The sequence below is a fragment of the Salinirussus salinus genome, from assembly GCF_009831455.1.
GTDB classification, from domain to species: Archaea; Halobacteriota; Halobacteria; order Halobacteriales; family Haloarculaceae; genus Salinirussus; species Salinirussus salinus.
Map to the genome: position 1 here is coordinate 1 of NZ_WOWO01000001.1, position 57,671 is coordinate 57,671.

Annotated in this window: 46 protein-coding genes; 21 read left to right on the top strand and 25 right to left on the bottom strand. The window is 63.0% G+C overall.

Going from position 1 to position 57,671, the window contains the following annotated elements:
* From GN153_RS00005 to GN153_RS00015, 3 genes are all read left to right on the top strand, one after another.
* Nucleotides 1–1,500 (top strand): ATP-binding protein (locus tag GN153_RS00005; protein WP_159898532.1); only part of this gene is annotated, 1,500 nt, incomplete at its 5' end.
* A gap of 169 nt (nt 1,501–1,669) precedes the next feature.
* Complete coding sequence (locus tag GN153_RS00010; protein ID WP_201287773.1) at nt 1,670–3,373, top strand: class I adenylate-forming enzyme family protein; 1,704 nt, start codon at nt 1,670–1,672, stop codon at nt 3,371–3,373.
* A 25-nt stretch (nt 3,374–3,398) separates the two neighbouring features.
* Nucleotides 3,399–5,030: an acyl-CoA carboxylase subunit beta gene (locus GN153_RS00015; protein WP_159898534.1), complete on the top strand. Its 1,632-nt coding sequence runs from the start codon at nt 3,399–3,401 to the stop codon at nt 5,028–5,030.
* A gap of 371 nt (nt 5,031–5,401) precedes the next feature.
* On the opposite strand, the gene GN153_RS00020 is transcribed toward GN153_RS00015, so the two are convergent.
* The gene (locus tag GN153_RS00020; RefSeq protein WP_159898536.1) at nt 5,402–7,000 is read right to left on the bottom strand and encodes an acyl-CoA carboxylase subunit beta; all 1,599 of its coding nucleotides are present in this window, start codon (nt 6,998–7,000) and stop codon (nt 5,402–5,404) included.
* Nucleotides 7,001–7,220: 220 nt separating this feature from the next.
* Here GN153_RS00020 and GN153_RS00025 point away from each other — a divergent pair, with 220 nt between their 5' ends.
* The 6 genes from GN153_RS00025 (at nt 7,221) to GN153_RS00050 (ending at nt 14,213) form a co-directional block, all read left to right on the top strand.
* Nucleotides 7,221–8,927 (top strand): AMP-binding protein, encoded by a 1,707-nt coding sequence (locus tag GN153_RS00025; RefSeq protein WP_159898538.1) that lies wholly within the window; start codon nt 7,221–7,223, stop codon nt 8,925–8,927.
* Between the two features lie 559 nt (nt 8,928–9,486).
* Nucleotides 9,487–10,812, top strand: a complete 1,326-nt coding sequence (locus GN153_RS00030) for an ABC transporter substrate-binding protein (RefSeq protein WP_159898540.1) — start codon at nt 9,487–9,489, stop codon at nt 10,810–10,812.
* A gap of 34 nt (nt 10,813–10,846) precedes the next feature.
* Nucleotides 10,847–11,731 carry a branched-chain amino acid ABC transporter permease gene (locus GN153_RS00035; RefSeq protein WP_159898542.1) on the top strand — a complete coding sequence of 295 codons (885 nt, stop codon included), beginning with the start codon at nt 10,847–10,849 and terminating at the stop codon, nt 11,729–11,731.
* Between the two features lie 2 nt (nt 11,732–11,733).
* Nucleotides 11,734–12,762, top strand: coding sequence for a branched-chain amino acid ABC transporter permease (locus GN153_RS00040; protein WP_159898544.1), 1,029 nt, complete (start codon nt 11,734–11,736; stop codon nt 12,760–12,762).
* The gene (locus GN153_RS00045; RefSeq protein ID WP_159898546.1) at nt 12,755–13,489 is read left to right on the top strand and encodes an ABC transporter ATP-binding protein; all 735 of its coding nucleotides are present in this window, start codon (nt 12,755–12,757) and stop codon (nt 13,487–13,489) included. Before GN153_RS00040 ends, GN153_RS00045 begins: the two co-directional genes overlap by 8 nt.
* Before the next feature lie 4 nt (nt 13,490–13,493).
* Nucleotides 13,494–14,213: an ABC transporter ATP-binding protein gene (locus tag GN153_RS00050; RefSeq protein WP_159898548.1), complete on the top strand. Its 720-nt coding sequence runs from the start codon at nt 13,494–13,496 to the stop codon at nt 14,211–14,213.
* A 178-nt stretch (nt 14,214–14,391) separates the two neighbouring features.
* Here GN153_RS00050 and GN153_RS00055 read toward each other — a convergent pair whose 3' ends face one another.
* From GN153_RS00055 to GN153_RS00100, 10 genes are all read right to left on the bottom strand, one after another.
* Complete coding sequence (locus GN153_RS00055) at nt 14,392–14,814, bottom strand: VOC family protein (protein WP_159899726.1); 423 nt, start codon at nt 14,812–14,814, stop codon at nt 14,392–14,394.
* 379 nt (nt 14,815–15,193) lie between these two features.
* On the bottom strand, nt 15,194–16,270 hold the full coding sequence (locus GN153_RS00060; protein ID WP_159898550.1) for an FAD-dependent oxidoreductase: 1,077 nt from the start codon (nt 16,268–16,270) through the stop codon (nt 15,194–15,196).
* Between the two features lie 206 nt (nt 16,271–16,476).
* Entirely contained in the window at nt 16,477–17,034 is a 558-nt protein-coding gene (locus tag GN153_RS00065; RefSeq protein WP_236544717.1) for a nucleotidyltransferase family protein, read from the bottom strand.
* Between the two features lie 59 nt (nt 17,035–17,093).
* On the bottom strand, nt 17,094–18,239 hold the full coding sequence (locus GN153_RS00070) for an XdhC family protein (RefSeq protein ID WP_159898554.1): 1,146 nt from the start codon (nt 18,237–18,239) through the stop codon (nt 17,094–17,096).
* Between the two features lie 143 nt (nt 18,240–18,382).
* A complete protein-coding gene (locus tag GN153_RS00075; protein ID WP_159898556.1) occupies nt 18,383–18,763 on the bottom strand; it encodes a Rid family detoxifying hydrolase in 381 nt (126 codons plus the stop codon).
* A 183-nt stretch (nt 18,764–18,946) separates the two neighbouring features.
* The gene (locus GN153_RS00080) at nt 18,947–19,444 is read right to left on the bottom strand and encodes a hypothetical protein (RefSeq protein ID WP_159898558.1); all 498 of its coding nucleotides are present in this window, start codon (nt 19,442–19,444) and stop codon (nt 18,947–18,949) included.
* Between the two features lie 2 nt (nt 19,445–19,446).
* Nucleotides 19,447–19,980 carry an aromatic-ring-hydroxylating dioxygenase subunit beta gene (locus GN153_RS00085; protein WP_159898560.1) on the bottom strand — a complete coding sequence of 178 codons (534 nt, stop codon included), beginning with the start codon at nt 19,978–19,980 and terminating at the stop codon, nt 19,447–19,449.
* Nucleotides 19,973–21,373, bottom strand: coding sequence for an aromatic ring-hydroxylating oxygenase subunit alpha (locus GN153_RS00090; RefSeq protein ID WP_159898562.1), 1,401 nt, complete (start codon nt 21,371–21,373; stop codon nt 19,973–19,975). Before GN153_RS00090 ends, GN153_RS00085 begins: the two co-directional genes overlap by 8 nt.
* 251 nt (nt 21,374–21,624) lie before the next feature.
* Nucleotides 21,625–24,078, bottom strand: coding sequence for a xanthine dehydrogenase family protein molybdopterin-binding subunit (locus GN153_RS00095; protein ID WP_159898564.1), 2,454 nt, complete (start codon nt 24,076–24,078; stop codon nt 21,625–21,627).
* 178 nt (nt 24,079–24,256) lie between these two features.
* Nucleotides 24,257–25,804 (bottom strand): amidase, encoded by a 1,548-nt coding sequence (locus GN153_RS00100; RefSeq protein ID WP_159898566.1) that lies wholly within the window; start codon nt 25,802–25,804, stop codon nt 24,257–24,259.
* Between the two features lie 172 nt (nt 25,805–25,976).
* Between GN153_RS00100 and GN153_RS00105 the strand changes: the two genes are divergently transcribed.
* Nucleotides 25,977–26,990 carry an agmatinase family protein gene (locus tag GN153_RS00105; protein ID WP_159898568.1) on the top strand — a complete coding sequence of 338 codons (1,014 nt, stop codon included), beginning with the start codon at nt 25,977–25,979 and terminating at the stop codon, nt 26,988–26,990.
* Nucleotides 26,991–27,024: 34 nt separating this feature from the next.
* Here GN153_RS00105 and GN153_RS00110 read toward each other — a convergent pair whose 3' ends face one another.
* Nucleotides 27,025–28,521 carry an amidase gene (locus GN153_RS00110; RefSeq protein WP_159898570.1) on the bottom strand — a complete coding sequence of 499 codons (1,497 nt, stop codon included), beginning with the start codon at nt 28,519–28,521 and terminating at the stop codon, nt 27,025–27,027.
* 221 nt (nt 28,522–28,742) lie between these two features.
* Between GN153_RS00110 and GN153_RS00115 the strand changes: the two genes are divergently transcribed.
* Entirely contained in the window at nt 28,743–29,609 is an 867-nt protein-coding gene (locus GN153_RS00115; protein WP_159898572.1) for an FAD binding domain-containing protein, read from the top strand.
* Nucleotides 29,610–29,611: 2 nt separating this feature from the next.
* On the top strand, nt 29,612–30,127 hold the full coding sequence (locus tag GN153_RS00120; protein ID WP_159898574.1) for a (2Fe-2S)-binding protein: 516 nt from the start codon (nt 29,612–29,614) through the stop codon (nt 30,125–30,127).
* A 59-nt stretch (nt 30,128–30,186) separates the two neighbouring features.
* Here GN153_RS00120 and GN153_RS00125 read toward each other — a convergent pair whose 3' ends face one another.
* Nucleotides 30,187–31,203 (bottom strand): LLM class flavin-dependent oxidoreductase, encoded by a 1,017-nt coding sequence (locus GN153_RS00125; RefSeq protein WP_159898576.1) that lies wholly within the window; start codon nt 31,201–31,203, stop codon nt 30,187–30,189.
* A 194-nt stretch (nt 31,204–31,397) separates the two neighbouring features.
* Between GN153_RS00125 and GN153_RS00130 the strand changes: the two genes are divergently transcribed.
* Both GN153_RS00130 and GN153_RS00135 read left to right on the top strand, forming a co-directional pair.
* Nucleotides 31,398–32,558 (top strand): BMP family ABC transporter substrate-binding protein, encoded by a 1,161-nt coding sequence (locus tag GN153_RS00130; protein WP_159898578.1) that lies wholly within the window; start codon nt 31,398–31,400, stop codon nt 32,556–32,558.
* 120 nt (nt 32,559–32,678) lie between these two features.
* Nucleotides 32,679–34,106, top strand: a complete 1,428-nt coding sequence (locus tag GN153_RS00135; protein ID WP_159898580.1) for an amidohydrolase family protein — start codon at nt 32,679–32,681, stop codon at nt 34,104–34,106.
* 13 nt (nt 34,107–34,119) lie between these two features.
* Here the strand turns inward: GN153_RS00135 and GN153_RS00140 are convergent, their stop codons facing one another.
* The 5 genes from GN153_RS00140 to GN153_RS00160 form a co-directional block, all read right to left on the bottom strand.
* On the bottom strand, nt 34,120–36,309 hold the full coding sequence (locus GN153_RS00140; RefSeq protein WP_201287774.1) for a hydantoinase B/oxoprolinase family protein: 2,190 nt from the start codon (nt 36,307–36,309) through the stop codon (nt 34,120–34,122).
* Complete coding sequence (locus GN153_RS00145) at nt 36,302–38,503, bottom strand: hydantoinase/oxoprolinase family protein (RefSeq protein WP_368372782.1); 2,202 nt, start codon at nt 38,501–38,503, stop codon at nt 36,302–36,304. The genes GN153_RS00140 and GN153_RS00145 overlap by 8 nt, the downstream gene beginning before the upstream one ends.
* Nucleotides 38,504–38,570: 67 nt before the next feature.
* Nucleotides 38,571–39,044 (bottom strand): hypothetical protein, encoded by a 474-nt coding sequence (locus GN153_RS00150; protein ID WP_159898584.1) that lies wholly within the window; start codon nt 39,042–39,044, stop codon nt 38,571–38,573.
* A gap of 2 nt (nt 39,045–39,046) precedes the next feature.
* Entirely contained in the window at nt 39,047–39,586 is a 540-nt protein-coding gene (locus GN153_RS00155; protein WP_159898586.1) for an aromatic-ring-hydroxylating dioxygenase subunit beta, read from the bottom strand.
* Nucleotides 39,579–40,964, bottom strand: a complete 1,386-nt coding sequence (locus tag GN153_RS00160; RefSeq protein ID WP_159898588.1) for an aromatic ring-hydroxylating oxygenase subunit alpha — start codon at nt 40,962–40,964, stop codon at nt 39,579–39,581. Before GN153_RS00160 ends, GN153_RS00155 begins: the two co-directional genes overlap by 8 nt.
* A gap of 189 nt (nt 40,965–41,153) precedes the next feature.
* On the opposite strand from GN153_RS00160, the gene GN153_RS00165 reads away from it, so the two are divergent.
* A complete protein-coding gene (locus GN153_RS00165; RefSeq protein ID WP_159898590.1) occupies nt 41,154–42,287 on the top strand; it encodes an ABC transporter permease in 1,134 nt (377 codons plus the stop codon).
* Between the two features lies 1 nt (nt 42,288).
* On the top strand, nt 42,289–43,278 hold the full coding sequence (locus GN153_RS00170) for an ABC transporter permease (protein WP_159898592.1): 990 nt from the start codon (nt 42,289–42,291) through the stop codon (nt 43,276–43,278).
* 19 nt (nt 43,279–43,297) lie between these two features.
* Here the strand turns inward: GN153_RS00170 and GN153_RS00175 are convergent, their stop codons facing one another.
* Together GN153_RS00175 and GN153_RS00180 are read right to left on the bottom strand one after the other, a co-directional pair.
* Nucleotides 43,298–44,044 carry an SDR family NAD(P)-dependent oxidoreductase gene (locus GN153_RS00175; RefSeq protein ID WP_159898594.1) on the bottom strand — a complete coding sequence of 249 codons (747 nt, stop codon included), beginning with the start codon at nt 44,042–44,044 and terminating at the stop codon, nt 43,298–43,300.
* Between the two features lie 117 nt (nt 44,045–44,161).
* A complete protein-coding gene (locus tag GN153_RS00180; RefSeq protein WP_159898596.1) occupies nt 44,162–45,607 on the bottom strand; it encodes an aldehyde dehydrogenase family protein in 1,446 nt (481 codons plus the stop codon).
* 151 nt (nt 45,608–45,758) lie between these two features.
* Here GN153_RS00180 and GN153_RS00185 point away from each other — a divergent pair, with 151 nt between their 5' ends.
* From GN153_RS00185 to GN153_RS00200, 4 genes are all read left to right on the top strand, one after another.
* Nucleotides 45,759–46,904 (top strand): amidohydrolase family protein, encoded by a 1,146-nt coding sequence (locus GN153_RS00185; protein ID WP_159898598.1) that lies wholly within the window; start codon nt 45,759–45,761, stop codon nt 46,902–46,904.
* Nucleotides 46,905–46,906: 2 nt separating this feature from the next.
* Complete coding sequence (locus tag GN153_RS00190) at nt 46,907–47,260, top strand: Rieske (2Fe-2S) protein (RefSeq protein ID WP_159898600.1); 354 nt, start codon at nt 46,907–46,909, stop codon at nt 47,258–47,260.
* Nucleotides 47,261–47,266: 6 nt separating this feature from the next.
* On the top strand, nt 47,267–47,662 hold the full coding sequence (locus GN153_RS00195) for a hypothetical protein (RefSeq protein WP_159898602.1): 396 nt from the start codon (nt 47,267–47,269) through the stop codon (nt 47,660–47,662).
* Nucleotides 47,663–47,863: 201 nt separating this feature from the next.
* Nucleotides 47,864–49,501, top strand: a complete 1,638-nt coding sequence (locus GN153_RS00200; RefSeq protein ID WP_236544719.1) for an ABC transporter ATP-binding protein — start codon at nt 47,864–47,866, stop codon at nt 49,499–49,501.
* 37 nt (nt 49,502–49,538) lie between these two features.
* On the opposite strand, the gene gcvPB is transcribed toward GN153_RS00200, so the two are convergent.
* From gcvPB to gcvH, 3 genes are all read right to left on the bottom strand, one after another.
* Nucleotides 49,539–50,981, bottom strand: a complete 1,443-nt coding sequence (gene gcvPB, locus GN153_RS00205; RefSeq protein WP_159898604.1) for an aminomethyl-transferring glycine dehydrogenase subunit GcvPB — start codon at nt 50,979–50,981, stop codon at nt 49,539–49,541.
* Nucleotides 50,981–52,255 (bottom strand): aminomethyl-transferring glycine dehydrogenase subunit GcvPA, encoded by a 1,275-nt coding sequence (gene gcvPA / locus GN153_RS00210; RefSeq protein WP_236544741.1) that lies wholly within the window; start codon nt 52,253–52,255, stop codon nt 50,981–50,983. Before gcvPA ends, gcvPB begins: the two co-directional genes overlap by 1 nt.
* 119 nt (nt 52,256–52,374) lie before the next feature.
* A complete protein-coding gene (gcvH, locus tag GN153_RS00215) occupies nt 52,375–52,749 on the bottom strand; it encodes a glycine cleavage system protein GcvH (RefSeq protein ID WP_159898608.1) in 375 nt (124 codons plus the stop codon).
* Between the two features lie 552 nt (nt 52,750–53,301).
* On the opposite strand from gcvH, the gene GN153_RS00220 reads away from it, so the two are divergent.
* On the top strand, nt 53,302–54,051 hold the full coding sequence (locus GN153_RS00220; protein WP_159898609.1) for an IclR family transcriptional regulator: 750 nt from the start codon (nt 53,302–53,304) through the stop codon (nt 54,049–54,051).
* A gap of 224 nt (nt 54,052–54,275) precedes the next feature.
* Here GN153_RS00220 and GN153_RS00225 read toward each other — a convergent pair whose 3' ends face one another.
* Both GN153_RS00225 and rdfA read right to left on the bottom strand, forming a co-directional pair.
* A complete protein-coding gene (locus GN153_RS00225; RefSeq protein WP_159898610.1) occupies nt 54,276–56,351 on the bottom strand; it encodes an archaea-specific SMC-related protein in 2,076 nt (691 codons plus the stop codon).
* Nucleotides 56,352–56,429: 78 nt separating this feature from the next.
* Nucleotides 56,430–57,089, bottom strand: a complete 660-nt coding sequence (gene rdfA / locus GN153_RS00230; protein WP_159898611.1) for a rod-determining factor RdfA — start codon at nt 57,087–57,089, stop codon at nt 56,430–56,432.
* Nucleotides 57,090–57,671: the final 582 nt, after the last annotated feature.

Below are 57,671 nucleotides of genomic sequence, written 5' to 3' on the forward strand. Positions count from 1 at the left end.
ATCATGCAACAAGCGGACGTTCCCATCGTCCCCGGCACGACTGACCCTGTCGAGGAGCCCGAGGAAGTCGTCGAGTTCGGCGAGGACAACGGCTGGCCCGTCGCCATCAAGGCCGAAGGTGGCGGCGGCGGCCGCGGCATGAAAGTCGTCCGCGACCCCGATGAAGCAGAGGACCAGCTCGAAAGTGCCAAACGCGAGGGTGAGGCTTACTTCGACAATGATTCCGTCTACCTCGAGCGCTACCTCGAAAATCCCCGCCACATCGAGGTCCAGATCCTCGCCGACCACCACGGCAACGTCCGCCACCTCGGCGAACGCGACTGTTCACTCCAGCGCCGCCACCAGAAAGTCATCGAGGAAGGCCCTTCGCCCGCACTCACTGACGACCTCCGGGAAGAGATCGGCGAAGCCGCCCGCCGCGGCGTCCGCGAAGCCAATTACTACAACGCCGGGACTGTCGAGTTCCTCGTCGAGGACCGCGACCGCGAGGACGGCGAACTCCTCGACGTCGGCGACGACTTCTACTTCCTCGAAGTCAACACCCGCATCCAGGTCGAACACTGTGTCACCGAACAGATCACCGGCATCGACATCGTCAAATGGCAACTCCGGGTCGCCCAGGACGAGGAGGTCACCTTCGCCCAAGACGACGTCGAGATCGACGGCCACGCCATGGAGTTCCGGATCAACGCCGAGAACGCCGCCGACGACTTCGCGCCGGCGACGGGTGGGACCTTAGAAACATATGATCCCCCAGGGGGCGTCGGAGTCCGCATGGACGACGCCCTCCGGCAGGGCGACGACCTCGTGACCGACTACGACTCGATGATCGCCAAACTCATCGTCGACGGCGAGGACCGTCAGGAGGTCATCGAGCGGGGCAAACGCGCGCTCGCGGAGTACGAGATCGAGGGCATCCACACGATCATCCCGTTCCACCGGCTGATGCTCGAGGACGATGCCTTCGTCGCCGGCCACCATACCACGAAATATCTCGACGAGGAACTCGACCCCGAGCGCATCGACGAAGCGCAGGAACGGTGGGGGAAAGAAATCGAGTCGGCGGCCGAGGACGACGAAGAGGTCACCGAGCGCATCTTCACCGTCGAGGTCAACGGCAAACGCTTCGAGGTCGACCTCGAAGAGCGCGGGGCGCCCGCGCTCGACCTCGGCACCGTCGACACCAGCGGCGGGGGCGGTGGCGGCCAGCGCCCGGACCGGGCCGGCCCCGACTCCGGCGAGAGTGGCGGCGGGGGCGGCGGCGGTGGGTCCACGGCGACCGCCGCCGGCCAGCAGGTCACCGCGGAGATGCAGGGCACCGTCTTGGACGTGAACGTCGCCGAAGGCGACGGGGTCGAGGCGGGCGACGTCCTGCTGGTGCTCGAAGCGATGAAGATGGAAAACGACATCGTCGCCGAATCCGGCGGCACCGTCACCGAAGTGGCCGTCGGCCCCGACCAGAGCGTCGACATGGGCGACCCGCTCGTCATTATCGATTAGACTGGACGACCAGAAGGAGGTTCACCTCCCACACCGTCGAAGCAGCAGGAGAGGTCTTCGGATAAGAGAGCTATACACTTCGAAACGGACACTCTCTGTAGGCTGGTCGGATGGTCCTGCGACCGGGGATAACCATAGATTTATATTTTGTGGGGGGACAGTGAGTCGCATGCGATCCGCTGGCAAGAGCCACGAGCCGGTAACGATGGAGTTTGACGACCGCCCGCTCAGTGAGCAGACGATGAACAGCATTCTCGAGAATCGTGCAACACACCTCGGGGACGCGCCGTTCATTCGGTACGGTCCTGAGGAACGGGATGTCTCATTCGCTGAAATGGATGAGACAGCGAATGCGATCGGAAACTCCCTCCTCGACCTAGACATCGCGCATCAAGCGAAAATTTCGGTCATGGTCCGCCACCCGCTCCAAACGCTGTTTGCGATGTTTGGAATCCACAAAGCTGGTGGTGTGTATTGTCCGATCAACTTTGAGTACAAGGGTGATGCACTCTCATACCAGCTCAACGATACGAACCCCGAGGTGCTGATCATCGAGGACCAGTATGTAGAGCGGCTGAATAATATCGCTGATGACCTCACAACGGACCCGGAGATCGTCGTCTATGAGACCGATCACCCAAGCAGCCAGCTGGATGCCTCGTTTGAGTCACGGACGTTCCAGTCGATGACCACCGGCGACAAAACGTCCCCAGAAGTGGACCTGACCTGGGATGATGAGGCCAGCATCATCTATACCTCCGGGACGACAGGGCGCCCGAAGGGCGTGGTCTTGCCGCACCGCTGGATCTTTGCGAACTACACCTTCATCTTCAGTCAGACACTGAACGAGGAGGATGTGGTCCACACGTCGCTCCCGCTATACCACGTTGGTGGCGTCTATGCTGATATCACGTCAGCGCTGGTCGCCGGCTCGAGCGTCGGCCTTTGGGACCGGTTCAGCCCTGACTCGTTCTGGGATCGCATCGAGAAGTACGGTGCAACAAGCGTGACATTCATCTCGGTGATGTGGACCTGGCTCGTGAAACAAGAAGAGCAAGAAGACGATCACCGGAACACGATCAACAAAGTGAGCGTGATCCCGCTGCCAGACAACCATGCTGAAATCGCGAAGCGGTTCTCATTTGACTTCGTGTTAGCGGGCTTCGGCCAGACGGAGTCAGGGATCCCCGTCGGAGGCTTCATTCACACCGCACAAGGGGAACATGCGACGCCGGCGGACTTACGGAAGGGAATGCGACCCGACGAGGTGATTAGCCAGTGTGAACAGCTTGGTGTCCCGGTGGTCGATGAAGCTCCGGGTGGGCGATACATGTCGAAGCCGATGGACCGGTATATGGAAGCGACCGTCCTGGACGACCACGATGAGCGCCTCCCCCCGGGCGAAGTGGGGGAATTCGCAGTCCGGTCCAAAATGCCCGGTATCCTGATGAAAGAGTACTATAACAAACCCGGAAAGACGGTGGATGCCTGGCAAAACCTTTGGTTCCACACAGGAGACGCCGCGTATCGAGATGAGAATGACAATTTCTACTTCGTCGATCGTATTGGCGACGTCATTAGGCGGCGTGGTGAGAATATCTCCTCAATCCAAGTGCAGGATGCAGTCACGGCATACGACCTCGTCAATGAAGCGGCCGTGTTCCCGGTCCCTGCCGAAGAGGGGGGCGAGGACGCGATCGCAGTCGCAATCGAGACCGACCGGAAAGACGAATTCTCCGAACAAGGACTGCGCGACCACCTTGCTGACCGATTGCCGGAGTTTATGCACCCAGACCACGTCAAGGTCATAGACGAGATCCCGACCACGGAGACGAACAAGCGGGAAAAATACAAACTCCGGGAGCAGTTCTGACGGCCGCCCCTATTGAACCTACATCATGACCAAGGATTCGACTCACCCCAAGATCGAGGACCGGCGCGAGCTAGATACAGACGCACTGTTGGAACGGGTCCAAGCCGCCAAACGCGACATCACAGACGAGGCGCGTCCAAAGCAAGTCAAAAAACAACACGAGAACGGAAAACTCACCGCCCGGGAACGCCTCGAGTACCTGTTCGATGGTGGCACATACATGGAATTCGGGCAGCTCGCTGCTCCGCATCCCGCAACACCGGAAATCCATGACTGGGAGCGTGAGGATGCTCCAGCTGATGGGGTCGTAACGGGGATTGGTGACGTCGACGGGCGACCTGTTGGTGCTGGGGCGATGGATTTCACCGTCAAAGGCGGTTCATTGGGACATACCGGTGCCTACAAAATACGACGAATCGCAGAACTGGCCTCCAGACGCGGCTTCCCGTTTGTACTCTTACACGACAGCGGCGGACACAGGATCCAGGAAGGCCTCGACGCGCGACCATACGCCTACGGCGATCCAACAGGACCAACTGGAATCTTCACCCTCCAGTCGAAACTGTCTGGGTGGGTCCCGCAGATCTCCGCCATGATGGGACCGGGATTCGCGGCGTCGACAAACTATGCAGCAACATCTGATTTTGTCCCAATGGTCGAGGGAACGTCGACGATGGGTGTCGCCGGCCCGGCGCTCGTCGAGGCAGCATTGGGCGTGGATCTCACCAAAGAGGAGATCGGCGGCGCGCGGTTCCAGACCGTTGAAACCGGGATGGCCGACCGGATGTTGGAGGATGACAAGGCCTGTCTCGATGCGATCAAGACGTTTCTCTCGTATTTCCCGTCAAATGCCAATGAACAGCCACCCGTGCAGAGCACGTACACCGCTCCAACCGAGGAAGAACGCGAGAATCTGTTGGAAACCATCCCCACAAACACAAAGAAGGGATACGATATCTACGAGATCGTCGCGGGGATCATCGACCGGAAATCCTTCTTCGAACTCAAGCCAGAGTATGCGCGCAACATCGTGACGGGCTTCGCGCGGTTGGAAGGACAGCCCGTTGGAGTGCTCGCTAACAACCCGCGGATCATGTCCGGGACGTTCGACGTGCCTGCCTGCGACAAGGCAGCGCATTTCATCAGCATGTGTGACGCATTCGACCTGCCACTGGTGTTCCTCATGGACGCACCCGGCGTGTTACCTGGCCCAGATTCGGAGCGACAAGGGATCGCTCGCCACTCGGGAAAAGTCCTATTCGAAGTCAATCGCGCAACGGTACCGAAACTGAGCATCGCCCTCCGGCGGGGGTACGGATTCGGGTATGTCCTCATGGCCGGCGGCCGGTCAACATACAATGATTTAACGGCCGTCTGGCCAACCGCCGAGATTGCAGCGATGGGGATCGAGGGCGCCGTCGACATCGCCTACCGACGGGAAGTCGAGGCCGCTGACGATCCCGAGCAAAAACGCGAGGAGCTCATCCAGAAATTCATCAACCGAACCGGGGCAATCCGAGCCGTCGAGCACTTTGGGGTCGACGCTGCCCTCGACCCGCGAAACACTCGGGACTGGCTGCTGCAAGCGCTCCGATACTCCAAAGCAGACTACTCGGAAACGTGGCCACCGAAGAAACACGATATCAACCCGATCTGACAAGGCAGTCGGTGATCATTGACCACGGGTTGGAGACAGGGGTCACTGGATGAAAGCCGTTTCGAGAACGGTGGCTGCCCGGGGGATACCCCCGGGAAGCGGCGGGATAGTAACCGATCGTCCAAACGGCTGGCGTCAGTGGACAAGTCAACGGGCTGGATTGGTAGTGACGTAACCGGACGATCGGCATATGGACTGACTTCCAATCATTACTTAAAGGTTTTGTTATTCCATGCCTCATCTGCGTGGAGGTCGGAGCAGCCGGAATGAGCCATGTCATAGAAAGCGTCTCAAACAGTGTTTCAGACAGGCCCTACAGCGGGCAGATTGGGGCGACGGAGAGGGAACAACTTGGGCGGAGTGAATCGGCTCTAGATCGGATTGATCCCGTGCTTCTTCGGTGGCCAGGACTCTTCGTGGGGTGTTTCTGACCGTGTTAGCGCATTCATGATCCACTCTCGCGTTTCGGGTGGGTCGATTGCGGCATCGATTCCGAAGCCCTCGACGGCCCGGATCGCCCCGGTCTGATTGATGAACTTCTGGATGAGTTCCTCGCGTTTTTCGTCGGGGGCATCCGCTGCTTCAATTTCACGCCGGTAGGCGATGTCGACGGCCCCCTCAATCCCCATCGCCGCGATTTCCGCCGTCGGCCACGTGACGGTGAGTTCGTTATCCGTTGTGCGTCCGCCCCCCATCATCACGACACCGAATCCATATCCTCGCCGGAGGACGACGCTTACCTTCGGCACTGTCGAGCGATTGATCTCGAACATGACCTTCCCGGAATGGCGTGCGATTCCCTGTTCTTCGGAGTCAGGGCCCGGCAACGTGCCGGGGACGTCCATGAGGAAGATCAGTGGCAGGCCGAACGCGTCACACATACTGATGAAGTGTGACGATTTATCGCATGCAGGCACGTCGATCGTCCCTGCTTTGATCCGTGGGTTGTTTGCGATGACGCCAACGGGTTGCCCTTCCATGCGGGCGAAACCGGTCACGATGTTGCGAGCGTACCGTGGCTTGAGTTCGAAAAACGAGCCCTGATCGATGATCCCGGCGATCACGTCGAAGATATCGTACCCCTCCTTGGGGTTTGTCGGGATAATCCGGCCCAGCTGGTCCACCGCTTCCTGTGAGGGGGCCTCGTATCGCGATTCAGTTGGCGGGTTTTTATTCGCGTTCTGGGGCAGGTACGACAGGAACATCTTGATTCCATCCAGGCATGCTTTGTCATCCTCGTAGACGACGTCTGCCATGCCTGTCGTGGCTGTCTGGAAGTCGGGCCCGCCCAGCTCTTGTTTGGTGATGTCCACACCTAAGGCTGCACGGACGAGCGACGGCCCCGCGACACCCATCGTCGACTTGTCCGCGACCATGGGAATGAAGTCGCAAGACGCAGCGTAATTCGTGGGTGCTGCGAACCCAGGCCCCATCATTGCGGCAATTTGGGGAGCCCAACCCGAGAGTTTCGTTTGGTACTGGAAGTCACCGGTCTTTGGGAATGGGCGTGCGTCAAGTCCCTCCTGGATACGATGGCCGCCACCATCATGTAGGAAAATCAGCGGGTAGCCCCGACGAAGGGCCAGTTCTCCGACCCGGTGAACTTTTTCGCCACCTGTGTGCCCGATCGAGCCGCCCTTGACGGTGAAATCTGTCGCGGCAACGGCGACGGGACGTCCGTCAATTTCGCCCAACCCAGTCACGACGCCGTCCGCGGGGGCATCCTCACGACCCCAATCAGCTGTTTCCTCTGTTTCAGGAGCAGGGGCTGCTAACCGACCAAATTCATCAAACGTTCCCTCATCACAAAGATAAGAGACCCGCTCACGGGCGCTCAGCTTTCCCGCCTCGTGTTGCTTGTTGATCGCTTCTTGTCTGTGTTCATCTAAGAGCTCTTCCTTTGCTTCCTGGAGTCGACGCCGAAGTTCTTCTGTGTCAAGCTGTCTTCGATCCTCAAGATTCTCCGTCATTGGTTGCAACCCCGGGACTGGACGTGTGCAAACGTCTGGGGATGAGCCGAGCAGCGGCCATCTGCGTCTTGTTGAATCGAGACACTATTCGAGAGTCTCACACTCGTGGTTGTCGGCGACATCGTAGGGGAGTCGTCAAGGGGGGCAATAAAAATTGTTCCACCCCCTCAGACGAGCGGCACCGGTAGTTTTATCACCAGCTGGTTTGGTATCGCAACGCATGGCGGAACCTGATACAGAGATCCCTGCGATCACTGCTAAGTTCGACGACGAGCCACTTCATCAGCAAACGATGAATTCGGTCCTTGAAAATAGGGCCGAACAAATCGGGTCAGAGCCGTTCATTCAGTATGGACCTGAGGAGCGGACTGTCACGTTTGCGGAAATGAATGACGTGGCGAACGCGATCGGAAATGGGCTCGTTGATGCCGGTATCCGCCACGAAGAGAAAGTGTCGGTGATGATGCGCCACCCGCTCGAAACGTTGTTTGCGATGTTTGGGATTCACAAAGCTGGCGGCGTGTATTCGCCGATCAATTTCGAGTACAAGGGAGATGCACTCTCCTACCAGCTCAACGATACGGATCCCGAAGTGCTGTTTATTGAAGACCGATATATTGAACGCCTCAATCACATTGTCGACGATTTGGAGTCATTGCCGACGGTGGTCATCCATGACACCACATCGGAAGAAGCGTCGTTGAACAGTGATTTTGAGCAGCTGTCCTTCTCTGACCTGAAGAACGCAGCAACCGATAATCCTGGTGTTGAGACATCGTGGAGCGACGAAGCATCTATTGTGTATACCTCAGGAACAACGGGACGGCCGAAGGGTGTAGTGCTTCCCCACCGCTGGATATTCGCGAATTACACCTTATTCTTCGGGCAAACACTGAATGAAGACGACGTGGTCCATACCTCACTACCGCTCTATCACGTGGGTGGTGTCTACGCCGACATTACCTCTGCCCTCGTTTCCGGATCGGAGGTCGCACTGTGGGACCGGTTCAGCCCGCACGATTTCTGGGATCGGATCGACAAATATGGAGCGACGAAAACGATCCTATTGTCGGTGATGATGCCGTGGCTCATGAAGCAGCCGGAGAAACCGGATGATCATGAGAATCCGCTGAAGATGGTCCATATGCAGCCGCTGCCAGATAACTATGATGAGCTAGCCGAACGGTTTGGCTTCGATATTGTGACTGCTGGCTTTGGCCAAACAGAGTCCGGTAACCCTCTGGCGGGACTCATCCACGCGAGCAAGGACGCAACACCAACCGACTTGCTGGAAGGCACCCACCCGGATGAAATAATCCAGACTGCAGAGGATCTCGGTGTCCCTGTAGTGGACGACCTTTCCGAGGATCGATATATGGGGCAGGAAGTGTTCTTCATGGAAGCGGAGGTCCTCGATGAAAATGACGAGGCACTCCCACCCGGGGAAGTCGGTGAACTCGCGTTCCGGCCCAAACAAGCGGGCATCCTGCTGAAAGAGTACTACAACAAGCCGGAGAAGACTGTCAACGCATGGCGAAACCTTTGGTTCCACACAGGGGACGCTGCCTACAAAGACGAAGACGGCAATTTCTACTTTGTCGACCGGATCGGTGACGTGATCAGACGGCGGGGTGAAAACATCTCATCGATGCAGATCCAGGACACACTGAATGCTCATGACAAAGTCGGGCAGGCTGCAGTCTTCCCAGTCCCGGCTCCTGAAGGGGGAGAAGACCAGATCGGCGCGGCCATCGAACCAGCGGACCCCGATGACTTCTCGAAAGCAGATCTGACGCCGCATCTCGATGAGAATCTTCCGGACTTCATGCATCCTGATGAGCTGTTGGTCGTCGACGAACTGCCAACGACTGAAACCAATAAGATCGAGAAGTACAAACTCCGCCAGCAGATAACCGGCGACGACTAAGTGTAGTCTCCTGGTATGTCCAAGCACATGGAGTCAGACCGAGTGTGTCGCGTGAGTGGTAACCCAACCTCCGAAGAGAGTGCGGTGATCGTCTCGGTCGTGCGGTCAGTAACTGGACAGATCGCACAAGCCCAAGCACTGGACGGCGACGATCAGACCGCCGGTGACGAATTCGCGGATCCCTCTGAATCACACCCCGATACGCAAAGCAAGGACAGAAAGTCGACGCGGGAGAGGTTGGAGCACCAGCGGGTGTGTCCAATCTGCAACCAACGGTACGACTCCAAGTATACACTGAACAACCAACGTCGTATCTTCACCGCAGAAAAGTCCGTCATTTGCTTTGATAGGGACAACGACGCCGTCTACCAACATTCACAGTAGCCGGGAAAGAGACGCGCGGATGTGATTCAAGCCGACAGCACCCGCCTGGAGGCGGGTCAAGAGGTATTTTGTTGGCCGATGGTCCAAGTCCATCTTCCGTGGCTGTGAGTCCAACCACACTACGTTAGCGGTTTTCACAAATTTTACGAAACAATTATATGCCCTCCCGGGACAGATGGTACACAGCGGCGCGCCAAAGCATACCAAGGTCATAACTATGGTTAAAGATGAACTCACCCGGCGGCGGGCACTGCAGACGCTCGGCGCCACTGGCACGCTCGGACTGACAGGGATCTCTGGATGCGTTGGACTTGGAGGCAGTGGGGGCTCCGGTGGGGATGGTGGAACGATCACCATCGGAGAGCTGAATCCCCTCTCAGGCCAGGCATCAGTGTATGGGCAACCGGAACATCAAGGGCTCATGGTCGGAGTCGAGGACCGTGGTGAATTCGAGGTTGACGGGTCCACATACAGCTTTGAGGTGACTTCGACTGACGACCAGTGTACGAACCAGGAAGGCGTCAACATTATCAGGAGATATACACAGCAGGAAGGAATTCGCTTCATCGCTGGGTCACTGTGTAGTAACGTTAACCAAGCAGTGGCCTCAATTGTTGACCAGGAAAACGTTTTACAGTTCATCCACGGTTCATGGGCGCAGGCACTATCATATGGCCGTGATAACGTCTTCCGCAACTCCTATACTGGGGCCCAAACTGATCCCGCGTTCGTTGAATTAGCCCAGTCCGAAGGCTGGGATAAGGTTGCCATGATTGGGGACGAAAAACACCCCTCGATTCTCGACAGCCATGAGCGGCTCGCAGAAGCGCTCCCGGAGGCTGGTATTGAGGTCGAGGTCATCTGGTATGAACGAGGGCAGGAAGACTATTCCACACAAGTTCAGCGTGCCAGCTCGTTTGAACCAGATGCACTGGAGGTCGCTGGGTATACCGGAGACGTCTACTCCGCAATCAGCCAGGCAATCGACCTCGGCATGGATGTCCCGATCGTCGAACTATCGAACTCATCCGAAGGGGCAATCCGGGGTGCTGTCGATGATATTAGCAAGTACGAAGGGGTGATGCCTCTGGGCGCTGCCCTGTCACCGGCTATCGCTGAGTCCGGGCATGAACCGGGGGAAAACTTCGTCGACAAGGTTCAAGACGAATTCGGCAGCGATGTCCCGTGGCACGTTGGCGGCGCTCATTATGACATGGTGTTTGCGCTCTCGACGGCCATGCAGAACGCTGGAACTGTTGAAGATATTGACGCCATTCGGGAAGAGCTACTGAATCTGACCATCGACGAGGCACTGAGTGACGCGCCAATCGGTGGGCCGGCGCAACTGTATACGCCAGTCCCCGAAGAACGTCTCTACGACGACCACGGCCAATCATGGTTCCCGAGTCTGCTCCGACAATGGCAGGATGGGGACCTCAACGTGATCGACACTGTTGAACTCTCGTCTGTGCCTGCTTACCCAGAGTCACTGACTGAATAGAACTGGGATCTAGGCATACATACAGCATTTCAACATGGTTGCAGAAACACTGTCGTACTTGTTTCAGTTGGTATTCAACGGGATGGTCAACGGTAGCCTCTACGTCCTCATCGCGCTTGGCCTCACCCTCATGTTCGGCGTGTTTGGGATCCCGAACTTCGCCCACGGCCAGGTGTACATGATCGGGGCTTACGTTACGTGGTTAGCGGCGGGCATTGGAGCCTCTTTCTGGCTTGCTGTCTTGGCAGCGGTGTTAACGACTGCTGCTCTCGGCGTAGCGATGGATCGGGCAACCTATGCTCCAGTCAAAGCCCGAACTGGCGGTGGAATCTCTCTCTTATTGGTCGCATTCGCGTTATATGAACTGTTAGGTGGGACTGCAGAATTGCTCTGGGGTCCAACCGGTCGGAGCATCCAGTTCCCGATTACCGGACGAGCAGAGGTCTTCGGGCTGGTTCTGACCTATGACCGGATCTTCATCATCGTGTCCACACTCCTCTTCATCCTCGGGATCCATCTGCTGGTCCAGCGGACGAAGTTCGGAAAAGCACTTCGGGCACTGAGTCAGGATGAAGAGAAGGCCACGACGTTGGGGATCAACAGCACTCGGATCTCCGTGATGACATTCGCGATCGGAAGTGGTCTTGCCGGGGTCGCTGGTGCCTTCATCGGTGCAATTTACGGATTAAACCCGTATATGGGACTGGAGCCGGTTCTGAAGGCATTTGTCATCGTCGTCGTCGGCGGGATGGGTAGCGTCGTCGGTGCGATTTTCGGCGGCTACCTCCTTGGGATCGGCGAGGCAATTACGACTGGGTACCTGCAAAGTGAATTCTCGACAGTGCTGACGTTCGCGCTGCTGTACGTGTTGCTGCTTGTTCGCCCGCACGGTATCTTTGGTGAACCGGAGGAGCGATAATTATGAGTGCAGCAACCACCAGCCGCCTGACATCCGCGTTCTCGTTCACCAGGGCCGTTGTCTGGGCGACGCTGATTTTCCTCGCTGCGATTCCACTCCTGTTCATGAACGGATTGGCAACCGGGTACACCCTTCACATCTTCATTCTCGTCTTGGTGTACAGCCTGCTTGCGACGTCGCTGAACCTCTTGGTCGGCTATACCGGTCCGGAATCATTCGCACACGGAGCGCTGTTTGGCATTGGCGGATACGCCACCGGGATCCTCGCACTCGAGTTCGGGGTACCAGTCTTTGCCGGGATTTTGCTAGGCGCTCTGGCGGCAGTCGCAGCTGCCTTCTTCATTTCACTCCCCAGCCTTCGATTGAAGGGGATCTATTTCGCAATCCTCACCATTGCTTTCCAGGTCATCTATCAGGATTCGCTATTGATATTCTCCGACATCACTGGCGGGATTAATGGATTGGCTGGAGTGCCATCTATCCCCGGTGTGTTTGGGCTTGACTCAGCCGTCGTTGACTACTACGTCGTGATGATTGCGTGCGTCGGCTCAATCTACCTGCTCTACCGGATTATTAATTCGGGACTCGGCGACACATTCAAGATGATCAAACAAGACGAGGAAGTCGCAAAGCACCTCGGATACAACACGACTCGGTACAAAATCCTCTCATTCGTGATATCGGCGTTCTTTGCTGGGTTAGCCGGCGGGCTCTTTGCACAGCACAATGCCTTCGTCGGATTGACCCTGTCAAACCTCTTCATTTCATTCCAAATCTTCGTCTTCGTCATTGTTGGTGGAGCTGGATACTTCTGGGGCCCGATCGTTGCGGCTGTCTTTATCACATATCTTGAAGAATTGTTATCCCTCGCATCCGTCTATTCGCGCGTGCTCACGGCGCTTATGTTGCTCATTGTGATTGTATCAATACCGAATGGTATTGCAAGTATATCGTGGCGTGAACATATCCATTCGGCCGGCCATCGCGTCGGTCTTCTATCGAAAGCTAATAGGGATGATCCAAATGCTTAGGCTAGAAAATGTGCGTAAATCGTTTGGCGCGATCGAGGCGCTGGACGACGTGAGTCTGTCGGTTGACAACGGTTCAATCAACGGTCTTATTGGTCCGAATGGTGCTGGTAAGACAGTCCTCTTCAATGTCATCACTGGTCGCTACAAACCTGATTCTGGCCACATATATTTCAAAGATACAGATGTAACTAGCAAACCGACATATGAGCGTGCACGTATGGGCATCGCCCGTGGATTCCAAGAGCTTCGACTCTTCCCGGAACAATCAGTTATCGAGAATCTGATGATTGCTGCCCAACCAAAACCTATCCGCCATAATATCAAGACGGTGTTCTCGAATCGACAAAGCGATGACATCCGGGAGCAAGCAGAAGCTATTCTGACGGAGCTTGAGATCCACGATAAAAAAGACATCACCGCCGGCGAAATGTCGTTCGGGCAGCAGAAGCTGGTTCAATTTGGGATGTTACTCATGGTTGAACCAGAATTGATTATGCTTGATGAGATCATGGCCGGCGTGAACCCAAACCTCACAGAGAGAATGAAAGAGTACGTAAGAGAGTACAATGACCGGGGGACGACGTTTCTGATCGTCGAACACGACGTCCCATCGATAATGGAGTTGTGTGATCAAGTGACGGTGCTCAATTCAGGCCGGCGTCTTACTACGGGTACACCGGCTGAAATCCGTGAAAACGAGGAGGTTATCGAGGCCTACCTCGGGTGATACAATGCTAGAACTAGAAAATATCCACACAGGTTACGGGCCAATCAAAGTCCTCAACGGCGTCGATCTTGAGGTCGGTGACTCCGAAATAACTGGGATTATTGGCCCGAACGGTGCCGGGAAGTCCACCTGCTTCAAAGCAATCTTCGGACTGATCGATACGTGGGAGGGCGATATCCGCTTCCACGGTGAGTCGATCACGGAGATGCGCTCGGACCTGATCCTCAAAAAGGGGATCTGCTATGTCATGCAAGGCCGTCATATCTTCCCGAAACTCACTGTCAGGGAAAATCTCGAAATGGGTGGGTATTCACTGGAGAGCTCCGAGGAGATCGAGGAGAATATCGAGTCGGTTTATGAGACCTTTCCAGCGCTCCGTGAGAAAAGCTCAGCCCAAGCTCGGTTGCTGAGTGGTGGTCAACAGAAGATGTTAGAGTTGGGGATGGCGTTGATGGTCGATCCTGATCTGTTGCTACTGGACGAACCATCCCTGGGGCTAGCACCCGCAATCCGGTCAGACATGTTCGATATCATTACCGACTTGACGGAGAAAGAGGACCTCTCTATCCTGGCGATTGAGCAAAATATCCGAGAGCTGCTCGAGATTGCCGACCGCGCATATGTTCTGGAGCAGGGATCTGTGAGAATGTCCGGCGGTGGCCAGGAATTGTTGCACAACGAGGAAGTGATCGACCTCTACCTCGGAGCCGTCGCCCAGGGCTAAGCCATACCTTTTTCGGCACCTGATTGAGGGGTCGATGGCCGGGTGCAACAACTTTCGTTGCAATCGATAGACCCCGTATGGCGCTACTCAATTCAGCCGAAAAAGACGCCGTAGCGACGATAGAACATCCTTTGAGCCACGAGCCTGGATACTGGTTCCCGTGGATCTTGTGGCGGTATTACTTATCGACTCGGTGGCCACCAATGAACAGATCATCTGCGGGTCTATCGAGCTCCTCAGTGTAACGCTCGTGGTATTCCATCAACTGGAAGAGCGCTCCGGTGGGATTTTGGGGCGAGACGAATGCCTCTGTCCAGCCCTCGAATTCTTTGTAGTCGATTACGCTGATGCCCTGGGCTTCGAGAGTCTTGATAACCGTGTCGATATCTCCCACTTCGAGGGTGACGTGGTGAAGTCCGGGTCCTTCCTCGTCGAGGAATTTTGTGAGAAACGACCCATCGGCCACAGGCTCGATCAATTCGAGTCGTGAGGCACCACCTAGCGTGTAGTACACCCAGCGGAACCGACCCTCGACGGTGCCATCAGCAAGCTTGTCACAGCCCAAAGCCAACAGTACTGGCTCGGCTGCAATGATAACAATATGACTTTATTATATTAATAAGAAATTTATATCTTAGCATAGTATTTGGCACCGGCCACAACGTCCCGATAGCAATCTACAGATCTTGCGCGATGAAGACGTATAGAGCACTACTTGCGTAGGATACGTATCACGGGAGGAAAACGAACTCGTGGCGTCTAGAATACCCGTATTTTTAGCAAAATGACTTAGATAAACATATTTAATCAGTATTTCTCTATTTAGTCGTATAAAAAACAATTATACAGAAAATAATGGGGCGAACGTATAATTTTTCGGCACGGCCGACCAAAAATAAAAGAAGATAGACTAAAAATATATATTCATTCGTATATTTTAGGTGTATGGCGACCGCTATCTGCTGTGTCCGAAGGCGTCGTCAGGCGGTCGCTGTCTCCCCGATCGTAGCGGCGAGTTCAGGTAAGACGTCCTCCCCGACGTCTTCGATGTACCCGACTGTCCTGAGAACGGACCACCACGACATCGAGACGCCGCTCCCGCCGTGACCGTAATTGTGGATGACGTTGCCGTCCTTTTCGATCCGCATCCCCTTGGTCCGATAGGGCCTGAACCCGTGCTTGGCTCTGATCGCGTCCCTGTCGACGTCGACATAGTCGCTCATGATGTCTTTGTTGACCGTGTACAGACGTTCCGGGATCGTCTCACCGTCGATCGTCATGGGCTGCTCCGGGGATTCACCTGTCCACTCGCCATCGTGCATGTCCCCCATCAAGTAGGACCCGCCAAAGAGGACGGTGTCCTTCCGGGGGTACATGTACGCATAGTGGGTATAGTCCGTCGGCGTGTACGTGTACGAGAACGGGAGCGGTTCCTGTCCGTCGTACGGCACCTGGAGGATGTGGCCCTTGACGGCCTTCATCGACTCATCGCCGAACAGTTCTCTGCTGCCGTACCCCGAGCAATTGAAAACCGTCTGTCCTCGAAACGCGTCCAGTTCGTCGGGCGTGACGGTCCGCCGTTCGACTTCACCGCCCAGCGCGAGGTACGCGTCGTACAACTGTGGGATGTACTCCGGCATCTCGACGAAATACTCCTTGCAGACGTAGCCGCCACGGATCGCGTGGCCAGAACGGGACGGGATGTCGCCGTCGTAGGCCGTTGCGTCCTGAACGTTCATGCGTGCTGGATTGGGTTCGGGGTGCTCCTCTTCGTACACGTAGTAGTGTCTGTGTTTCCGCACCGGAACCCCGTCTGCCTCATAGAACGGCTCGAACGTCGCCTCGGCCTGTCTGATGAGGTCGTCTTCGGAATACTCCGATTCCACCTGGACCGGGTAGACCGACGCAGCAGCGTAGTCCGTGCAGACGGTCGGAATATCCGGGCCGTCGATGTATGCGACCGAGTCGCTGACCAGCGTCGTATCATGACCCAAATACTGGAGAAGTACGCCTGTTGACAATCCCTGCACACCGCCGCCTATGATTGTACACTCCATATCCCGTACAGAAGATCTTCCATTCTAAACCTTGCGCTTTCCCCGCCATTTGTCTGATTATTTTCGGAAATTGTTGCAACTCTCTGCAAACCGGCCGTCTCCGGGGCTGGTCCGATGACCGCCCGATCATGAGGCGGCTTAGTTTGAAAATATCACATTTGCTCTAAATCGCGAGCCGGGACGGAGCGGGGGCTTTCGACCGCAGTTCACAAATCCGCCCGAGTATCGATGTCCTTCCGAACACCCGGGTCTCCGGTGGCGACCAGCGCCGTGTCCGGCGCTGACTTGATTATCGCTCGTCCACCGGTATCCCCCGAAGTGGTGGCCAGGCGCTGGAAATACTGCCGGCCGAATACCACGGGATTTCCTCGCTGTCCCTCGAACGCAGCGACCACGGGGTCACCTGTACCGGCACCGAAGGCGTCGACGAGCAGGTCGATGGTCGAGGGTCGCACGTCGGGCATATCGCCCAGCGCAAAGAGCGCCCCGTCGACCGACGGCCCCACCGCCTCGATACCACACCGAACGGAACTCGCCTGGCCGGCGGCGTACGCCTCGTTCTCGACGAACGAAACTCGACAGTCGTCAACTTCGGACCGGACGGCAGCAGCCTCATAGCCCAGCACGACCACGACGTCCGAGAGCACCTCGCAGACCGCTTCGACGGCACGCCGGACCACCGCTTTCCCGTCGAGCGTCGCGAGGAGCTTGTTCTGCTCTCCGAACCGCGAACTCGTGCCGGCCGCCAGGACAATACCTGCCACCCGAGGTGATTCACCCGGGTCGAACGGCGGCTCGACTGGTTCGGTCGTCAACTCCGACATTATCCTGTCGGCCCGGACCGGTCGTGGATGGGTGCTCCCCGGTCCCGCAAGTGACCCGGAGCGCGGCCGTTGTGGACGGCAAGCACCTCCGAAACGATACTCACCGCGATCTGGTACGGCTCGCCACCCCCGAGATCCAGCCCGATCGGGGTGTACACCCGCTCGAGCTCGGCGTCGGTCAGCGTACGCCCCTCCGTCGCGAGCGCGTCGATAATCTCACGAAACCGGTCCTCAGGCCCCATCAACCCGATGTACGGCACGGGCGTTTCCAGGAGCGCTTCTACCGCGAGCCTGTCGTCCACGGCGTTGTGGCTCATCACTACCGCGTAGGTGTCTGTATCGAACGCCAGTGACTCGTCCAGCCGGGGTGCGGACGCTGACACGACACGGTCGGCCCGCGGGAACGCCTCTTCGGTTGCCCGGCCGCCACGGAACGGGACGACCGTGACGCTGAACCCTGCCCGGGTGGCGAGCTCGGTGACGGGGCGGATGTCGATCCCGCTCCCGAATATGTAGAGCGACGGCGGGGTCAACACTGGGTCGAGGAAGACCCGACAGTCGCCACCCCCGGGGGCCGAAACCGTAACCGTCCTGGCGCGTCCGTGGTCGAGAACCTCCCGTCCTTGCTGGCCGACGGCGTCACACAGCCAGTCCGGGACGTTCTCGACCGCCGCGAGGTCACCGTCGGGGGCATATCCTCGCTCGCCGACCGACACCGCCGGGGCATCGCTCCCGACGGCCGTCACCGCGAGGCCGTCGTCGCCGGCCCGGTACCCATCCAGGAGTGGTCCAAACCGGTCGTCGAGTGGCTCTACCAGGAGGTCGATGACACCGTTACACCCGAGTCCCAGTCCCCACTGCTCGTCGTCAGTGAGGTCGAACCGCTCCACCCGGGATTGCCCCGACTTCCGGACGGCAGCTGCGATGTCCTCGACCTCCGACTCGAGACAGCCCGCAGTGACACTCCCGGCAGTCCCGTCCCCGGTCAACAGCATCTTCGCCCCGGGACGCCGGTAGGCGTTCCCCTCGACGGCAACGACGGTCGCAACGGCTGCGGGCGTGCCCGCGTCCAGCGCCTCGGCCATCCGCCGAAGGACTGCCGGTCCGGACAGACTCCAGTCAGCGGTTCCGTCCTTCAGATCCATCTATCTTCCCTCTGCGGACGCCTCGAGGCTGGTTCCGGACGACCGTGACGGCTGTACAAACAGACTAATCTGTCTGATAAACCAGTACATGCGTTTTGTTCTAAGCACATGAAGTAAAAACTACACGGATTCGGGTCGGAACATCATTCGCCGGTTTCGACGACCATGACGAGTTCGATAGTCGCGCCGGCCGGGAGTGCCTCCACCTCGATGACGTCGCGTGCCGGATACTCCTCCTCGAAGTACTCGGCGTAAGCTTCGTCCATCTCCCCGAAGTCCTCTACATCGGTGAAGTAGGCTGTCGTCTTCACGACGTCGTCGAACCCACGGTCGGCCTCCGCGAGGATCGCTTCGAGATTTCGCATGATTCGGTGGGTCTTCTCCGCCACGCTTCCCTCGACCAGGTCGCCGTCGGGAGTCATCGGGACCTGGCCCGCGGTGAACAGGAAGCCGTTGGCCTCGACGCCGTGGGAGTACGCCTGCTCTTCGGGGGGTGCCGCCGGGCTGGAGTGAAACTGTGGCACGGTCGAAGCGTCGCGCAGTCGTAAGAAAAGGGTTTGGACAGACACAGAACACGCCGGCACTCTCCCAGAGTGTGCCGTTCGGATGTGGGCCATCGGCGAACTGCTGAGCAACGGACGATCGGCTCCTACGAGTTCACCTGACTCGAAGACCGCGGGCCGGTAGCGGGGTCGTCGCTACTGCCCTCAGATTGCACCCTCTGTCGGTGTATCCTCCGGACCGAAGGGGGTACGGAACCACTTCGAGAAGTCGAAGGTGTCGTCGATTTTCACAACTTCCCGCAGCGTCTGTGGACCGAGGACCGTCCCCACTCCACGCTCCGGGGCGACGAAACACACGCCGGGCCCGTTCTCTGTCTCAACTTTCGAGACACCGACGCCGGAGTATTCGCTCGCGATCCGGGTGACGGTGCCATCGTGGTCCGCGTCGATTTCGTACGCGGAGACCGGGTCCGTCAGCACTGCCTCGGGGGTGTCGACGAGTTCGCTCAGTCGGTCGCCAGTTCGCTGCCAGGCGATACTCTCCAGCAGGAGGGCGTCGAGCTTGATGGCCTCGTCGCCGGTTGCTATCTCGAGCCGTTCCCCTTTCGAGATGAGCTTGTGTAACGTCACTGGAGGGCCAGTGCCTGCCAGTTCCATCAGGTAGACCCGCTCCGCCGCGCCCGTCGCGATGTCATCGCTCATCGTTACAGGAGCGGGAGGGTGATGTTGTCGGTGCTGACGATGCTGTCGTCGAGATACACCGTCCGGTCGGCGATGCGGAACCCGTCGTCGGTGTCACGGAGCGTCGTCTCCCGCTGTGCCGAGATGGTATCGTTGTCCGCCGTGTCGCCCTTGCTCCGGTAGACGTGCTGGTTATTTATGACGTCGTACCCCTCCTCGGTCTCGGTGACGTAGACGTTCCCCAGGACGTGGCGGACCCGGGACCGCGGGTTTTCCGCCCACGCGTACTCCTTTTTCAATCGGGTGACTCGTTCCCGGACCATCGTGTGCCCGTTCTTGATGTAGTAGCCATCCTCGCTGAACTCCGGGTGCTCCGTCCCCGGATGCGTGTAGCTCCGGATCGGAGCGCGAATGCTGAAATCCTCCGTGAGGAGCCCGAACCACTCCTCAAGGGCGAACCGGTCGAGCAGGTCCGCCTCGTAGTACAGAAACTGCTCGACCTCCCGTTGTGTCTCCGGCGAGACCCCGCCGGCGGACGGGGGGGTCATCTCATTCATCGTTTCCATCCCCGTTCGGCTGCGGTCGTCCCTTGGACATCTGCCTGTACCAGGCCCGGAGGAGCCCCCGGGAGTGGCGCTCGTCGTAGTAGCCGCCGTACTCCGTGACCTCGGCCGGCCCGAACATCGGGTCCTCGGGGTCCTCCAGCCCGTCGCTCATCCCCTCCATGCCCTGTTGCATGTTCCCGGATGTCTTCCGTGTCTCCAGTGTGACCGACTTGCTCGACTCGGAGATCCCGTTCCAGATGGACAGGTCGTCGGATTCGAAGGCCCCGCCCGGGCTGAGGCTCTCCCAGCCGCGGTAGGACCGCTCCATGAACTCCTCGTCGTCCTCCAGCTCCTTGGGCACCAGCCACCAGCTGATGACCTCGGTCTCGCCCGGACCCCTGGGTTGCCACTTCCGGATACAGGCCCACGGCCCGCCCCAGCCGCCGGCCTGGACCGCGTGGATGATCGTCGTGTTCGGGAAGATCGTCCCGAAGTAGTACAGCGACTGGCTGAACAGTTCGATCTGCTCCTCGCTCAACTCCGGGTTGAAGTGGTCCCGGAGCTTCTCCGGGTACCCCATCAGCGTGTCGGTGTCGTAGCTGACCATCAGGCTCAGTGACCCGGCGTAGTTCCCCTCCTCGTCTTCCGCGACCGCGAGGTGGTTGTACTTCCCTTTCCGCTCTTCCATCGGTGGCAGTTCTTCCCAGGGACCCCGGTCGATGTTCTCGGCCTCGAACCCCGCCTGGTGTGTCGTCAGCACGTGGTAGTTGTCGCCGGCGAAGTTGTCGGCGGAGGTCTTCCAGTCGTGGTCGGACTCCCACCGGTGAGCGTCGGTGACGACGGTCATCCCCTCCTCCGTGATGTCGAACATCACGTCGAGGTAGTAGGTGAGGTCCCCCAACGATTCCTCGAGCGGGGGACCCTCGTCGACGATACGGCCGAAAATAAGTCCCTTGTAGGTGTCCAGATACGCCTCCTCCAGGCTGACGTCGTCGGTGTCCAGGGCCTGGTAGGACTCCCCCATGTGTGGCATCCCCTGGAGCTCCCCGTTGTTCTTGTACGTCCAGCCGTGGTACGGACACCGGAAGTGTGAGGTGTTTCCCTTGTCGGCCGTGCAGAACTGGGCGCCCCGGTGCTGACAGCTGTCGAGAAACGCGTGTAACTCGCCGGTCTCGTCGAGTGTCAGGATGTAGGGGTCCTCGCCGATGTGTCGCCGCACGTAGTCCCCCGGCTCTGCGAACTCCGACGTGTGCCCGAGGTAGTTCCACGAACGCGTGAAGACCCGCCGGAGCTCCTCGTGGTATACCGACTCGTCGTTGAGGATCTTCAGCGGGAACTCCCCGTTCTCCAAGTCGGCGCCCGTCTGTTCGATCAGTCGCTCTGCGTGGGACAGCGATTTCGCCATGGCGAAACCAAGCTGGCAGATCATAAATAACTACGGCTTTTGTCAACATACTCTGCATCTCTTTCACAAAATTATTGATCAGATATCGACTACCTGGCCCCGGATCCGAACGAGTACAGTCCTGTCTCGGGCAGCCAGGTGCCGGTGCCCGGCCGCGCACAGCGTCTGTCCCGCCGGAGCGGCCCGGGGGCCCGCTGGCTCAGCTGGGCAGAGTCACAAATAAGCCCAGGTAAGAGACGGCCGGTCCCGCCTCAGAGTTCCCGCAACCCTTCCTCGGCGAGTTCGGGCAGAACCCGATGTGCCGCCAGCGGCAGGTCGTGAAACCGGACCCCAGTGGCGTCACAGACCGCGTTGGCCACGGCGGCGCTCGTCGGAACGAGCGGGCACTCGCCGACACCCTTCTGCCCGTGAGAGGTTGTCGGGTCGGGGTTTTCGAGTTCCTCGATGTTCGTGATCATGGGCACGTCGAGCGCCGACGGGAGGTGGTAGTTCGCCATCGAACCGTTCAACAGGGCCCCGTCCTCGTCGTAGGCGTACTCCTCGTACAGCGTCTCCCCGAGCCCCTGAGCGATGGCACCCTGGACCTGCCCCTCGATGAGCTTGGGGTTGATCGCGTTCCCGATGTCCTCGCAGATCGCCACGTCGACGACGTCGACGTCGCCGGTTCTGGGGTCGACGTCGACGAGGACGGCCAGCGCGCCGAACGTGTAGCTGTGAGCGACGTTTCCCCGGCCGGTGTCCGGGTCGACGAACTCGACCTCCTGGCTCTGGTACTTGCCGCGGCCGACAAGCGAGATGCCTCCCTGAAGTGGCTCCGGCCGCTCCTCTTCAGGGCCGAGCGTCTCCGGGTTGCCGAGCATGGCGACGTTCGCCAGCTCCTCGATGGGCATGCTCGTCTCCGGGTCGGTGGTGTCGACGGCCGCTCCCTCGCTGAGTTCGATGTCCCCTGGATCGGTCCCGAGCAGGTGCCCAGCCACCGCTTTCAGGGTCTCCGCGAGGTCTTCGGCGGCCCGGGCGGCGGCGCTCCCGCCGATGATCGTCCCGCGGTCGGCCCAAACGCCCAGGCCCTCTGGGGTGGCGTCGGTGTCGCCACGGACGGCGTCGACTCGCTCCAGGGGGACACCGAGCGTGTCGGCGACCAGTTGGTTGATCCCGGTCTCGGTGCCCTGGCCGATACTGGCGACGGCCGTCAGCACCGTCACGTCGCCATTCCGATTCATCTTCACCACGGCCTCGTCGAAGTCGCCGCCGGAGGCGCTTTTGTTCCCGCCGCGTTTCATGATGGTTCCCATCCCGACGCCGCGGAGCTTGCCGTCCCGGGTCCGCGTCCCGCCGCGGTGCTCGTCCCAGTTGATCATCTCCCGGGTCCGCTCGAGACACGTGACCATGTCCGCGTTGCGCCAGATGTGGCCCGCCGCCGAGCGCATCGGCATCTCCTCCTGTCGCGGGGTGTTCCGGAGCCGGAGTTCGACGGCGTCCATGCCGAGTTCCTCGGCGGCCATCTCGACCAGCTGCTCGCGCATGAAGGTTACCTGCGGGTCGCCGAAGCCACGCACCGCGGTCGTCGGCATCAGGTTCGTGTAGACGACCGTCGCGTCCCAGTTCTGGTTCGGGATTTTGTACGGCCCCTGTCCGCAGTTCGTCGAGGAGTACGCGACGGCGACGCCGTATGCGGCACACGCACCGGTGTCCTGGACGAGGTCGACGTCGATGCCGACGATGTCACCGTCCTCGGTGACGCCGAGCCGCCCCGACAGCTGTTCGGAGGCGCGGCCGCGGCCGGCCTGGAACTCCTCGCGGCGGTCGAGGACGTGTTTGACCGGCCGCTCGGTTGCCATCGAGAGCAGCGCCGCGCAGACCTCGAAGGGGTACGGGTCGAGCTTGATACCGAAGCCACCGCCGACGTCGGGGAGTCTGCAGACGATGTCGCCCTGGTCGAGCCCCTCGATCACCTGCGCGAGTTCGACCGAGAGGAGGTGGGGCATCTGCGTCGAGGAGGTGAGCTCGAGTTTCCCGCTGCCGGGGTTGTACTCGGCGATACAGCCGTGTGGCTCGAGCGGAGCGGGCGTCGTCCGGTTGGTCTCGAAACTCCCCTCGACGACGACGTCGGCGTCGGCCATCGGGTCCTCGTGGTCGCCGGCGACGACCCGGCCGGTCCAGGCCACGTTCCCGTCGGTGTCGGCCTCCGGGTCGGCGTTCAGGTCCGGGTGGACGACCGGCGCACCCTCCGCGAGAGCCTCGTCGACCGACGTGACCGCGTCCACGGGCGCGTACTCGACTTCGACCAGATCCGCGGCTTCGCGTGCCGTCTCCCGGGCGTCGGCGAGGACGACCGCCACTTCCTGGCCGGCGTAGACCACCCGCTCGTCGGCGAGCACCACCTCGTCGTCGAGCATGTAGCCGTACGGCTCGTCGACGTACTCCGCGATGTCCGCGTGCGTCCAGACGAGTTCGACGCCGGGATGGGCCTCGGCGGCGGCCGTATCGATGTCGACGAGCCGGGCGCTCGCGTGCTCGCTGCGCACGAAGTACGCGTGGAGCATGTCCTGGGTTGCGATGTCGTCGACGTACTCCCCGTGGCCAGTGACAAAGCGCCTGCCGTCGTAGCTGTTGGCGCGCTCGCCGACCCACTCCCCGTCGCGCTCCCCGGCCTCACGCTCCTCGGCGTCCGACACCCCGGCCGGGCGGGACTGCTGTTTGCTCACGGTACCACCACTGGCTGGGTCGCAGGCGGACCCCAGGGTGACTGCTGCATTGTCCTACGACCGTGTGGTCCGGCCGGACCGGAATAATACTTGCGCGTGTCATCCCCTGTCGGTGGGGACTGGAGCGGCCCACCGCGATTCTTGCCCACACCGACCGCGAGACCGACTGACGCCGGCATCAGTACCGCCGCTCGACCCAGTCGGTCTCGCGCTCGAACGCGTCGGCTGCGGCGAGGACGACCTCCTCGTCGAAGTGACTCCCCACGAGCATCAGCCCGACCGGCAACCCCGTCTCGTTTCTGCCACAGGGCACCGAGATGGCGGGGTGACCGGTCATGTCGAACGGCATCGTGTTCCGGGTCCGCCCTTTCTTTCCCTGGGCCCGGTTGACCGCCTCCTTGCGGCCGATGTCCTCCTCGAGCTCGAACGCGGTCATCGGTGTGGTCGGCATCGCCAGCACGTCGAACGTCTCTAGCTTGTCGTCGTACGCGTCCCGTAGCTTCGGACGGAGGTTCGACGCCTTCCCGTGGTACCGGCCGTAGTACTCCTGTTTGAGGTACTGTCCCAGGATGCACTTCAGCTTCGCCGTCGGCGCGAACTCCTCGGCCTGGGCCCGGCGGGCCTTGCCGAAGGCCGCCGCGAGGTCGGTGTCGTAGTGGCCGTCCGCGAAGTAGCCGGTGCCGTCGGCGTCCCACATGACCGCCGTCTCCTCGTTCTCGACGGCGAGCCAGACGAAGAAGCCGTCGACGTGCCACGGGATCGAGACCTCCTCCGCGGTCGCCCCGAGGGCCTCGAGTTCGGCGACGGCGTCCCGGACCCCGGCGTTGACTGCCTCCTCGCCGCCCTCGAACTCGAAGGCCTCGCGCACCACGCCGACCTGCAGCCCGTCGACCCCTTCGCCGACCGCCCCGAGGTAATCCCCGACCTCGACCTCGCCCTGGCGGGGGTCTTTCGGGTCTTTCCCCGCGATCGCCTGCAAGGTTCGTGCGGCGTCCGGCACCGTCCCCGCCATGGGGCCGACGTGGTCGAAGGAGTGGCCCAGCGGGGCGACGCCCCGAAAGGAGACCAGCCCGTGCGTCGGTTTGAAGCCGACACAGCCACTCCAGGAGGCCGGCGTCCGGAGCGAGCCGGCCTGGTCGGTACCGATGGCCACGTCGACCATGTCGGTCGCGACGGCGACCGCAGACCCGCTCGAGGACCCCCCCGAGAGGTAGCCGTCGTCGAAGGGGTTCAACACGGGTCCGAACGCCGACATCTCCCCGCTGCCCGAGACGGCCATCTCGCTCATGTTCGTCTTCGCGGTGACCGTCGCGCCCTCTTCGAGGAGTCGCTCGACCACCGCGGCGTCGTAGGCCGGCTGGTACCCCTCCAGAACCTTCGAGCCGTTGGTCATCTCGACGCCCGCGACGGCGACGTTGTCCTTGACGCCGACCTCGTAGCCGTCCAGCAGCCCGCCGTCTTCGGACTCGACGTGACAGACCGTGACCACCGCGTTCTTCGGGTCTTCCTCGGCGGTCGCCCGGTAGCCGGGGTCCCGGCGGGCGGGGACACGGTCCATGCTCCGGTCGGAGAGCTCGTCGATCCGCTTGCAGTACCCCATCTTCTCGGCGGCGAGGTCCCGGAAGTCCTCGACCTCCTCCTCGCTCAGGTTCATGTGGTACTGTTCGGCGATGTCGCGGACGTCCTCACGCGTGGGTGGCCTGAGGGTTGGGGGCAGATGAGTCACACCCCTACCTGAGAACAACCAGTTGATAAATCCTTGCGTCGGGGCCGATATCGCGGGACGAAACGGAAGCCGAGACTCTCCGTGACCCTCCCAGCGGTGCTGTCACGGCGAGACTCCGAAGCGTTACCTCTGCGCACAGACTTTTGCCGGTGCCACCCGAATCCGGAGTCGAATGACGGCCAAGCGCCCCCAGACCCCGTTTCTGGACACCGGAGTCGCGTCGTTTCTGAACGCCACGCAGGTCGACCCCTACGAGCCCGGCGCGCTCGCCGAAGCCGGCGTCGACGTCGGCGTCGTCGGCTTTCCCTTCGACGGCACCTGCATCAGCCGGACGGGCGCGAACATGGGCCCGCGGGCGGTCCGCGAGGCCAGCGCCCAGACCCGCATGTACCACTTCGAGTACGACACCGACCTCCGGGACCACTACACCGTCGCGGACTGTGGCGACGTGCCGGTCGTCCCCGGCAACGCCGCCGACAGCCTCGACCGCGGCGCCGACCTTCTCGGACGGGTCCTGGAGGCCGGCGCGATGCCGGTGATGCTCGGCGGCGACCACGTCACGACGGTCTCGGGCGTGCGCGCGCTCGGAGAGCACGCCGATGACCCCGGGCTGGTGCTCGTCGACACGCACTTCGACACCGCCGAGGCGGTCGCGGGCGAGCGGTACAACCACTGCTGCCCTATTGCCCGGGCCGTCGACGAAGGCGGGTTCGACCCCGAGAAGATCAGCATCATCGGGCTGAGCGCCCCGACCAACCCGCGCGAGGAACTCGAGGTCGCACTCGAGCAGGGGATGAACCTCTACTCGCTGGACGAGGTCGCCCGGCGGGGCGCGGCCACGGTCGCTCGGGAAGCGACCGCGCGAGCAAACGCCGGGAGCGACGCCGTCTACCTCACCCTTGACATCGACGTGCTGGACGCCGGCGCGGCGCCGGGGACCGGCGTCCCCACCAACGGCGGGCTCTACACGCGGGAGCTACTCCAGATCCTGGGCGTGGTCGCCAGCGAGGGGGTCGACGCCGTCGACGTCGTGGAGACCTCGCCACAGCTCGACCCCGCCGGCGTGACCCCGCGGATGGCCGTCCGGTCGGTCGTCGACATCCTTGCTGCCAACGCCATCGGCGAGGCACACGGCGTCGGGATGGGGACGGCCGCCGCGGCAAACTGCAAGCGGTCGCGGGAGTAGCGAACGCGACTGAGGTGACAGCGCCGCTCCAGTCTCAGCGCATCCCCTCGAGCGCCTTGCCCGCCTCGAGCACACGCCTGTCCGCGAAGTGCTCCCCGACGAACATCACACCCACCGGCAGCCCGTCGCCCGGCTCGACTGGCACCGAAAGGGCGGGGTGGCCGGTGGCGTTGAACGGGCAGGTGTTGGCGAGACAGCCCCAGGCGTCGTCGAGGAAGGCGTGGATGTCCTGGTCCGGGACGTACTTGTTGGGGAGCTGTGGCGTCGTCGGCATGGCGAGCACGTCGACCTCCGCGAGCAGGTCGTCGTACGCGGCCGTCAACTCCGTGCGGAGGTTCATCGCCCTGGCGTAGTACGCCGAGTGGTACTGGTCGGCGGTGTAGGCCCCGAGCAGGAGATTGTACTTGTAGCTGGGCGGGAAGTCACCGCCCTGTGCGCGCCGGAACTTCCCGAAGGTCTCGACCCAGTCGGTGTTGTACCAGCCCTGCCAGTTGTGGCCGACCCCCTCGCCGCGGAACGCCGCGACGGTCCCCTCCGCGAGCGCGACCGTGTAGATGTCGGCAGCGTCGTCGTGGAGCGGCAGCGAGACCGGCTCGACCGTCGCGCCGGCTGCCTCGAGGGCGTCCAGTCCCTCACGGACCCGCTCGTTGACGGGGGCCTCGGCCTCCGGACGGGTGAACCCCTCCTCCAGCACGCCGACGGTCAGGCCATCGGCCTCGCCGTCCAGGCGGGTGTACTGTGATACGGGCACTTCGTCGGGCTGGCGGGGATCCCGGGGGTCCTTGCCGGCCATCACCGATAGCGCTCGGCCGGTCGTCTCGACGTCTCGAGTGAGAGGACCGACGTGGTCGATGGTGTTCTCGATGCCGGCGATCCCCGTGTACGGCACCAGCCCGTGGGTGGGTTTGTGTCCGACCACGCCACACCAGGCGGCCGGGACGCGGATGCTCCCGCCCTGGTCGGCGCCGACCCCGAGGTCCGCCTCCCCCTCGGCGACGGCGATGGCGCTGCCGCCGCTTGACCCGCCGGAGAGATACTCGGGGTCGTGCGGGTTCAGCGTCGGCCCGAACGCGCTGGAGTGGCCGTTGCCGGTGAAGGCCATGTCGTCCATGTTGGTCTTGCCGACCACCCGACCGCCGGCCGCGAGCAGGCGCGTGACCACCGTCGCGTCGCTTGCAGGGACGTAGCCCTCCAGTACCTGCGACCCGCAGGTCATCTCGACGCCCGCGACGGCGACATTGTCCTTCACCGCGATGTCCCACCCCGCGAGCGGGCCAGTCTCCGCCGTCTGGACCTCACACCGCGTAACCCAGGCGTTGTACGGGTCCTCGTAGGCGACCCGGCGGCCGCCCGTGACTTCGCGGTCCGGCGATGGCCGGGGGCTCCCGGCGTGCTCGCGGACCGTCTGGTAGGCGCTCAGGCCGTCGGCGATGCGCTCGCGAAAGGCCGTGACCTCCGCGTCGGTGAGGTCGAGGTGAAGCTGTTCGCCCAGCTCCCTGACCTCGCGCTCTGTCGGCGCTCGGAGCTGCATGGGCTTTCTGTGTCCGTCGCCGGCATAGTGGTTGGGGTGGCTCCGCCGGCCACCCGGCTGTCCCCGCTACCCCCCGGCTCCGGCCTTCGCCAGACGCGTGTCCTGAGAGGGCTTGCTGGCAACGTTTGCATTCTCGGCAACGCTTACGCCGGAATCGGTCGGGACGAGCCAGTGCGGGAGGGTCAAATATAGGTACCCCCGGAACGAGAAACGGATGTCCGATGCCTAGCCTGAAACACGCCGCTCCGGCGACAGTGGAGGGTGCGTGCTCGCTGCTTGCGGAACACGGCGACGAGGCCGCAGTCCTCTCCGGTGGACAGAGCCTCGTCCAGGAGGTCCGCCAGCACGCCGCATCCTTCGACGTCGTCGTCGACATCAACGGGATCGAGAACCAGTCCTACATCGAACGCGATGGGGACCAACTTCGGTTCGGCTGTCTGGTCAGACACGCCGATATCGAACACTCCGAGCTGGTCGCCGAGGCGAACCCGACACTCGCAGACGCGGCGGGGTCGATCGGCGACGTCCAGGTGCGCAACCGCGGCACCTTCTGTGGCGCGGTCGCCCAGGCGGAACCGGCCGGCGACCCACCGACAGTCCTCACCCTGTTCGACGCCGACGTCGTGGTGGTCGGCACCGGCGGCGAGCGCGTCGTCAGCGGACGGGAGTTCTACGAGGCCCCCCGCGAGACCGCGCTCCGGCCCGACGAACTGGTCCGGGAACTCCGGTTCCCGATTCTCGGCGATGGGACGGGCGCTGCATACGAGAAGTGGACGCCGGCCGAGGGGTCGTACCCGGTCGCCGCGGTCGGCGCGCTGGTCGAACTCGAGGAGGGGACCGTCTCCGACGCCCGTCTGGTCACCGGCGCGCTCGAGGGCGGTCCAACGCCGATGCCCGGGGCGGCCGCGGGGCTGGTCGGCGAGGAACCGACCGACGACTCTCGGACTGTGGCCGCGCGGACGCTCGGCGAGAACGCCGAGCCCGAGGCGGACTTCGAAGGGTCGACGGAATTCAAGTCCGAACTGGCGGCGACGATGGCCAAGGACGCCCTCGACACCGCCGTCGAGCGGGCGCGGGGGGCGGAGTGACGATGGCCAGTGCGGACGAGCCGCCTGTCCCCGAATCGGAGGTCTCGGTCAGCCTCACGCTGAACGGGAGCGAGGTGACCCGGACTGTCGAGGCCGGGACGCTACTCTCGACGTTTCTCCGCGAGGGGGAGTTTCTGACCAGCGTCCACCGGGGCTGTGAGAGCACGCGCTGTGGCGCCTGTACCGTGTTGCTCGACGGCGACCCGGTGAAATCGTGCAACGTGCTCGCCGTCCGGGCCGACGGGAAGGAGCTCACGACGGTCGAGGGGCTGGCCGACGACGACGGGAGTCTCCACCCCGTCCAGCAGTCCTTCTGGGACACCCACGGGCTGCAGTGTGGCTACTGCACTCCGGGGATGGTGCTCAACGCCGTCTCGCTACTCGAAGAGAACGACGACCCCGGCGTCAACGAGATCCGGGAACGGATCTCCGGAAACATCTGCCGGTGTACGGGGTACACGAAGATCGTCGAGAGCGTCAAGAACGCAGCAGCCGACGCAGACACGGACGGGAAGTAGCTGAGGACGTCAGGGAGAGTGGGATATTCGAGGTGCCGGTCCCATGCTCCCCGGACGACTCAGGCGTCCAGTTCGTCGATGACGCCCTCGGAGAACAGCTCGAGACTGTCGAGCTCGCCGCGCTCCTCGTTCTCGAAGGCGAGCAGCCCGAAGTGGTCGACTCCCGACTCCCGAAGTCTGGCGACGTGAGCCCGGCACTCGTCGGGGGTACCGGCGATGGCGAACTGTTCGGTGACCGGGCGGGGGATCGCTTCGCGGAGTTCACGCGGCGAGCAGTCCGGGATGTCGTCGATGGCCTTGACCCGCTCGGCGAGGTCGGCGTCGATCCCGATGGCCTCCAGCGCGGGCAGGGGCGTCTTGTCGACGATCCGTCCGACGAGCGGGTTGACCCCGTCGAGGGCTACCTCGCGGTCGTCGGCGACCGAGAGAAACGCCCAGCAGACCAGGTCGACCTCCTCCATCGAGCGCCCGGCCTTCTCGGCGCCCGCTGCGACGTTCTCTCTGGCGTAAGCCATTCCCTGGACGCTTGCCAGCCCCGCCCCCGCGAGCACGCCGTCGCCGCGGAAGCCGCCGAGACCGAGCATCCCCGGGCCCCGGCCGGCGACGTAGACCGGCACCTCCGAGACTGGAGCGACGTCGAGGTCGGCGCCGTCCAGCGCGAACTCCGGCCGGTCCACGTGAACGGTCTCGCCGTCCAGAAGCCGGTTGGTGGCCTCGATGGCGTCGCTGAGGGTTCCGACCGGGTCTTCCTGGTCGTACCCCAGGGGGTCCAGGGCAATTCCGGAGCCGCCGCCAAAGCCGAGCCACGCCCGGCCGTCCGAAACCCGGTCGAGCGTGGCGACCGCCGCCGCGGTCATCGCGGGGTGGCGCGTGTACGGGTTGGTGACGCCCGGCCCCAGACCGAGGTCTGTCGAGTTGCGGGCCGCAAGCGTCAGTAGCGAGTAGGTGTTGTGGTTCAGCCGTTCGTCGCCGACGAGGAGGTTGTCGTAGCCGAGGTCACCGTCGATCCGTCTGGCGGCCTCGGCCACGTAACCCGGGTCGGCGTGATTGGCGAGACTCGCCGTGAAGGTGGGCATACACGACCCACCGGCTGACGGACACATGTACCTTTCGAGGCCCTGTCATCGTTCGGGTGACGGGTGGACGATCACTCGTTCAATAACGCAATCGGGTAGACAGTACCGGGGTTATTTGCGCGTCAGGTTCGCCAATCGGCAATAATTACGCACAAAATTTAAAAGGGGTGACCCATCACTGATAGACGGAACGAATGGAGTCACGACGCTCGATACTCAGGAAAGCGGGAGCAGCAAGTGTAGCTATCACAGCCGGACTCGCAGGCTGTACCGGCGGTGACGATTCCGGCGATGGTGGGTCCACCGATGGCGGCGGCGGTGGCGGTGGTGGGTCCGGTGACGACACAGTCACCGCGGCCTACGTGTACAACGAGCCGATCTCGGACCTCGGCTGGGTCCACACCCACGAGGTCGTCCGGCAGTCGCTCGTCGACGAGCTGGACTGGTACGAGACCCAGGTCGTCGAGGACGTCGCGCCGTCGGAGGCGGAGTCGACCTTCGAAACACTCGCCGAGGAGGGTGTCGACGTGGTCGAGGCCGCGACGTTCGACTACGGAACCCCGGCGGCAGCGGTCGTCCAGGAGTACGACGACATCTACATCGAGACGCCCCGGATGGTTCCCGTCGAGGGGTACGAGGGAGCGCAGCTCGGCTACTACCTCGGCCAGCTCGAGGACGCCTGCTACGCGACGGGTGTGGGTGCCGGAATGTTGACCGAATCGGACGTGCTCGGCTACGTGATGCCCTTCTCGATCGCGAGTACGGTCACGGAGCTCAACGCGCTCATGCAGGGGGTCAGAAGCGTCAACGAGGACGCGACGATCATCGTCCGGTTTACCGACACCTGGTACGACCCGGCCGCCGAGCGACAGGCCGCAGAGGCGCTGGTCGACGAGGGCGCCGACGTGCTCGGGTACCGGGTGAGTACTCCGACGACGATGGAGGTCGCTGCGGAAAACGACGTCTGGAGTTACGGCTACGCCGACTCCTTCGTCGACACCGACATCGCCTACGACAAGTACATCACGAGCAGGATGTGGGATTGGACGCCGTTCTACCGGCAGACAGCCGAGGCCGCCCGCGAGGGGTCCGCGGGCGACCTCGACCGGTTCAACGTCGAGGGCTTCCGGGGCAACTACTTCGGCTTCGCCGAGGGCGGTGTCACCCTGGACGACTACGGCTCGGGGGTCCCCTCGGACGTGGCGGACGCGATGGACGAGGCGGTCAGCCAGCTCGAGAACAACGACCTGACCGGGTCGGACATTTTCGAGGGGACCCAGTACAGCGACATGTCGGCCTACGAGCGCGTCTCGACGGCGTCGGAGTACGTCGACGGGATCCAGGCGAACAACTGAGGCGACCGGCGCGGTCGACTCACCTGTTTGCGGTCCGAACGCCCACGAGCGGCCGGTCCGTATCGCGCGTCCACCGCGCCCGGCGGCAGGTTTATGCCCGGAAGCGGCAAACTGGGGGCGATGCCAGAGCTCCTCATCGAGGGCGGCACAGTGGTAACGCAAAACGCCGACCGGGAGGTCATTCGCGACGGCGCCGTGGCCATCGAGGGCGACCGGATCATCGCCGTCGGGACGACCGCCGACCTGAACGACCGGTACGACCCCGACCGGCGGCTCGACGCCTCGGGCACGGCCGTCATCCCGGGGCTGGTGAACCCTCACACCCACGTCTCGGACATCCTGCTCCGGGGCAGCTGTGGCACCGACCGGGGGCTGTACGACTGGCTGTTCAACGTCAAACAGCCCGGGATCGCACGGATGACCGCCGAGGAGCACGAACTCGCCGCGGCGCTGTACTGCGCGGAGGCGCTCTCGGCCGGCGTCACCACCTTCGTCGAGAACGACGCCGAAATGCTGCTCGGCGAGACCGACGCGATGACCGCGAAGTTCGATGCCTACGAAGCGGCCGGGCTCCGGAGCATCTACGCCCGTGGGATCCGTGACCTGCCGGTGGACGACGACTTCCAGGGGCTAGTCGACCGCGTCGCCGGGCGCGACCCCTCGGTCGAACACCCCGACCAGGAGCGGTACGTCGAACCGCTCGAGGACTGGCTCGAGGAGCTCGCACGGCTGCACGACGACTACCACGGAAGCGCCGACGGCCGCCACGAAATCTGGGTCGCGCCGGTCGTCATCGAGGGGATGACCGACGAGGGGCTCCGGGAGGCCTACCGCTTTGCCGCCGCCCGCGACGTGATGACCACTATCCACACCGCGGAGGCTCCCGGACAGGCCGAGGGGTGGCTGTCGCCGGTCGAACACCTGCGGAACGTCGGTTCGCTGGGCGAACACGCCCTCCTCGCTCACTGTGTCCACATCGACGAGCGGGATGTCCGCCTGCTCGGGGAGACTGACACCCGGGTGGCACACAACATCGCCTCGAACATGGCGCTTGGCAACGGCTTCGCCCCGGTGGGGGCGATGCGCAGCCACGGTGTCACCGTCGGGCTCGGGACGGACAACGCCATCCTCAGCGACACTGTCAACCCGCTGGCCGACCTCCGGCTGGCTGCGATGGCTCACAAGGGCCACCACACCGACCCCGGCGTCCTCCCGGCGGAGGCGGCCCTCGATATGGTCACCATCGAGGCCGCCCGGTCGATGCGGAAAGGCGAGGAACTCGGCTCGCTGGAGGCCGGCAAGCGGGCCGACGTGGTCGTGCTCGACCTCGACCTGCCACACCTCACCCCCGTCCCGGATGCCGTCAACGCGGTCGTCTACCAGACGCTGGGTTCGGAGGTCGAAACGGTCCTCTGTGACGGGGAGGTCGTCGTCGAGGGCGGGGTCCCCACCGGCGTCACAGAGGCCTATCCCGACCTCCACGCACGGGCGACGGCGGCCGCGGAGCGCATCGTGGAGGCCTCGGGGATCGCCGAAGGCGAACGCTGAACAGCGCCGGTGTCTACAGCGAGAGCCGGCTGACCAGCGCCGGGTCCTCCCGCTTTGCCACCTCGGTGTCGAGCAGCGTCCCACACTCCGGGCAGAGGAACTTCCGGAGGCAGTACTCCGCGGAACCGCCGGTCGCCGTGCCCGCCGCCGAGAGCGACTCCTCGGCGACGGCCACCTCGCCCTTCCAGTGGTCGTCCGCGCGACCGACGGGGATACCACAGCCCTCACACGCGGCGTAGGGGACGTCCTCGCCGTCGACCTCGACGGCTACGTTCGCGCCCAGCCGGTAGGGGGTGGACTCGGTGTCCTCGGGAGCAGCAGCGGCGGCGTCCGCCTCCGCCGGCAGGTCCGCCGCCTCGAGGCGCTCGCGGTAGCGGTCCTCGCGGGCCTGCTGGGCCGACCCGGTGATGGTGCCCTCGTCGTCGACGGGAACGCAGTAGACCTCCCGGGCCGTCTCCGGGGCGACCTTCCCTTCTGCGACGTCCTCGGCGACCGACTCGGGCTCCCGGTCCAGCGGGTCGCCGTACCCGCCGCTGCCGGGCAGCCGGACGTGGAACGCGTCGTCGTCCCCGAGGGTGTCGACCCCCCAGCGGACGTGTTCGGGCTCCGGCAGTGACTCCTCGGTCGGCGGGAAGGGGCCGTCCCCGGAGAGGTCGGCGTCCCGGTAGGTGGCGTAGTCGACGTTCGCACCCGGGTAGCCGCCGAAGACTCCCGTCGAGTGGGGGAGGTCGATCCCCCGTCCCATGGTCACGACGTCGAGCTTCTCGAAGTCCTCCTCGGCAGCGGGTGTGACGGCGAACTCGTGGCCGAGCCCGCCGCGGTGTTCGCCGGCACCGCCGGAGTCCGCGACGAACCGGCGGTAGAGGTACAGCAGCGGGAGCACCGCCTCGTGGCGCTCGGCGTTGCCCCACCGCGCGACGATGTTGACCACCTCGCCGCCGAGGTCGACGCCGTCGTCGAAGGCCCGCGCGCCGCCGGCGCCGGCGAAGGTGTCGGTCAGCGCCTCGACCTGCGTGCCGTCCCCGTGGTCGATCTCCAAGGCGATGTGACAGTGGGCGCCGTGCCAGACGCCGGTCGCGCGGTCGGCGTAGGCCTCGCTGGCGCCGAGTAACTTCGAGACCGCGAGCGTCGACAGCGAGTTACACATCTGGAGTGTTCCGATCGTCGCGATGGAGATCGGTGCCGGTCGCTCGGCGTTGACGATCGTCCCCTTCGGGGCGTCCACGTCGATGGCACGGAAGATCCCGTCGTTCCAGGTCATGTCGTGACAGAGCAGCGGCAACAGGGGCGCGATGACGCCACCAACCGTCCCGATCTCCGTGCAGTTGAACCCCACCTCGCTCTGTTCGTCGGTGCCGGCGAAATCGAACCGCAGCGAGTCGCCCTCCTTCTCGAGGGCGAGCTGGACGGTAAACGAACGGTCCTCGCTGGCCGAATCGAGGTACTGGCGTTCCTCCCACCGGCCGTCCGGGAGTTCCCGCAGCCGCTTGCGGAGTTTCTTCTCGGACTGCTCGATGAGCTGTTCGCCGACGTACTCGACGGTCTCCGGGGAGTACTCGTCCATCAGCCCCTGGAGGCGGTCCTTGGCGACGTTGTTGGCGGCGATCTCCGAGCGGAGGTCGAGTTCGACCATCCCCGGGTCACGGCTCATGTTCAGGATCGTCTCCAGAACGTCGTCGCGCATCTCTCCACCTTCGATCAGCTTCATCCCCGGCGTCTGGAACCCCTCGTGGAAGATGGTCGTCGCGTTCGGCGAGAACCCTCCAGGGTCGACGGCGCCGATGTCGGCCACGTGGACGAAACTCGCCGAGAACGCCTGGAGTTCGCCCTCGTAGAAGATCGGACAGATGATGTAGACGTCCGGCGGGTGTAGCGCCGCCGTGTACGGGTCGTTGAGGATGAACATGTCGCCCTCCTCGATGTCGCCCTCGAAGCGGTCGATGATGTGTTTGGTCGCCTCCGAGGCACCCAGGTAGTGGTGCAGAAATCCCACCCCGCCGGTCAGCAGCGAGCCGTCTTTGGTGTACAGCGCGACCATCAGGTCGTGGCCCTCGTTGGTGTTCGGGGCGCCGGAGACGCGCTTGAGCGCCTCGACGGCCTCGTCGGTGACCCGCACCAGCCGGTGTTTGATGATCTGGAAGGTGACCGGGTCCAGCCCCTCCACGCTCAGGTCGATGTCGTCGGTCGGTTCAGTGTCACTCATCGTTGCCCTCCTCGATACCGATCCGGATGTTCTTGTACCGGTCCATCCGCGCCACGTCGCCGGGGTTGACGACGATGGTCGTCACCGGCGTGAGGATGACCCCTGGCTCCGTTATCTCGTCGCCGGGCGTCAGCTCCTCGAAATCGTACAGGCTCGCATCGACCCGCCCGCCCGCCGCCTCGAAGTGCATCTCCTTGCTCCCCAGGCGGGCGCGGGTCGGGTTCGACTCGCTGACCGGGTGTTCCTTCAGGTCAGGCGTCGTCAGCGGCCCGACGCCGCGGACGCGGAATTCGGTCATCTCGATGCCGCCCTCCTTGAACGCCGACCCCTCGCCGTACCGCTGCTCGTACAGCTCCTCGAACCGGTCGACCGTCGCGTCGATGTCGGCCTGCGTGAGCTGGCCCGCCGCCTCGACGGGCGTCAGGAGTTCGTGGACCTGGCGCTGGTAGCGCATGCTGATAGAGCGCTCCAGGCGGATCTCCTCCGCGTCGAACCCCTCGGATGCGAGCTTCTCCCGCGCCGTCGCCGAGAGGTCGCCGAACACCTCGTTGACCTCGTCGACGCCGAAGGGCGGTTCCATCCCCTTGACGTCCAGGTGCTCGTGGGTCACGTCCGTCGAGAGCAGGCCAAGCGCGCTGTTGACCGACGCCGTGTGGGGCACCAGTACCTCCGGAATATCCAGCTCGCGGGCGTAGGAGGCCGCGTGCATCCCCGCGGCACCGCCGATGGCGACCAGCGTGAACTTCCGGGGGTCGATGCCCTTCTCGACGGTGGTCTCACGCAGCAGGTCCGCGATGATCGAGTTGATCAGCTTGTAGATGTCCGCAGCAGCTTCCTCGGTGGACTTGCCCAGCGGGCCTGCGACCTGCTCGTCGAAGACCTCGTACGCCCGGTCGGCGTCCATCTCCTTGCCCCCGCCCAGGAAGTACTCCGGCGCGAAATACCCCTGGACGAGGTCCACGTCGGTTACCGTCGGCCGGTCGCCCCCCCGGCCGTAACAGGCCGGCCCGGGGTCCGAGCCGGCACTCTCCGGGCCGACCTGCGGGACGTTCGTCCCCTCCTCCAGCGAGATGATGCTCCCGCCCGCGACGGCGATGGAGTGGATGTCCCGTTTCGGGAACTGGTAGTGGTGGCGGCCCACCATCGGCTCGTCGGCGTACTCGATCCGGTTGTCATCGATGACGCCGACCTTGAACGTCGTCCCGCCCATGTCCGTCGAGATGATGTTGTCGACCCCGCGCCTGTTGGCGACGAACTGGCTGCCCAGCAGGCCGCCGACGGGTCCCGACTCCATCAGCCCGACCGGTCGCTCGATGGCGTCCTGTCGAGTCACGAGCCCGCCGTGAGAGAACATCAACAGCAGGAGCCCGTCGAAGCCGTACTCCGTGAGCGTCGTCTGCAGGTTCGTGAGATACTCCTCCGCCGTCGGCCCCAGATAGGCGTTGAGCACTGTCGTCGACGTGCGCTCGTACTCGCCCATCGTCGGCGAGACGTCGCTTGACACCGAGACGTACAGGTCGGGATAGTGCTCGGCGAGCAGGTCTTTCACCCGCCGTTCGTGTGCCGGCGAGCGAAACGACCAGAGCAGACACGTCGCGACGGACTCGACTCCGTCCTCGACGAGTCCGTCGACGGCCTCCAGCACCTCCTGGTCGTCGAGTTCCTCGACGACCTGGTCGCGGTAGGCCCGCTCGGAGAGCCCCTCGACCCGCGTGCGCGGGATCAGCGGGTCCGGCTTGTCCGAGTTGATGATGTCTTTGACCTGCTCGAACGGGAGCCCGGACCACCGGCCGTACCCCCCGCGGGTAGCGTGCAGCGTCTCCTCGAAGCCCGCGGTCGTCAGCAACCCGGTTTCGGCTCCCTCGCGCTCGAACAGGGCGTTCTCCCCGACAGACGTCGCGTGGAGAAACAGGTCGGTGTCCCCGAGCAGTTCCTCGAGACCGACCTCCATGTTCCCGGTGGCGTCGGACAGGGAGTCGAAGATGCCCTGCGAGAAGTCGGGGTAGGTCGTCAGGTCCTTCCCGATGGTTACACGGCCCGATTCGTCCATGACTGTCGAATCTGTACACGTGCCGCCGATATCGGTCCCGATTCGGTAGCCCATGAGGCTTGTCGTGCGTGTCGAAGTAACGCTCTCGCATAACTCTGTGGATTCCTGCACGTTTGGCAAGAATTGGTTGGGAAGTGCGGACATGTGGCCGGTTGTGGGGTGGTCCCTCCGGTCGGGTCCGTGGCCCGGACACGTCCCAACCGCAACGGGATTACAGCGGCTGTTCGGGGCCGGTCGGCGTCCGGAACCACCGGGACAGCGCGGCCGTGTCGTCGACCGTCGTCAGCGCTGCCAGCGTCGGGAGCCCGAGCACCGAGACGCCCTTCTCCGAAGCGATCTGGAATGCCTCCGTGTCTCCGGTCCCGACCGTCCCTACCTGGACCGTCGTGTACTCGTTGGCGACCGTGAACCCCTCGGCCGGTTCGACCGGCCGCCCGCGATAGGAGCTGGCTTCGTCGGCCAGCACTGGGCCGGGTTCCTCGACGAACTCGGCGAGGTCGCTGGCGTCCTCCTGCCAGGAAACTCCCTCCAGCAACATGGCGTCGAGCCGGAGCTGGTCCTCACCGTGTTCGAGCAAGAGCAACTCCCCCATCGAGACGAGCTTCGTCGCGATTACCGTCCGGCTGCCGTCCCCGAGTGCTATCGCGTGAACCCGGGCGGACCCGGGCGTGTGTCTCGGCGGCATGGTCAGAGTAACACGATGGTGAGATTCTTCAGGTCGATCACGCTGTCGTCGAAGTACACCACGCGGTCGGCGATCTTGAGGTCGTCGCCGACCCGTCTGAGGGTGGTCTCCCGCTGTGCGGAGAGCGTCTCGCTATCGGTGGCGTCGCCGTAACTCCGGTAGACCTGCTGGTTGTTGAGGACGGTGTACTCCTCGCCCTCGACCTCCGTCACGCGGACGTTACCGATGACGTGACGCACACGCGAGCGCGGGTTCTCCGCCCAGGCGTACTCCTTGCCAAGCCGGGTCACCCGCTCTCTCAGGATGTCGTACTCGTTGTAGAGGTAGTAGCCGTCCTCGCTGAACTCCGGCTGGTCGGTCCCCGGGTGTGTGTGTCGCCGGATCGGCGCAGTGATCCTGATGTCCTCGGTGAGCAACTCCAGCCACTCCTCCAGCCGGAAGCTGTCAAGCAACTCCGCTTCGGTGTAGAGTAGCTGTTCGACCTCGTGTTGGAGGGCTGGCGAAACCGTCGTCTCGGTGTCGACGGGTTCGCTCTCACTCATCGGTTTCGCTCCCATCCAGCTCGGGCCGCCCCATGGACATGTACCTGTGCCAGTGTTTCAGGTGGTTTCGGGCGCCGGCTTCGCTGTAGTAGCCGCCGAAGCGCTGGACCTCTGCCGGCCCGAACAGCGGGTCATCAACCGTCTCGAGGTCGTCGCTCATCCCCTTCAGGCCCTGCTCCATGTTGCCGACCGTCTCGTTGAGTTCCAGGGTGACCGAGTCGGTGGAGTCTGCGATCCCGGCCCAGACCGACAGGTCGTCGGCCTCGAACGTCCCGCCAGGACTCGTCGTCTCGAATCCGTGGTAGGCTCGCTCCATGAACTCCTCGTCGTCGGCCAGCTCCTTGGGGACGAGCCACCAGCTCATGATCTCCGTCTCGCTCGGGCCGCGGGGGACGAACGTCCGGATCTGGACCCAGGGACCGCCCCAGCCGCCGCCCGAGATGGCGTGGTTGATGTTGGTGTTGGGGTACAGCGTCGAGAAGAAGTAGACCGACTGGCTGAACAGCTCGCGCTGTTTGCCGGTCAGGTCGGAGTTGTAGTGGTCGGTGACCTCGTCGGGATATCCCATGTGGGTGTCCGTGTCGTAGTTGACCAGAAAGCTCAGCGAGGCGTTTTCGGTCACGGCGAGGTGATTGTAGTCGCCTTTCCGCTCCTGTGCCGAGGGGAGGGTCTCCCAGGGACCGGCTTCCCCCAGGTCTTCGGACTCGAAGACCGCCTGGTGGGTCGCGAGGACGTGGTAGTTGTCGCCGCCGAAGTTCTGTGCGGGGGTCTTCCAGTTGTGGGGCGCGACCGAGCGGTGCGGGTCGGCCACGACCGTCATCCCCTCCTCGGTGAGGTCGACGAGCAGGTCGAGATACCAGGTGAAGTCCCCGAGATACTCCTCCAGGGAGGGGCCCTCGTCGACCAGCCGGCCGAAGATGAGTCCGTTGTAGCGTTCGACGGTCGCCTTCTCGAGTCTGATCTCGTCGGGGTCCAGGTCCTGGTATGACTCCTCCTTGTAGGGCATCCCCTGGAGCTCGCCGTCGTTCCGGTAGGTCCAGCCGTGGTAGGGGCACCGGAAGTGGGTGGTGTTTCCCTTGTCAGCGGTGCAGAACTGGGCGCCCCGGTGTTTGCAGGCGTCGAGCAGCGCGTGGTACTCCCCGTCACGGTCGTAGGTCAGGATGTACGGGTCACCCGCGATGTACCGGCGGGCGTAGTCCCCCGGCTCCTGGAATTCGGAGGTGTGGCCGATGTAGTTCCACGTGCGACTGAACAACCGCCGCAGCTCCTCCTCGTAGATGGCGTCGTCGCTGTATATCTGGAACGGGAATTTCCCCTTTCCGATCTTTTCGCCGGTTTGCTCGATTAACTGTTCGGTTTTATCCGCCGACTGGGCCATACCGTCTGCTTGTCCGGGCCGTGCATATATGTTTTCCTGGCGCGGTCACCCCGGCCGAGCAGCCGGGTGGGACACGAGGCTCCGCTTGATACGATGTTGTAGATCGTGAAGCGATCTGGGTGAACAGTGGACGGAAAATACTGGTCGGGCGGCAAGACTTTTAATCCCTGTACAGAAAGTTGGCCATCAATGGCAAACGTCAGCGTCGAATTGACGCCACGGACACGGACACCACGGTGGTTCGGGATGGCGGTACAGGGGTTGACGGTGGTTGCCGCACTGGCTGTCGCTGCTCTCGCACTCGTGGCCGTCGACGCGAATCCCGTCACGGTGTATTCCGAGATGTTTCTGGGTGCGTTCAGCGACCCGTTACAGGCAAGCCGGGTTTTCAACAGGAGCGCACCGCTGATCCTCGCCGGACTTGCGGTGTATATTCCGCTCAGAAGCGGGCTCTACAATATCGGCGCCGAGGGGCAACTCATCGTCGGCGGACTCGTGACGGTGTGGGTCGGTACCCGCCTGCCCGAGGCGATGGGCGTCGGGGCCGAGGGGGCGGTCGTGTTCCTGGCCGCACTGGGGGTCGCGGTGCTGGCCGGGGTTGCCTGGGTGTACGTCCCCGTCTACCTGTACAACAAGTACGAGGTCAACGAGATACTGACGACACTCATGCTCGTGTTCACCGCTGAGCGGGTGAGCGCGTACCTGATCTCCGGCCCGCTCCAGGCGGGCGGGGGCGGGTTCCCGAGAACCGGGTCGATAGCCTTCGACCTGCCGACCCTCTTTGGCACCCGGATCGACGTGGGGATCGTGTTCGCGCTGCTCGCAGTCGCGGGGACGTGGCTGGTGATCAACCGGACCCGCCTGGGCTACGAGGTCGTCCTCTCGGGGTCCAACGAAGGAGTCGCCGAACAGACCGGGATCGGGACGAAGAAGATCACCTTCTTCGTGTTCACCTTCGCCGCAGCACTCGCCGGCCTCGCCGGGTTTATCGAGGTGGCCGGCAACCAGTCGAGCCTGACCATCGGCTGGCAGCCCGGCTACGGCTGGACGGCGATCCCGATAGCGCTGCTCGGTCGGCGGGGAGCGGTCCAGACAATGCTCGCCGGGTTCATGTTCGGATTCATCTTCGTGGGGGCGTCGACGGTCGAGACGACGCTGGGCGTCCCCGCGGCGATCTCACAGATGATCGAGGCGTTGATCATCCTCTTTCTGATCAGCGGTGAGGTGCTCAAGACCCACCGGCTCGACCTCGTGCTCGGCAGGTGGTCGCTGCGGGAGTCGGTCGGGAAACTGGCGCGGGTCGGGAGAGCCGGGGGGAACTGACATGGGGGACGTCGTCCTCGTCGCCGGCCTCACCGAGTCGTTCGTCACGGGTCTCATCGGCGCGACAGTCACCGCCTCGACGCCGCTCATCCTGGCTGCACTCGGCGAGGTCGTCGCCGAGCGGGCGGGAATGTTGAACCTGGGGGTCGAGGGGATCATGCTACTCAGCGCGCTCTTCTCGTTCATGGTTGCGCTGACCACCGGCAGCCTGTTTCTGGGCTTTCTGACCGGCGTTGTCGTCGGGGTCGTCGCCGGCCTGTTGCACGCCTTCCTGACGGTCTCGCTGAAAGCGGACCAGGTGATAAGCGGCATCATGATCACACTGCTCGGGGCCGCGGTGACGGCCTTCGTCGGCGACGACTGGGCGAGCCGGAGCATCGACGGCCTCGAGAAGACGTACTTCCCGGTCATCGGTGAACCGCTCTCGGCTATCCCGCTGGTCGGAGAAGCGTTGTTTTACTCGACGCCGACGGCCTTCCTCGCAGTCCTGCTCGTCCCCGTGGTGTGGTACGGCCTCTTCCGGACGAACCTCGGCCAGGAGATCATCGCGGTCGGCGAGGACCCCGAGGCCGCCGACACCGTCGGCGTCCCGGTGTTCCGGATCCGGTATGGCGTGACGGTCTTCGGGAGCGCGATGGCCGGACTGGCCGGCGCCCACCTCATCCTCGCGTGGATCAACCAGTGGTCCACGGGGATGACTTCGGGGCTGGGCTGGGTGGCCATCGCGCTGGTGATCGTCAGCCGCTGGCGCCCCTTCTACGCGCTCGGGGTGGCGTTCATCTTCTCCTCGCTCAACGCCTTACAGATCCGAGTCCAGGGGCTGGAGCTCGGCGACGGGCTGGTCGGGGGGCTGTTGCTCGACCCGGCTTTCATCTCCATCTACCCCTACGTCGCGACGATCGTCGTCCTGGCGTGGGTTTCGCGCAACGAGCTGGATGAACGGCTCGGGAGACCGGAAGCGCTTGCCAGCCCGTACACCCGGGAGGAGTGAGCGACACGGGAGGACCGTTTCACCTGAACGAGAGCCCACCGTCAGGGTGGAGTGTGCTCCCGGTGATGAACGACGCCTTCTCGCTGGCGAGATACTCGACGGCGTCAACGACGTCTTCCGGCCGACCGTTGTGCGGGAGACACTGCGACTCGGTCACGCTGTCGAGGTACTCCTGGTCGAGCTGTTTGCTCGCCTCCGAGGTGACCAGACCGGGCGCGACTGCGTTGACCCGGACCCCTTCCTCGCCCACCTCGGTTGCGAGCGCGCGGGTCATCGCCGGTAAGGCCCCCTTCGACGTGACGTAGTGGGGGTAGCCCGTGATCCCCCCGTACATTACTGCCGAGGAGATGTTGACCACGCTGCCGCTCCCCTGCTCGGTCATGTAGGGAAGGACCTGCTGACAGCAGATGAATACGCCGGTGGTGTTGACCTCGAGCACGTCGCGCCACTCCTCGACCGGGATCTCGTCGTAACTCCGGTCGCGTTCGGGAACCAGCGGTGCGTAGACCGCTGCGTTGTTGACGAGCACGTCGATCGACCCGAACTCCTCGTGTGCCCGGTCGGCCAGCGCCGCGACTGCCTCCGTGTCGGTGACGTCGGTCTCCACGCCAACCGATTCGGTCTCGAGGTCGGCGGCCGTCTCCTCCGGTGCCTCGACGTCCGCGACGACCACGTTTGCCCCGTGCGACGCGAACCGGTGTGCGAGTGATTCGCCGATCCCGTTCGATCCGCCCGTAACGATCACTGTATTGTCTTCAAAGTGCATTTATATTCAATCTTTCTGCTTTGTTCTGCATAATTGTTTTCATACTGTCCGAATGGTGTAAAGATTGAATGACACGAAACGGGGGCTGTTGTCGAATCTAAGCTCCTGTGGACCTCGCTACAGGACGCCGTCCAGACTGATGGCCACGTTCTTGCTCTGTGTGAATGTCTCGATGGCCTGCATCCCCTTTGCGCGGCCCAGACCACTCTCCTTGTACCCGCCCGAGACGGCCGCCGGTGACAGCACCGGATAGTCGTTGACCTGGACGGTCCCGCTCTCGAGGCTGCCGGCGACGCTGTGGGCCGTCGCGAGGTCCGTGGTCCAGACGAGATTCGAGAGGCCGTAGCGGGTGTCGTTGGCCCGCTCGACAGCCTCTTCCGGGGTGTCGAACTCGTAGACGGTGATGACGGGGCCGAACACCTCCTCACAGGAGACCCGTGCGTCGTCGTCGACCCCGGCGATGAGTGTCGGTGCGTAGAAGTTCCCCGGCTCGCGCGGGACCTCGCCGCCAGTCAGAACCCGTCCACCCTGTCGGCGAGCGTCCTCGACGAACTCCGCGACGGTGTCCCTGGCTGACGGGGAGATGACTGGCCCCATGTCCGGGTCGGCGATCCCCGGGCCGACCTCCATCGCCTCGACCCGTGCGACGACACGGTCGAGGAAGTCGTCGTACACTCCCGACTGGACGAAAAGGCGGGTCGGGGCGAAACAGATCTGGCCGGCGTTGTTGAACGTCTCGATGACGCTGGCGACGGCTCCCTCGAGGTCCGCGTCCTCGAAGACGATGTTCGCGCCCTTCCCGCCCAGCTCCAGGTGGACGTCGCTGACGTGCTCGGCAGCCGACTGCATCACGTTCTTTCCAGTGGTGGTCGACCCGGTGAACTCGATGGCGTCGACCCGGTCGTCGGTGACCAGCGGGTCTCCCGTGCCCGACCCGCTCCCCGTGACGGTGTTCACGACGCCCGCGGGAAAGCCGACCTCGTGGGCCAGTTTCGTCAACTCGAGCAGGGAGAGCGGCGCCCGGGAGGGAGCCTTGGCCACGACGGTGTTCCCGGCCGCGAGCGCCGGTGCGAATCCGCGAGCAGCGAGCGCGATCGACGCGTTCCAGGGAACCACCTGTGCGGTCGTGCCGTACGGCTCGCGGAGGGTGTAATCGAGGTAGGAGCCGTCGTTGGCCAGCGGTATCTGCCGTCCCTCGATTTTGTCCGTGAGACCAGCGTAGTACTCGAAGAGCCCGGCTGCCCCCTCGACGTTGTCGTGTGACTCGCTCAGCGGCCGGCCGACCTCCATCGTCTCGGTCGCCGCCAGCCTGTCGGCGTCCTCGCGGATCCGGTCGGCGAGCGCCCTGAGCAGGTGTCCCCGCTCGACTGCATCGTGCGCTCGCCACTCGTTCTCGACCGCGACGGCCGACTCCAGCGCAGCGTCGACCCCTCTCGGCCCCGCCTCCGGGATGGTTGCGATCTCCTCGTTCGTCGACGGGTCCCGGACAGACACGTTCCGGTTCGGCTGTCGCGGTTCACCGTCGACGAAATATCCGTACCTGTTCGGGATCTCGGCAGCCATTGTTCGTTCAGCCGTTCAGCGCCGGTGACTTATATTTTGGTGTATCGGGACAAAACCCGCCATCTGTCTCGATATATCTCCAAACGAATCAGACACGTGCATCTTTTGACTGTCCCGTAACCTTGATGTAAATCGCCGGGGATCGTCAGGCATGTCAGTCCCGGAGCGGGAAGCCGCCAGTTCGGTGTCGGATCTCGACGTCGTCGTCAGCGCCGACGAACACATCAGCGAGGAGGTATCGGACTTCTTTCCGTACATTGACGAGTCGACCTACGGCGGCATCAAGCGGGTGATCGAGCAGGCCAGCGAGCCGTGGCGGGAGGTCTTCTCGGTCACGCCGCCGCTGCCCCCGTTCTCGAACACGCCGATGGCCTCGGACTACAGCGGCGCCGGGAACGTCATGGCCAAGGCGGGGGACAAACTCGAGACGAAGCTGATGCGCCTCGACGAGTTCGACATCGATTACGCGGTGCTCAACCCGACGCTGATGGTCGCGCTGCCGACGGTGAACAATCCACAGGCCGCCGCGGCGCTCGTCGACGGTTACAACGAGTGGGTCTACGAGACGTTCGTCGCCGAGTCCGACCGGCTGTCGATGGCGATCGTCGTACCGGGACAGAAGCCACGGATGGGCGCCGAAGAGATCGAGAAGTGGGGCACCAAGGACGGGGTCGTCGCCGTCCAGGTCGGCGCGACCGGCCACCGGATCCCCGTCAGCCACGAGTGGTGGGACCCGATCTACGCGGCCGCCGAGGAGACGGGGCTGCCCGTAAAGTACCACAGCTCGTTCCCGGCGATGAGCCACGCCTTCCCGCTCCAGCACCGCTGGCACGAGCTGTTCGCCCAGGACAAGGTCGTCGCTCACCCGTTCTCGCACATGTGGAACCTCACGAAACTCCTCTACGAGGGGGTCCCCCAGAAGTTCCCGGACCTCGAGTTCGTCTTCCAGGAGGCTGGTATCGGCTGGATCCCCTACTGGCGGATGCGCCTCGACAGATACCACCTCGCGCTCGGCCAGGAGATGCCGATGCTCGACAAGCTCCCGACGAAGTACATCAACGACCGCTTTTACTTCACGACCCAGCCCGTCGGCCACTCGGACAGAAACGACGAGCACATCGCCTGGATGGCGAAAATGGCCGGCCCCGAGAACCTGATGTACTCCGCCGACATTCCACACACCGACTTCGACGCGCCGGAGGAACTGTTCACGCCGATCAAGTCCCGGCTGGAGCCCGACGAGGTCCGGGGGATGATGGGAGAGACTGCGATGGACGTCTTCGGGCTGGGTGACTGAGGATGGGGCAACACCGGGTCGCATCCACCGACGAGATCGACGACGGAGAGCGAGTCCTGCTTGAGGTCGACGGCATCGAGGTCGCCGTGTTCCGCACGAACGGGGAGTTCCACGCGGTGTTGAACTACTGTGTTCACCAGTCAGGTCCGCTGTGTGAAGGGTCGCTCGCAGGAAAGATGGTCGCCGAACCGCCGGAGTTCACCTGGGAGTACGACGACGAACCCCGGGTCGTCACCTGTCCGTGGCACAACTGGAAGTTCGACATCCAGACGGGCGAGAACATCCGGGACGACACCTACAGGGTCCCGACGTTCGAGACCGTCGTCGACGATGGCGACGTCTATGTCGTGACGTAACCGACGATGGGAGAGGACCCGCCACGGCCGGCCGACGCACCGGCCGGGTTCGACGACGCCGACCCCTACGCCGACGCCGACGCCGACCTCTCGACGTACCCCGAATGGTGGCGCCAGAACGCCGAAGCGTTTCGGGATCATGACATGCGCCCGTACCGCCCGCCACAGTTCGCCGACGGCACGCTCGTTCCCGAGTTGCTCTGGCGACTCGAGTCCGAGCTGTGTGTCGAGATCACGTTGCGCAAGTACATCGGTGCCGACGCCGACGAGTCGTGGACGCTGCTCGTCGACGACAGGCCCGTCGCCGAGTTCACCCGCGTCCGCAACGAGGAGGGCCGCTCCGTCTACTCGATGACCGGTGAAGCGTTCGAACGACTGGTTGCCGACGCTGCCGACCGGTGACCGGCGGCCGGCGCCGTCGTCGTGTCCCCCTCTCCCGGGCGACACCAGACAGCGACGAGCTCCGAACACTGCCGGAGACGATGTCGCTCTGTCCGGCTTTCGGAGTGGATACTGGACGCATATGGCAGTGTGTGGTTAATTTCTGTGGCTGTTTTCGCAGGCAACGGTAGGTTTTTGCCCCCCGATGGTGTGGGATCGCCCATGAGTGCTCCCGACGATATTCTCGAGATGGAGGGGATCTACAAGGCGTTCCCGGGCGTCGTCGCCAACGACCACATCGATTTTTCCGTCCGTCGGGGGGAGATCCACGGCCTCCTCGGTGAGAACGGGGCAGGCAAGAGCACGCTGATGAAGGTCCTGTTCGGGCTCTACAACGCCGACGACGGGATGGTCCGGTACGACGGCGAGCTGCTGGAGGTCGACTCGCCACAGGACGCGATCGACGCCGGCCTCGGGATGGTTCACCAGCACTTCCAGCTCATCCCGAAGCTGACCGTAACCGAGAACGTCGTGTTGGGCTTGCGGGAGTCGTACCCGGCGTTTCACGAGGGGACGGAGGGAACCCTTGGCAGCCTGTTGGGACTGGGACCGGTCCAGCGCCTCGGGCGCCTGCTGACCTACGACAGGGGACTGGAGAGCGAGCGGGTCGCGGAGGTCGCGGCGGAGTACGGCATCGACATCGACCCCGACCGGAAGGTCGGCGACCTGGACGTCGGCGAACAGCAGCGGGTCGAGATCCTGAAGGCGCTGTACCGCGACGTCGACCTGCTCGTGCTCGACGAGCCGACGGCGGTGCTGACCCCGACCCAGATAGAGCGGCTCTTCGAGACGCTCCGGACGCTCGTCGACCGGGGATTGACCGTCGTCATCATCACCCACAAACTCGACGAGGTGACGGAAATCACCGACCGGGTGACGGTCCTTCGCGAGGGGAAGCGAGTCGACACCGTGGAGACCGCGGGGGTCGACGAGTCCGACCTCGCGTACATGATGGTGGGTCGCGAGGTGATCCACGACATCGAGGCGACCGACGCCGAGGTCGGGGACCCGGTACTGACGGTCTCGGGCGCTCGAGCGGAGAACGACAGGGGGGTCGAAGTGCTGTCGGGGGTCGACCTCACGGTTCGCGAGGGGGAGGTCCTCGGCCTCGCGGGCGTGAGCGGTAACGGCCAGCGCGCGCTGAGCCAGTGCATTGTCGGAACCCGGGACCTGACGGAGGGGTCGGTGACGCTGGATGGGGAAGCGATCGACGACGTCCCGACGCGACGGCGCATCGAGGCCGGACTGTCGGTCATCCCGTCGGACCGCCACGAGGAGGGGTGTGCACCAGACCTGAGCATCCTGCACAACGCCATCGTCAAAGACTACTGCTCGGAACGGTTCCAGCGAGGGCCGATGGGCGTCGGGATGGACTACGATGCCGCCCGAGAGCACGCCGAGTCGCTGGTCGAGGAGTACGACGTGCGCGTGCCCGGTGTCGACGTCGACGCCGGCAATCTCTCCGGGGGAAACCTCCAGAAACTCATCCTGGGCCGGGAACTGGACCGCGAGCCCTCGGTCCTCGTCGCCAACCAGCCCACGCGGGGGCTGGACGTCGGGGCGATAGAGGAAGTGCGCAAGCAGATCCTCGAACAGCGGGCGGCGGGGACAGGTGTCCTCCTCGTCTCCGAGAAATTCGACGAGATCATGGAGCTGAGCGACCGGATCGCGGTGATCTACGAGGGGGAGATCGTCCACGAGGTCGACGCCGACGACGCCGACCGCGGCGACGTCGGGCTCTACATGAGCAGCGGAACCGCCGCCGAGACACAGGCCCCAGCGCCGTCAGCCGGCGATTGACCGAACGGCCGGAATCCCCGGGGACGCGGGCGGTCGGTCACTCCCCCAGCGCGTGCCAGGAGAGCCGCGGGTTCCGGGCCGCGTCGGTCTGGTCGACCCGGCGGACTGCCGTCGCTGCCGGCGCGTCGGCGAGCGACCCGTCGGATGCATCGGCGACGGCGTTGAACGCTTCGGCGAGCTGGTCGAGGGTACGCTTGCTCTCGGCCTCCGTGGGCTCGGTCATCAGCGCCTCGGGAACGATCTCGGGCCACTTGGTCGTCGGCGGGTGGACGCCGTAATCGAGCATCCGCTTGGCCACGTCGGCGGCGTCCTGGTCGCCGGCGCTGGCGACGAACTCGTGGTGGAAGGGGCCGAAGGGGACATCGTAGTCGACCTGCTCGGCGAGGTAGTTGGCATTCAGGACGGCCTTCGCGCTGGCGTCGCGCAACCCTTCGTCGCCCAGCCGGCTAATATACGCGTGGGCCTTCAGCAGCACGAGCCAGTTGCCCATCGCTCCGTGGACCTTGCCTACCGTGTGCTCGGGCTCGAACAGTTCGTACTCCGGACCAGCACTGCTGTCGTCGACCTCCCGAACGCGGGGTGTCGGCAGGAAGGGAGCGAGTTCCTCGACGACGCCGATGGGGCCGGCGCCCGGGCCGCCGCCGCCGTGGGGCGTCGCGAAGGTCTTGTGGACGTTGTAGTGCATGATGTCAAAGCCCATGTCGCCCGGACGAGCCCGCCCCAGCAGCGCGTTCAGGTTCGCGCCGTCGTAGTACAGCAGGCCGCCGGCGTCGTGGACGATCCTGGCGATCTCCTCGATGTCGCGCTCGAACAGCCCCAGCGTGTTCGGGTTCGTGAGCATCAGCGCCGCCGTCTCCTCGCCCACCGCCGCTTTCAGAGCGTCGAGGTCTACGCGGCCGTCCTCGGCGCCCGGGAGTTCGACCACGTCGTAGCCGGCCATAGCGGCGCTGGCGAAGTTGGTGCCGTGGGCGCTGGCAGGGACGACTACCTCTGCCCGCGAGTCGCCGTCGCCGTTGTGTTCGTGGTACGCTCGGGCGACGAGGATACCCGCGAACTCACCGGCCGCGCCCGCCGGCGGCTGCAGCGAGACGGCGTCCATCCCGCCGATCCGCGCCAGGTAGTTCTGGAGTTCGTCGTACACCTGTAGCGTGCCCTGGAGGCTCTCCGCCGGGCGGTCCGGGTGTGTCTCCGCCTGGGGGAGGGCGGCCACGTCCTCGAGGAACGTCGGGTTGTACTTCATCGTACACGAGCCGAGCGGGTAGGGCCCGCTATCGATGCTGTAGTTCATCTGTGAGAGACGGGTGTAGTGACGGGCGAGCTCCGGCTCCGACGGCGCCGGCAGTTCCAGCGAATCCCGAGTCAGGTCGTCGGGGAGCGCACTTTCGGCCGTCGAGACCGTGGTGGTGTCTTTCTCCGAGAGGAGCGGTTCCGTCCCGCTCGACCCGTCCTCGCTCCAGCGCGCCTGTCTGTGTTCCCCCATCAGCCGAGCACCCCCTCCACCGCCGAGACGAGGTCGTCGGTCCGGTGTTCGTTGGCCTCGGTCACACAGACCTGGAGTTCGTCGGCGTCAAGCGGGTGGACTGCCAGCCCCCGACCCCGGAGGGTGGCTGCGACTCGCTGGGCGTCGGGGTCGACCCGCATCTTGAACTCGCGGAAGTGGTGGCAGTCGCGCACCGGTGCCTCGACCCCGTCGATGGCGTCCAGTCTCTCGGCGAGGGTCTCCGCCCGACGGTGACACTGTTCGGCGAGGGACAGCACCCCCCCGGGGCCGAGGGAGGCAGCGTGGATGGCTGCCCGCAACGCGACCCAGGCCTGGTTCGTGCAGATGTTCGAGGTCGCACGCTCGCGGCGGATATGTTGTTCACGGGTCTGGAGTGTCAGGGTGTAGGCCCGCCGGCCGTCCTCGTCTTTCGTTGCGCCGACCAGTCGGCCCGGAACCTGCCGCAGGAATTCCTCGCGACACGCGAAGAGCCCGAGCCCCATCCCGTGTGCGGCGGGCAACCCGAGTACGCTCGCGTCACCGACGACGACGTCGGCACCGACGGCCGCGGGCTCCTGCAACAGCGAGAGTGCCACGGTATCGCTTCCCAGACAGAACAGGGCGCCGTACTCGTCGGCGAGGGTGCCCACCTCCGAGAGGTGTTCCTCGACGACCCCCTCGACGGTCGGGTTCTCCGCGTAGACCATCGCGGTGTCCTCTGAGAGCGCTGCTGCGAGGGTTTCCGGGTCGACCATCCCGTCGACGGTCCCGACAGTCTCGACCGTGAGGTCGGTCCCGGCGGTGTAGTTCTCCAGAACCTCGCGGAACTCCCGCCGGAGGTACGACGGCACGAGAACCGTCGACCCCTCGACAGCCCTGACTCGCGCAGCGAGCGTCGCAGCCTCGCCCAGCGCCGTCGCCGCGTCGTACATCGAGCAGTTGGCGACAGGCAGCCCGGTCAGCTCTACCAGCAGGGATTGGTACTCGAACAGGGCCTGGAGAAAGCCCTGCGTGACCTCGGGCTGGTACTGGGTGTAGGAAGTGAGAAACTCCGAGCGGTCGGCGAGGTGGTCGACCAGCGAGGGGACGTAGTGCTCGTAGTGCCCCCGCCCGAGAAACTCGGTCAGCGAATCGTTCCGGGAAAGGGCCCCGGTAACCTCCCGTACCACTTCCTGCTCAGAACGGGACTCGATACCGAACGTGTCCCCGAACCGTAGCGGTGCCGGAATGTCGAACAGGCTCTCGGGGTCGTCGACGCCCACCGCATCGAGCATCGCCTCGGTGTCGACTGTCGGTGCGAACGGGCTTCCCGCCTTGGTCCCGAACGGCCGGGCACGGTCGGAGCGGCTGGCGCGGTCGCTGTGGTCGCGACGGGAGGAGTTCCCGACCATGGTCAGACCTGCTCCCGGTACTGTGCAGCGGTGAGGAGGTGGTCGGTCCCCTCGTCGGGGTCGAACGCCACCAGCCAGCCAGCCCCGAACGGCTCTTCGTTGACCAGCTCTGGCTGGTCACGAAGCCTGTGGTTCGTTTCGACTACCGTCCCGGTGACGGGAGCGTACAGGTCGGAGACGGCCTTGATGCTCTCGATGACGCCGAAGGCACTCCCGCGCTGGGACGTCTCGCCCTCGGCCGGCAGGTCGACGAAGACGATGTCGCCGAGTTCGTCCTGCGCGAAGTCGGTGACCCCGACCCGGACGGTACCGTTGTGTTCGTCAGTCCATTCGTGCGTCTCTGCGTACCGGAGGTGCTCCGGGACGTCGAATTCCATTGTTCCAGTCACTTATCGTGTGTGTCCAGGACCCGGTGGCCGACGGCTACTTCCCCGGCGGTCCGGCCACAGACTTGGACGGCCACGTCGTTCCCGAATCGATACACGTCGCGTCGCCACACCAGAGTACTAGCAGGATATTAAGCCTGCGGATTCTTGTCTTTTCAGTGATATTTGGGGATCGATCGTGTTGACTGTCCCCGGCCGTGGGGCGGTTCGTCTCTCCGCTGGGCCAGTCGACTACACGGCAGCGTCGAGAGCCGGGAGTCGCGGGTCGGGGACGACCGCGGGCCGCGACGTTCCCCACGATGGGGAATATTCCCGGAATATCGCGGTGTCGTGACTACGCCCCGCTGCAACAACTCGAAATTGTCGGGGCTTCTCCAGCTCGCCAAAGTGACTGCCCGACAAAAAACGAGATATACGAATATGTACCCACACATCTTCTACTTCTAGTAGTTTCACCGCTCCTATGTTGGGGAACGATCTTTCCGGAGGCAAATTTTCGCAACGTGGGCAGGGTTAAGCTCCCGAGTCGAAACGTATCACGTAATGCCAAACGGGTCCGAAAATATGCGAAAGACGACAAAAACCTCGCTGGCCGTAACGGAGGCGATAAACGACCTCAGCGGCGCGACGCTGTCAGAGCTGTCAGACTACACCGGGCTCGCGACCAGTACAGTACACACGCATCTCCAGACCCTGGAACAGCTCGAGTACGTGGTCGAGATCGACGGCGAGTACAGGCTCGGTCTCAAGCTTTTCCATCTTGGGGAAAACGCGCGAATGCGCGACAGCCGGTATCGCCTGGCGAGGCAGACCGCCACGGAACTCGCAGACGTCGTGAACGAGGAGGTGAACTTCTCGGTGGAGGAGTACGGGCGGTCAGTGGTGCTGTTCGACGAACTCGGCGGCACTACACACGGGGAGTTTCAAGTGGGCCGGTACTTCGACATGCACAGTTCTGCCAGTGGCAAGGCGATGCTGGCGGAGTTCAGCGAGGCGCGCGTGTGGGAGATCGTCGAAGACAGAGGGCTGCCCGGGTACACAGACAACACGATCACTGACCCGGAAGAGCTGTTTGCTGAGTTGTCGACCATCCGCGAGCAGGGGTACGCTGTAAATCGCCAGGAAGAGTTGGAGGGGCTTCGGGCAGTCGGAATGGCGGTCACCGAAACCGATGGGTCGGTATTCGGGGCACTGGACATTTCCAGCCCCTCATACCGACAACCGGCCGACGAAGAAGTCGCTGGTCAACTCCGGCCTTTCGTCCAGGAGCTGGAGGCAGCCATACGTGAATAGTCCGTAAGGATCAACGCCGGTGCTCAGCCGCGTTGAAACGATCGTTTCAAGCAATCGGCTGAAGAGTTGCCCACAGATTGAAAAGATCGCTTCAAATGAGCTCACTGCTGGTTCGCTCCAGATTATACAGGGCGCCGTTGGAGTAGATTTCCTTACAGGTGAAGTACGGGAATATTTAGCGTCCACAACAAACCGAGACGCTGACTGGAAGGTTCGGTGTGCGCTTAGCTGAACTCCGCCGTGTACGTGGTAACTCTGTCCGAGAGCACCTCTGTTTCCTCGACAGCTGCCGCATCCTTCAGGAGCAGTGCCGTCACGAGAAACTCGACGTCCGAACGGTCCGTTATATATCGCAGCAGATCTGCCAGCCGTTGGGCGTCAATCATCTCAACCGAATCGATGAGCAAGAACGGGATCTTCTCATCGATATCGTGGACGAGATAGCCCGCCAAGGCCACGACGAGCCCGATGATCTCCCGCTCCGACTCCGAGAGGGTATCGACGGTATCCTCATATACGGCGCCGTCTTCCCCTTCGCGAACGATATGTAAATCAAACATCGACTCCTCGCCGTGGTCAGCACTTGTCTTACGTTCGACCCAGACGCGAGCGATATTTCGGTATTCGAGTTTCTCGACTAGGTCCTCGAGCATCTCGTTGACCGTCTCAACAAGCTGTGTCTCCAACCGGTCGATCTGGCCACGAAGCTGCTCTAAATCATCGCTGAGCGCGCTCAGTTCCTGCTCTTTTCGCTCTCGCTCTTCGCGGAGTGACTCGATTTCCTCGATTTCGTCGGTTATCTGTTCCAGCTTGGATTCAACACGGCCTCGCTCACGTTCAAGTTCAGTCAGGCGCTGGTGCGTTTCAACGAACTCGCTCGGTTCGTCCTCCTCTTCTGTCTCGAGCTGACTCAGTTCCGCCTCCACATCTGCAATGTCTGCTTCCAGGTCAGCAATATCCTTTTGGAGGTCATCCCGGTCGGCCTCAAGCGTCACCAATTGTTCCTCATGCATCTCGAACCGGTCTGCGATTTCCTCACGCCGGGCCTGAAGATCAGCATAGGTGTCCCGTTTTGACTGGTAGTCAGACCGCTCATCGCGCAATTCCTCGAGTCGCTGGTCAATCGCTGTCACCTCCTCGCGTTGGTCCTGGATCAGCCCGCGGAGAGTTTCGATGCGCTCGGTAATTCGGTCACGTTCGACTTCCGTCCCGCACGTCCAGCATTCGACCTGTTGTGAGCTCGGGTCGAGGGCCGCGGTAAGGTCATCGCTCGCTTCGAGCCCCGGGACGTCAAGATTTCCTTGTGAGATAGTTTCATTGACCTCGACCACTGTCTGCAGGTCTTCGATCGCCGTTTGAAGATTCCGCCGCTGCGACTCTAGACGATTGATTTCGGTACTGAGCCGGTCGATCTCTCCATCCAGTTGGTCGACGTCAGTGAACTCCCCAAGTTCTTCCTCGATCTCCTCGCGCTCTGAGCGGAGCTCGCGTTGCTCCTGTTTCCTGAAGTCGATCTTACGCTCGATCGTATCTAACTCGTCTTCCAGGTCCCGCAGGTCGCCGCGGCGGTCCTCTAACGTCTCGCGAAGCCCAGCGACTTCCTGTGACTCCTCTTCTGCTGGCTCAAGGTCATTCGCTCGTGCTTGTACCTCCTCGATTTCCACCTCCAGCTCTTCGAGCTCTCCGAGTAGTCGCTGCCGGTCCTCTTCGAGTGCCGGAAGCTCCCGTTCGCGCCGTTCGATGCGCTCGATGTCGGACTCCAGGTCGGATTTCTGGTCCTGTTTGCGTCGGATCTCTCGGCGGATCGCGTCGGTATCGACCGGGCGCATCAGCAGCTCTCGAAGCTCTTCCCCCTGTGCAACAGCATGACGGGCAGGATTATCGGCGAACAGCGCAACAAACGTATCAACAAGCTCTGGTTGGTCACAGTAGGGCTCGCCCCCGAGTGTATACTCGGTTGCTGTTTCGGCGTAGGTACGGGTGTACTGCGCATCGCCGATGGTGAGTTCGACTGAACCGTCTGCTGCATCAGTCTTGAGGGAGGCGGCGGAGTCATTGCCTCCAAGTGCGGCAGCGAGTGAGCGAAGAAGCGACGTCCGATTCGTCGCGTTTTCACCTGCAAGGAGCGAGATACCGGGGGTGAATTCGAACTCGAGTTCTTCGATGCCACCCAGGTTATCGACGTGGAGAGTGGCGCTGTCACCGACGGAGCCGGGGTCCAGCGCTCTCTGCTCATCGCCGTCGGTGTCAGTGTCGCTCGCTTGGCCGCTTGCTGAAGCCGTGTGTTCGGACTCAGACATGGATGATGAGTGGCACTATGCGAGCACCGCACTTAGAAGGTCCGGTGCGTGAGGGGCTCCATGCCGGGATATGATGAGTCAGGCCTGACAGTCACAGCCACCGCTGGCAAGGAGTTCATCGAGCCGATATGTGGTGGAACACTCCCGGCATTCGACGCGCGTGCTGAAGACGCCGAAGTCGCCACCGGAAAGGAGTCCCCGCTCAGCAGCCCGCTCTAGCGCACTCGCGACGGCGGTTTCGTACTGTTGCTCGTAGGTTTGCAGCGCGTCTTCGAGCTCTTGAACGGTCTCGATCGACCCGCGGGAGGTGGAGACATCGAGATGGTCCTTGAGGTGTTTCCTGATCGTTTCGTGTGAGGTGTAGTCGGTGCGCAGCCGGTCGATATCGAGGTGGCCGGCCATGGCCTCCCGGATCTCGTCACGGCGGCCGATGTCGAGGTCGTCGCTGTTCTCCAACGCGGCATAGACAGTCCCCGGTTCGGCATCAAGCTCAACCCCGGCTGCACTGAGCGCGACAGCGGTCACCCGCTCGTTGAGATACGCCGCGAGTTCGTGAAGAGTCGCGTCGTTCTGCTCGCGACGCCGCCGGAGTTCGGCGTCGAGACCCTCCAGTCCGTACGCTTCAGCGACACGCTCGACTTTACAGCACGCGTTATCCGCCGTCGGAGCGGTGCCGGTCACAGCAGGGCAGGAGTCCTGAGTAGGTGCCCGTTCACTGCCGGAACGTGTGTCGTTCATTAGTACCAGCCAGGCCGGCCAGCGGTTTTTGACTTTCTATCATTCGGAGATAGGCACTGTGGCGGGATCGTTCGCGCGACGACAGGCCATGAGTTGCAGCTACACCTTCACAACTACCATAAAAAATACACCAAAATTATAGTAAATATTAGATATGACGATTTCCAACGCAGACAGTCGGTTTGAAGTATAAATATTTTAATTTTGAGCGGCTATCACTTTACTATATCTTATTTTAAACACGAAATACGAACATAACTCTCCTCGATGCAATCTCTGATAAAAATTATACTAGACTCTTATCCCTGGTCGCTCCGGAGTGTCACACCTCCCCCATCGACGGCACCTTACCCGGATCCGAGACGGCTTTTGGGCGTAGAGATGTTCACCAGGAGATACTGATCCAGCAATAGAGCCCGAACATACAAAAAATACTATGAACTAACTACCGAAATAATGATATATCGTCTCCGCCGCAACCGTGCCAAAGTGAGCAGGTCGCTCTCTAGTGCGCAGGTTCCCCGGCAGACATCAGAGGTCTGCCCGGCGCACCCCGCTACACCAGCCGGAGTAGTTGTCAGT

What these genes read in the sequence shown, in the direction of transcription:
- GN153_RS00200 (WP_236544719.1), top strand. Translation starts at nt 47,864, where the DNA reads ATGAGTGCTCCCGACGATATTCTCGAGATGGAGGGGATCTACAAGGCG.
- GN153_RS00130 (WP_159898578.1), top strand. Translation starts at nt 31,398, where the DNA reads ATGGAGTCACGACGCTCGATACTCAGGAAAGCGGGAGCAGCAAGTGTA.
- GN153_RS00020 (WP_159898536.1), bottom strand. Translation starts at nt 7,000, where the DNA reads ATGACGGAGAATCTTGAGGATCGAAGACAGCTTGACACAGAAGAACTT.
- GN153_RS00135 (WP_159898580.1), top strand. Translation starts at nt 32,679, where the DNA reads ATGCCAGAGCTCCTCATCGAGGGCGGCACAGTGGTAACGCAAAACGCC.
- GN153_RS00225 (WP_159898610.1), bottom strand. Translation starts at nt 56,351, where the DNA reads ATGTCTGAGTCCGAACACACGGCTTCAGCAAGCGGCCAAGCGAGCGAC.
- GN153_RS00140 (WP_201287774.1), bottom strand. Translation starts at nt 36,309, where the DNA reads ATGAGTGACACTGAACCGACCGACGACATCGACCTGAGCGTGGAGGGG.
- GN153_RS00165 (WP_159898590.1), top strand. Translation starts at nt 41,154, where the DNA reads ATGGCAAACGTCAGCGTCGAATTGACGCCACGGACACGGACACCACGG.
- GN153_RS00070 (WP_159898554.1), bottom strand. Translation starts at nt 18,239, where the DNA reads ATGGATCTGAAGGACGGAACCGCTGACTGGAGTCTGTCCGGACCGGCA.
- GN153_RS00185 (WP_159898598.1), top strand. Translation starts at nt 45,759, where the DNA reads ATGTCAGTCCCGGAGCGGGAAGCCGCCAGTTCGGTGTCGGATCTCGAC.
- GN153_RS00105 (WP_159898568.1), top strand. Translation starts at nt 25,977, where the DNA reads ATGACGGCCAAGCGCCCCCAGACCCCGTTTCTGGACACCGGAGTCGCG.
- GN153_RS00160 (WP_159898588.1), bottom strand. Translation starts at nt 40,964, where the DNA reads ATGGCCCAGTCGGCGGATAAAACCGAACAGTTAATCGAGCAAACCGGC.
- GN153_RS00180 (WP_159898596.1), bottom strand. Translation starts at nt 45,607, where the DNA reads ATGGCTGCCGAGATCCCGAACAGGTACGGATATTTCGTCGACGGTGAA.
- GN153_RS00190 (WP_159898600.1), top strand. Translation starts at nt 46,907, where the DNA reads ATGGGGCAACACCGGGTCGCATCCACCGACGAGATCGACGACGGAGAG.
- GN153_RS00050 (WP_159898548.1), top strand. Translation starts at nt 13,494, where the DNA reads ATGCTAGAACTAGAAAATATCCACACAGGTTACGGGCCAATCAAAGTC.
- gcvPB (WP_159898604.1), bottom strand. Translation starts at nt 50,981, where the DNA reads ATGGGGGAACACAGACAGGCGCGCTGGAGCGAGGACGGGTCGAGCGGG.
- GN153_RS00025 (WP_159898538.1), top strand. Translation starts at nt 7,221, where the DNA reads ATGGCGGAACCTGATACAGAGATCCCTGCGATCACTGCTAAGTTCGAC.
- GN153_RS00010 (WP_201287773.1), top strand. Translation starts at nt 1,670, where the DNA reads ATGCGATCCGCTGGCAAGAGCCACGAGCCGGTAACGATGGAGTTTGAC.
- GN153_RS00015 (WP_159898534.1), top strand. Translation starts at nt 3,399, where the DNA reads ATGACCAAGGATTCGACTCACCCCAAGATCGAGGACCGGCGCGAGCTA.
- GN153_RS00115 (WP_159898572.1), top strand. Translation starts at nt 28,743, where the DNA reads ATGCCTAGCCTGAAACACGCCGCTCCGGCGACAGTGGAGGGTGCGTGC.
- GN153_RS00110 (WP_159898570.1), bottom strand. Translation starts at nt 28,521, where the DNA reads ATGCAGCTCCGAGCGCCGACAGAGCGCGAGGTCAGGGAGCTGGGCGAA.
- GN153_RS00035 (WP_159898542.1), top strand. Translation starts at nt 10,847, where the DNA reads ATGGTTGCAGAAACACTGTCGTACTTGTTTCAGTTGGTATTCAACGGG.
- GN153_RS00030 (WP_159898540.1), top strand. Translation starts at nt 9,487, where the DNA reads ATGGTACACAGCGGCGCGCCAAAGCATACCAAGGTCATAACTATGGTT.
- GN153_RS00195 (WP_159898602.1), top strand. Translation starts at nt 47,267, where the DNA reads ATGGGAGAGGACCCGCCACGGCCGGCCGACGCACCGGCCGGGTTCGAC.
- GN153_RS00085 (WP_159898560.1), bottom strand. Translation starts at nt 19,980, where the DNA reads ATGAATGAGATGACCCCCCCGTCCGCCGGCGGGGTCTCGCCGGAGACA.
- GN153_RS00220 (WP_159898609.1), top strand. Translation starts at nt 53,302, where the DNA reads ATGCCAAACGGGTCCGAAAATATGCGAAAGACGACAAAAACCTCGCTG.
- GN153_RS00080 (WP_159898558.1), bottom strand. Translation starts at nt 19,444, where the DNA reads ATGAGCGATGACATCGCGACGGGCGCGGCGGAGCGGGTCTACCTGATG.
- GN153_RS00090 (WP_159898562.1), bottom strand. Translation starts at nt 21,373, where the DNA reads ATGGCGAAATCGCTGTCCCACGCAGAGCGACTGATCGAACAGACGGGC.
- gcvPA (WP_236544741.1), bottom strand. Translation starts at nt 52,255, where the DNA reads ATGCTCGATGCGGTGGGCGTCGACGACCCCGAGAGCCTGTTCGACATT.
- GN153_RS00175 (WP_159898594.1), bottom strand. Translation starts at nt 44,044, where the DNA reads ATGCACTTTGAAGACAATACAGTGATCGTTACGGGCGGATCGAACGGG.
- GN153_RS00060 (WP_159898550.1), bottom strand. Translation starts at nt 16,270, where the DNA reads ATGGAGTGTACAATCATAGGCGGCGGTGTGCAGGGATTGTCAACAGGC.
- GN153_RS00145 (WP_368372782.1), bottom strand. Translation starts at nt 38,503, where the DNA reads ATGTCCGCACTTCCCAACCAATTCTTGCCAAACGTGCAGGAATCCACA.
- GN153_RS00125 (WP_159898576.1), bottom strand. Translation starts at nt 31,203, where the DNA reads ATGCCCACCTTCACGGCGAGTCTCGCCAATCACGCCGACCCGGGTTAC.
- GN153_RS00170 (WP_159898592.1), top strand. Translation starts at nt 42,289, where the DNA reads ATGGGGGACGTCGTCCTCGTCGCCGGCCTCACCGAGTCGTTCGTCACG.
- GN153_RS00150 (WP_159898584.1), bottom strand. Translation starts at nt 39,044, where the DNA reads ATGCCGCCGAGACACACGCCCGGGTCCGCCCGGGTTCACGCGATAGCA.
- gcvH (WP_159898608.1), bottom strand. Translation starts at nt 52,749, where the DNA reads ATGGAATTCGACGTCCCGGAGCACCTCCGGTACGCAGAGACGCACGAA.
- GN153_RS00045 (WP_159898546.1), top strand. Translation starts at nt 12,755, where the DNA reads ATGCTTAGGCTAGAAAATGTGCGTAAATCGTTTGGCGCGATCGAGGCG.
- GN153_RS00120 (WP_159898574.1), top strand. Translation starts at nt 29,612, where the DNA reads ATGGCCAGTGCGGACGAGCCGCCTGTCCCCGAATCGGAGGTCTCGGTC.
- GN153_RS00155 (WP_159898586.1), bottom strand. Translation starts at nt 39,586, where the DNA reads ATGAGTGAGAGCGAACCCGTCGACACCGAGACGACGGTTTCGCCAGCC.
- GN153_RS00040 (WP_159898544.1), top strand. Translation starts at nt 11,734, where the DNA reads ATGAGTGCAGCAACCACCAGCCGCCTGACATCCGCGTTCTCGTTCACC.
- rdfA (WP_159898611.1), bottom strand. Translation starts at nt 57,089, where the DNA reads ATGAACGACACACGTTCCGGCAGTGAACGGGCACCTACTCAGGACTCC.